Here is a 57,671-nt window from a genome sequence, read left to right on the forward strand (position 1 = left end):
GCAAGAAAGTTCCTTATAAAATTACAGAGCGTCGCCCAGGTGATGTGGCAGTATGTTTTGCTGATGCATCGAAAGCAAAGCGTGAATTAGGCTGGGAGGCAACACGCGGATTAGAAGAAATGTGTGCAGATTCTTGGAGGTGGCAGTCTGAAAATAAGGCTGGATATCAAAAAGTTAGTAACTAGAGAATTGGTTATAGGTTGCTAAAACTTTCATTGAGTTATCAATATAGTTTGGCTTAAAAATCGAATTACATGTATAATGTATTTTATATTTTGAAGTTATAATAATTTGATAGCGGTACCTGAAGAAAGAAGGTTAAAAGCATGAAAAAGAAAATCCTATTTTGGATATTAGGAATCATAGGAGTACTAATTATAGGTGGAGGAGCTTACGCTTATAATATATATTCTTCTGTTTCAAAAACATTGGATAAAGTTCATAAACCATTAAAACGTGATCAAGGTACTAAACCAGAAGAAAAAATCAATAAATCTGAACCTGTTTCAATTTTACTATTAGGTGCAGATGAGCGTGGTGGAGATAAAGGACGTTCAGATTCTTTAATGGTCATTACATTAAATCCTAAAAATAATTCAATGAAAACAGTAAGTATTCCTCGTGATACGTATACTGAAATCGTTGGAAAGGGTAAAAGTGATAAAATCAACCATGCGTACGCATTTGGTGGCGTAGACATGTCTGTAGCGACAGTAGAAAAATTCTTAAATGTTCCTATCAATTACTATATTGAAGTAAACATGGAAGGATTTAAAGATATTGTAGATGCAGTAGGCGGTGTCGATGTTAATAATGATTTAGAATTCTCCCTAGAAGGGAAACACTTCCAGAAAGGGAATATTCACTTAACAGGTGACCAAGCTCTAGCATATACACGTATGCGCAAAGAAGACCCACGAGGCGACTTCGGTCGTCAAATGCGTCAACGTCAAGTGATGCAAGCTGTTATTAAGAAAGGGGCAACCTTCTCTTCTTTAACAAGCTATGGTGATGTATTAACAGCAATTCAAAAGAATGTGAAGACAAATTTAACGCAAGATCAAATGTTTGATATGCAAAAGAATTATAAAGATTGTCTGCAGAATAGTGAAGATATCCAAATCCCAGGCGACGGCCACAAAGCCGCTGATGGTATTTGGTACTACTATGTTCCAGATGCTGCAAAACAAGATTTAACGAATAAATTAAGAGCGCATCTTGAAGTGACTAAATAATATGTAATAACCCAACTCCTTTGGAAGGAGTTGGGTTTATTTTTGCATGGATTTATATTAGTATTATATATTGTGAGATTAATAGATGAGGTGAATCGATGAATAAGAAAGCAGTACTTGTCCTTGTTGTTTTTGTATTGTTTGTTGCTTCGATTGTGAGCGGTAAATTGTACTGGAATAAGAAAGTTGCAAATGCAACGGGACAGACGAGTGAAGTAACGAAAGCAAAGGTTGAAGTGAAAGATAGCGGAGCGAAGAAAGAAGAGAAAAAGGAAGAGAAAAAACAAGATGCGAAGTCATCTTTTAATGAGGCATACGCGAAGAACTTGCCAGATGCAGTGAAAGAGAAGTTAAAGAAAGCTGCCCAGGATAAAAAGGCAGTAAACCTTATTATTGTTGGTGATGAAGGTTCTTCATCTGAAAAAGGTGCTTGGGCAGCTAAGTTAACGTCTAATTTAGAAACTGCTTACGGTAAAGGTTTATGGAATGTGACTGTAAAGGAATATAAGGGTGAAAGCACAGAAGAGTTAATTGCGAATAAGCGTGATAAAGAGATTGCGAAAGAGAATCCAGATGTGATTTTATTTGAGCCACCATTTATTACTGATAACGGTAAAACTGGTAATGGGAACTCTGTCGCAAATACACAGAAGTTCGTTCAAGCACTTTCTACTAGTGCAAAGGGTGCTACGATTATGATTCAACCATCAAATCCAGTGTATGGTGCGAAGAATTATCCGAAAGCAATTGAAGCATTAAAACAATTTGCGGCGCAAAATAATTATACATATATTGATCATTGGGGAGCATGGCCGGATGCATCGACAAAGGCTATCCTACCATATTTAAAAGAAGAATTTGGTTTCCCAACTGCTAAAGGTCATGAAGTTTGGGCACAATATGTAACGGATTATTTTGTAGCTAAATAATAAAAAGGGGAGAGGGTATCGTCGACAAAATATGTTCGACAATACCCTCTCTTTTTTTATAGGATTTTTGCTATACTAAACTGTACTATAATACGTGGTGGAAGGAGGAGAATGATGAAAATACTTGTGGTGGATGATGAATCGAGTATTCGTAATTTGATTCGGATGCAGTTGGAGATGGAAGGTTATGAAGTATTGGCAGCGGCTGATGGGAGAGAAGCTTTAGAGAGATGGAATGAAGGGCCGGATGTATTGATTTTGGATGTTATGCTTCCGGATACGGATGGGTATGAGTTGCTTCGTTTGTTCCGTGAGAGGGATAGGGATATTCCCGTGCTTATGTTAACGGCAAAGAGTCAGATGAATGATAAGTTGCTTGGCTTGCAGCTTGGTGCTGATGATTATGTGACGAAGCCGTTTAATTATGCGGAGCTTATTCTTCGGGTTAAGAATATGGCGCGGCGTGTAAAGAAGACGGAGGCGGCTGTAAGTCATGAAGTAATTGAGGCTGGAGAGATCGTGATTTGTCCTAAGGAAAGAAAGGTACATGTGAGTGGACAAGAGATTCAGTTAACGTACCGAGAGTTTAATTTATGTCAGTTATTTGTTTCAAATCCACAGCGTGTGTTTATGAGGGATGAGTTACTTGAGAAAGTATGGGGATTTGAGTATATCGGAAATACGAGAGCCGTTGATATTATGGTGCAGAGACTTCGCAAGAAGCTTGGGACGAGCGGAGAATATATTAAGACAATTTATGGCGTTGGCTATAAACTGGATTGTTAAGTGGTGATGGTATGTCTTTAAAGCGAAATATGGTGTTCGGAATAGTTGGGCTGTTAATTCCGATTTTTGTTCTTTTATATGCAGTTGTTTATATTACGTTAGAAAAGAATATGTATCATAACGCAGCAGATTCTTTAGAAAAGTTAAGTGTAGAAGCACAAATTTATACGATGAATTATTTAGAGAAGGAAGCAGAAGTGGATACGCTTGGTCCGAATTCACTTTTAATTGCGTCGTATTTAGCGAAGCGTATGGATGTCCGTGTGCAGATGATCGGGAAGAATGGCGATGTTGTTGCAGATACACAAAAAGGAGCATTGCTTCACCGTAACATCGACATTGAGAGTTCCTTGAAGGGGAAGAAGTCTTATGTTTTCGAGGAGGCGGATCCAGCTCCTATTCTTTTGTTTTCAAGCCCGGTTTATTATGGAAACGATGTCATTGGAAGTATTCGTTTTATAAATGAGTTAACAGGTGAGAAGGAAGTTTTAACAAATGTGAGCTGGACTTTCTTAATGACGTCTCTTTGTTTAGTAGCTACCGGTATTTTCTTTGCGATTCGTTTGGCGAAGTCTCTTCATAAACCGATTGATCAGTTGAGACAAATGGCACAGAGGCTCGCGAATGGTGATTATAAGAGTAAGATTGAGTTAAATGAGTACGTGGAAATCGCTCAGCTTTCAGCATCTTTTAATGCGATGGCCGATGGAATTGAGCTGCATATTAAGCAATTGCAGGAGGAGAAAGAGAAGCAGAAAGATTTCCTAGACCGCATTACGCATGAGCTAAAAACACCGCTAACGGCAATTATCGGTTATGTTGATTTAATTCCGAAGTTACAATCGAAAGAAGATGTACAGGAAAGTCTTCGTTATGTGGCTGTGGAAAGTGAGCGTTTATTATCACTTGTAGAGGAATTGCTTAAGTCCTCGAAATATGGAACGAGTACGTTTGAAGTGTCTCCTACAGTTGTGAATATAAAGGAATTGGCAGAAGAAGCAGTTTCAATTGTGAAACCTCGCCTAAATCAATTTGAAATTGAAGTGATAAATGAGTTAACGGATGTACATGTTGTTGCGGATTTTGATAAGACGAAGCAAATTTTCTTAAATGTGCTTGATAATGCAATTAAGTATAGTGATGCTTCGCACATTCGTATGAATGTAATTGTAAATGAGCATGAGGCGAAGGTTTTTGTTCATGATGATGGGATTGGTATAGATGAAGGGGTGCTTGCAGAGTGGAATGAGTCTCCGGAAGGAAAGACACTGCCTTCTAGTTACGGGAATGGTTATGGTTTGTATATTTGTCAGGAGATTATGAATAAGCAGGGCGGAAGCATGCGGATTGAGAGTAGTGAAGAAATAGGTACTACAATATTTATTACATTTTTGCTTCCGAGAAGGATGGAAGACATAAAAAACTTGAAAGCGGTTAAATGATACATTTATGAAACAATTATGCGGTATTTTCGAAACAACGTTTTTTTATCTTGGAGGTAGGCAGAAATGAAAAGGCTATCATTTCAAATTCTTATGTTTGTCATTTGTATGATTGTTTCTCTTGTTTTGTTTTATGTTATGGAGAAGCAAATCTATAATCGAATCAACATTGTAAATGATAAACAAGCCGTTTTACAAAGGGTGAATGAATCTCTTCCAATTGAAGTGAAAGTAAGACATGAAAAGTGGGGAGAAATCGTTGTAACGGATGAAGTTCGTTTGCATACGATTGTTTCATTCTTTGACCGAATTCGAATAGAGCCAGGGGACGTTAAGAGCCAAGAACAAGTATTTACTGGAGAAGTAACGTACTTGAATGGACATAAGCGTACTTTTGCAGTAGGTGACTTGTTCCAGTATGGGGAAAATGTATACGGAAAGAATGGCATGGATCCGATGATTTCAGCACTTCAAACGTATTTATTAAGCCTGTATTACACGCCAGAGCGTATTAGTGATTTCTTTGCTTCAGCAAAGGATGTCGTAGTACGTCAAGGCGATGTGGTACGTACTATCAATCTTACGCACATACTTGATTCTATTCGGTCCGCAAAGCAAATTACAGATTACGGAGAAATTCAGAAGTTATTACAATCGCAGAATGAACCGATTGCTTATATTACAGCTTATAAAACAGGTAAGCGTGTAAAGAATGATCGTGAAGATATTCTTACGATTTCTGTGTATCCATCGTACTTTGTTGTGCAATATCTCGGTGATAATAACGGAAATGTTATGTATATGAAAGGCTCTCTAGCAGAGTTATTCGTAAAGGAGAATGCGTCATGAGAAAGATAGCCTTTTTCTTCTTTTTGCTAGTAATTGGAGGAGCGATGTCTAGTTGCTCTCGAGATACAACCTCTATTAAATATAGTAAAAATGGTCTCCCTATTTTGGATGATCGTCATATTGTTGCGTATGTAGCGGCTCGTGAGGAAGTTGGTGAAGCGTTACTTTCATCATTTTGTAAGCCGCGCGGATGTACGTATGAATTTATTCGTCTTTCAACAGAAGAACTTCTTCGTAGAGTGGAAGAAGAAGCTGGAAATCCGAAGGCGGATATTATTATTGGCGGTACAGTAGATGCGCATCAAATGATGAAGCAGAAAAATCTTTCTATTCCTGTGATAAGCCAACATGCAAATCGTATTTCAAAAACTGTTAAAGATAAAGATGGTTATTGGTATGGTTATGAAGTGGAGAAGCTGGCAATTGCGATTAATAAAGAGCGGTGGAACGAGGAAATAGCGCCGCTCGGTCTCTCGTATCCGTTAAGATGGAAAGATTTATTGAATCCAATATATAAAGGAAAGATTGTCATGCCCGATCCAAATGTTTCAGGTACAGCATATACGTTTTTCCAATCACTGATTGATACGTTAGGTGAAGAGGAAGCGAAGGGATATGTGAAGAATCTGGCAGAACAAGTTGGAGAAGTAACAGTGAATGGTTACATCCCAGCAGAACTTGTTGCGAGCGGTGAATATATGATAGGCATCAACTTTATGGGAGATCAGAGAATGCTTCAAAAACAAGGCTTTCCGATTTTAAGTAACGAACCTGAGCAAACAGGGTTATCTGTTAATGCGATTTCGAAACTAAAACGTGCACCGAGTGGTATTATTGCGGATTTATTTATTGATTATTGTTTATCAGAAGAAGCGGGGCATATTTTAGAAAAAGTGTCGTTTGGCGTACCAACGATGTTTGCGAAGAATGAGAAAGAAATAGAAGGACAGCCGGTTAGAAGGACGAACCAAAATATATCAAATAGCGGAATAATCGAGATATGGAATAGACAGCGTCTCTCTCTGAAGTGAGAAAAGGAGACGAAAATATATGTTTAAATGGCTCAAGCCAGCACCTGCAATTGAAAGATTGCCAGCGGATATGATCGACCGTGTATATCGATTACTACGTATTCGTGTGTTAATCGGGATTTCAGTTGGATATGCTGCTTATTATTTAGTTCGTAGTAACTTTACGTTATCAAGTACGTATTTAGTACAAGAATATGGTTTTAGTACAGCTGAAATTGGTCTACTAGGTTCAGTAATGGCAATTGTTTATGGATTTAGTAAGTTCTTTATGGGGAATTTATCAGATAAAGCTTTCGCCCAGCGCTTTATCGCAGTCGGTTTATTCTTATCAGGGCTTGTAAATATTTGTTTCGGCTTTGCATCATCATTTGGGATGATTGTTACATTACTTGTTGTTAACGGTATTGTACAAGGTATGGGAGCACCACCTTGTAGTATTGTTATGACGAAATGGTTCTCGAAGAAAGAACGCGGTACGAAAACAGGTCTTTGGAATATTTCACATAACGTTGGTGGAATGCTTGTGCCACCACTTGTCGGAATTGGTGTAGGTATTTTCGGTGAAAATCATTGGCAAGGCGGCGTGTTTATTTTCCCAGCGATTATCGCAATGGTAATTGCAGTACTTGTTTGGATCAATGCGAAGGATACACCAGAATCTGAAGGTCTTCCTCCAATTGATGAGTATCGTAATGACTATGAAAATCTTGAAAAAGCAGATAATGCTAACAAGATGTCACCAAAAGAAATTTTAATGAAGTATGTAGTGAAAAATAAATTTGTATGGTTCTTATGTATTGCGAATGCTTTTGTTTATTTAATTCGTTTCGGTGTTATTAACTGGGTTCCACTTTATTTAACGACAGTTAAAGGATTTTCAAAAGCAGAAGCGCATGCGGCATATGCAATCTTTGAAGGTATGGCAATTCCAAGTTCATTAATCGTTGGCTTTTTAAGTGATAAATTATTTAAAGGAAAACGTATGCCATTATGTATTATTAGTATGGTTGGAGTTGTTATTGGTACGTTTATATATTGGCAAGCAACTAGCGTACTTGTTGTAAGTATTGCAGTTTCTATTATCGGTTGTTTAATTTATGTACCACAGTTCTTAATCGGTTTAAGTGCGATGGAATTGGTACCGAAATTTGCAGTAGGTACGACAGTTGGTATGTGTGGTCTTTTCGGTTACGTAGGCGGAAGTCTTGTAGCTAACGCAGCAATTGGTGTTATTGTTGATAGTTCTGGCTGGGATGGTTGTTTCATCTTACTATTAACAGGAGCGGTTTTATCAACAATCTTCTTATTTATTGTTCAACGTGGACATGAGAGAAAAGATCCTAAAGTAGCGTAATATTTTGTTTGAAAAGCTATCCAATTGTGTGTGATTGGATAGCTTTTATATTAGAAAAAACAAACAGTATGTAAAATTGCAGTTTAATATATAAATGATTTTTGTTAATTAATATAATTTTTTTAGATTTAATAGACCAATTACGTACATAGTTAGACCGAAAAATCCGCCGCCACAGATGAAAATTACAACCTTAAATAAAGAAATAGAGATTTCTTCTGAACCTACATAGGGAAGGATATAATTCATAAAAACAAACATTTGAAAGCCCCAAAGCACACCTGCTTTTAAGCCAGCTTTTCTTAATTTTTTCTTGTGTTGTAAATATTCTTCTTTTGTTGCACATTCAGTATCACTTAAACCTTTTTTCTTGAATTTAAAGGCTAAGTAATTAGCGTAAATCATATTAGATAGAAAAATGAATATTGTCCCTATAGATATTGTGTGATTCATAGTATCAACAAGTAACATAATAAGCATTACCAACATATTTAACCACCACAAACCAATTCCAGCTACAGATAACTCTTTATTGATTTCTTGTTTTTGGTATTCATCTCTCTCACTTATTGTTCCAACAAAACTATTATAAACTCTTTCTTTCCATTCAATTTTCATCATTTAATCTCCCTCCCAAAATAGACTATTTAAATCTGTTTTTAGTGCTTTTGCTAATTCGATACATAAGGCTAAAGAGGGATTATATTTATTGTTTTCAATTAAATTTATTGTCTGTCTCGCCACGTTAACTTTTTTAGCTAACTCTAGTTGCGATAGCCCTTCAGATTTTCGATATTGTTTAACGTTATTCAAATATAACCCTCCCATTGTTGGTTGTAGACCTCGTGTACCAAAATGTCATTTATATGTGACATTTTATAATTGAATAGATGAAATGTCAAATATATATGACACAATAGCGATGGTGCAATTAGGAAAATGATTTTAATGATTCATTTTGGCAAGAAGTTTGTTAATAAAGAATGGCTTCTATTCAATTAAAATTGCTCTTTTTCCTTTCCTTAAATCTATCTTAAAAGATATAATGTCATATTTCTAATCATTGGAATTTTTGTTACAATATAAATGGATGTGTAAAACTTTGTAAAAAGATTGTAATAATATACAATTTATTTTCAGAAAGTTTTATACAATTATGGTATTTATTAAACTATTAATTTATAAAGGGAGAGAGAATATGTTACCAAATACGGTTCGTACTCCAAACAAGAAGAAGAAATGGATTATTATTGGGGTTATTGCACTAATTGTTATTGTAGCGGCGATTAATATTTTTGTTATGCAAGGTAAGAAGAAGGGGGCATCAACAAATGCTGATGCTGTAAGTTTTGAGAAAGTGACAGAGCGTAAGCTGAATAATACGAAGTTAATTTCTGGTCAGGTGAAGCCTGGTAATATTGAAAGCTTCTATGCAGATCCGGCCAAAGGGAAAGTGAAAGATATTGAGGTAAAAGAAGGGCAAGAGGTAGAGAAAGGTACGAAGTTATTCTCTTATGATAATGAAGAGATTAATCTTCAAATGAAGCAAGCTGAGCTTGATCAGAAGATGGCGGATATGCGTTATGATCAAGGGAAAAAGAAGATTGATTCGTTGAAGAAAGAAATTAAGAAGGCGAAAGATAGCGGAGCTGGGAAAGAAGTAACAGATCCGATGGACGAGCAAGTAAACGAGTTAGAGATAGGACAAAAAACAATTGATCTTGAGAAAGAAAAAGGAAAGTTGCAGAAAGAAGAGTTAAGTAAAAAGCAGAAAGAGCTTACGATTTATAGTAATTTCGCTGGTGTTGTTCAAAAGTTAGATAAAGATGCGGCACAAAGCTCATCTCAAGCGTTAGGTGGTCAAGGAAAAGCGTTTTTACAAGTAGCTTCTAAAGACCCATTCCAAGTTCAAGGTACGTTAACTGAGCTTCAGAAGTCACAAATTCAAAAAGATCAAACATTCACTGTAACGGCAAAAGCAAATAATAAGAAGAAGTGGACAGGTAAGATTACAGAGGTAAGTGAGTTCCCAACGAGCGCAGAGATGGCGCAAGCTGGCGGCATGGGTGAAGCAACTCAAAATATGTCTCAATATACATATAAAGCAAGTCTTGATAGCCAAGATGGTTTATCTCCAGGTTACCACGTTTCTCTGCAAGTAAACTTAGAGAATAAGAAGATGCTTGCTGTCCCAAGTAAGAGCATTGTAGAAAAAGGCGATGATGCATTTGTTTATGTTGAGGAGAAAGGAAAGCTTCGTAAAAAAAATGTGAAAAAAGGTTCTACTGATGGGGACTGGACAGAGGTTGTAGAAGGCGTAACAGTGGGGCAAAAGGTGGTTAAAAATCCTTCCGACGATGTGTATGACGGAATGGAAGTGAAAGAGAAATGATTACGTTAAATAATATTGCTAAAACGTATTATCAAGGAAAATTGGCAGTGCCGATTTTGCACGGTATTAGTTTAACGATTCAGAGCGGTGAGTTCGTTTCGATTATGGGACCGTCTGGCTCTGGTAAGTCGACGCTTATGAATATTATCGGTTGTTTAGATCGTCCAACAGAAGGTGAATATATGCTGAATGACGTGAATATCTTAACAGCAGACGAGTCAAAGCTTGCTTTAATTCGTAATGAATATATTGGCTTTGTATTTCAGCATTTTAATTTACTGCCTCGTCTTTCCGCAGTGGAAAATGTTGAGCTTCCGCTCGTATATGGTGGCGTGAAGAAAGCAGAGCGTCGCAAGCGTGCTTTGGAGGCGCTAGGTAAAGTTGGATTGGCAGATCGCGTGCACCATTTACCAAATGAGTTATCAGGTGGACAGAAGCAGCGTGTAGCGATTGCAAGAGCGATTGCAAATAATCCAACGTTCATTATGGCCGATGAACCGACTGGTGCACTTGATACGAAGTCTGGTGAGCAAGTTATGAATATTTTCACGAAGCTTAATGCAGAAGGTACGACGATTGTTATGGTTACGCATGAAGAGGAAGTAGCAGCGTATTCTTCTCGCCGCATTGTACTGCGAGACGGGAAAGTTACAGAAGATAGAAGGTGTGCGGTATGAGTTTACTAGATAGTATAAAAATTGCCCTGTCTTCTATTTTAGCTCATAAACTGCGTTCAGCTCTTACGATGCTCGGTATTATTATCGGGGTAGGTTCGATTATTACTGTCGTTGCAATTGGGCAAGGCGGGGAAGCGATGCTGAAGTCGAAAATCGCTGGTTCTGGTAATAATCTTATGCCAATTCAATTTAAACCGGATATTAATGATGAGTTCAGTATGGGGGGGCATCAAGTACCGAAATTAACAGAAGAAGATATTATGGAAGTAAAGCAAGTTAAAGATGTTTCTCATGTTATTACGACGAATAATACGATGGAAACAATGGATATTAATGATAAAAAATCAATGATTAATGTTATTGGACTTGATAGTGAATATTTTGAAGTAAATAAAGTGAAAGTGGTTAAAGGTCGTTCATTAAATGAATCTGATATTTCACAAGGAAATAACGTTGTTATGATTAGTACGAAATCAGAAGAGACGTTATTTAAAGATGAAAATCCAGTAGGGAAAATTATTGAAATGAAAGGACAACCGATGCAAATTATTGGTGTCTATAAATCAGATAATGAATTTATGGGGTTCGAGGCTGAGGAAATGTTAATTCCTCTTACTTTATGGCCTGTTTTATACGGAACGGATGAAATTCAAAGTATCGCCATTCAATCTAAAAACGTAGATAATTTAGAAACGGCAGGGAAAAAAGCTGTTGATGTATTAAATAGTCGTAAACCAAGCGATATTCCAGGTAAATATGAATTGGTGAATTTAAAAGAATTCCAAGAAGGTGTTTCTAAAGTTACTAACATTATGACGATGATTATTGGTGGTATCGCGGGTATTTCATTAGTTGTTGGTGGTATTGGTGTTATGAATATTATGCTTGTATCTGTAACGGAGCGTACACGCGAAATTGGGATACGTAAAGCACTAGGAGCAACGCGTAGTAAAATTTTATTACAGTTTTTAATTGAAGCTGTTATGTTAACACTTCTAGGTGGTTTAATCGGAATTGGTCTTGGGTATGGCGGAGCATATATCGTTTCTACATTCGCAAAATGGCCACCACTCGTTTCGTGGGAAGTTGTCGTTGGAGGCGTACTGTTCTCGATGACACTCGGTATTATTTTCGGATTAATTCCAGCAAATAAAGCTGCGAAATTAGATCCAATTGAAGCATTGCGTTATGAGTAATTAATAGTGTAGTAGAACTACACATTACCGTTCTAGTGGGCGGTTCGTAGCCTCTATATGAGGAAGTGAACCGCCCGTTAGAACGGGTTATATAAATAGAAGGAGGCGTTATAATGGAAGCTAATATTAATACGCAAGATGTAGGTGCGAAGAAGCCATCATTATTAGGAATGATTACTTCTCCAAGTGAGCAGTTTGAGAGAATGAAGACGAGTAATGCAGTTTGGGGTGCATTTTGGCTACTTGTTTTAATAGCTGGGCTTGTTGGGGGATTTGCTGCTTATGTATATTCTCTAACACCTGAAGCAATTAAGCTTAATAAGGAATTAGGTGTTACTGTTTCAGCTGCAATGACATATGGTATGGGATTTGGGGTAATTGCTATTAGTATGGCATTTGTCTTTCTACTTAGTGCCGTGGTGTATAAAGTGTTAATGGTATTTATAAGCAATGATACTTCTTATAAAAAATTATTAGCGATTACTGTATATTCAAGTGTTATTTCATTACTAGGTTTATTAATAAATACGATTTTAGCATATATTTTAGGTGGATCAGGTCAAGAAATGTACACTGGCCTAGAGCCAATTTTTGCTTCAAGTAGTGGTGTTGTAAAAGGCATTGTAAGTAAATTTGAAGTGTTTACAATTTGGGGATATGCAGTTACATGGCTAGGTCTTCAAATTACAGCAGGTTTAACTAAAAAGCAGGCAACAATTATTACTATTGTTTTCTTTGTTTTAACTCTTGGAATAGGCGCTTTACAAGGTATGTTCCAATAAGGAAATAAAATAGAAAGGTGGCTCTTTCAAGAGTCACCTTTTTTATTTTTACCCCTACTTCAAATACCACCAACAAAATTTCAAATACTACCTATTGTAATTTCAAATTCCGTCGGTAGTATTTGAAATTACTCACGGTGAAATCTTTTCTTTATTTTTATATTGTGAAGGTACCGCGGAATACTAGAAAGGTATACCTTTTAGAAACGGGTACTGTGTGAAGCCAGCCACTTTTAAAGAAGCAGTTGTTTTGTACGAAGGGATGATTGTAAATCAGATAAAGAAATTAGGTATTCGTAAAGATTATGAAGAGTATTATCAATGTGGTTTAATCGGTCTTTGGCATGCGTATGAAAGGTTTGATGCAAAGAAGGGGTATTTCCCTGCATATGCAGTTGTAACGGTGCGAGGTTATATATTAGAGAGATTGAAGAAAGAGTTCGCAGTGCAGGAGAAGTGTGTATGTGTAGGAGAGTATGAGGATATCTTTCATTTTGAAGATGTTGAAATAAGAGTGAAGGATTTTATGAGTGTGTTAGACGAGAAGGAGAAGTATATTATTTTTGAACGTTTTTTTGTAGGGAAGACGATGGGAGAAATCGCTTTAGAGACGGAAATGACATATTATCAAGTAAGATGGATGTATCGGCAAGCACTCGAGAAAATGCGCGATAGTGTAAAAGGATAAAAATAGCAAATAGAATGGAAGGTGATGAAATACTACCTTCCATTCTATTTGTTATTAAGGTGATGAATCTTGCATGTTCATTTGGGATAATACATATCCCGCTTTCCATAATTGCTGACTTAGCTTATGGGAACTAATTTGTATCGTTACGGTAGCTCCGTTTGAAAAATGAATTTTAGCTCGTTTAGCTTTTTTGAAAAACTCTATTGTATGAACATGTTTGAAGAAAAGCCAAATACAATTTGGAGAAGCAGGAGATTCTGTTGGGAAAGCACAAATATATTCTCTATGATTGATCGGAATTGGAACGTTTTGTTTGAATTTAAATTTTGTTTTTACGGCATTACGTCTCCCTTGATAAGTAGAATGAATATTTGTTAGACAAGATTTCTGTATAAGTTGGAGAGCAGTTTGACAGGAGTAAAGATGGTTTCCGCTACTGTCGATAATTTTTGTACGGTAATAAGGGTGTTTACATGGTTCAAGCATCATTGTAGAACTAGAAATAAAAATGTTGTTTTCATTATCCATAATTCTATAGCCTCCCTTATAATTTTCATTCCGAATATAATTATATGTAAATTAAGTAAATTTACTGTTAATATTCTATTTCATATTGTAAATTTTGGCTATTCGTTTACAATCAATAGGTGATAGTCTTTCTAATTTGCATCGCTTGTACATATATATGAAAATAGAAAAGAGTAGGCGGTGATATAGTATGAAGAAAAAGTATATTATTATGGCTTTAGTTGTCGTTCTCCTAGTATATTTAGCAAACAGTAATCCGAGTAAAGGAGAATATACAGAATGGGCAGCGAAGCAGTTTATGAAGCGTAATGATGTGAGTAAGAAGCTAGATGAAGTTCAAAAAGAGAATGAAGAGGGTCTTCTTGGCGACTTGGCATCGGCCGGTAAAAAGTTAGCCAAAAAGTATGTTGAGCCACAAGTTGGGTTATTAATTGATCATTATACGAAGCGAAATGATTATATATTCTTCTCAACATATACGACTGAGTTTGATATAGGGGAAGAACATTATAAGTATGTATGCGTCGGTTTTTCAAAGATTTTTATCCCGATTGAAATGCCGAAGAAAAAAGACGAATCTGCAAAATGATGCAGATTCGTCTTTTTCATTTTATAGAGTAATGGGAACTTCAGATACATTTTTTTCTACAAGGCGAGCTCCCTTTTTTCTTGTATTTTCATCAATGGATGAAAATACAGATGAGGCAAGGATTGTATCCATTACTTGATTTACGACTTGTGCATCGATTGGTGTGATGGGCGTATCGATAGAAAAAACGACTGTTTTTCCATCTTCCTTCGCGAAAATCAACTCTAGTACTTGCATGTGTTATTCCCTCCTTTGTATTTATCCCGCTATTTACGGGATTTGGGTCTGCCGGTTAAATTGCGGGCTAATAATCAGCGAGGATGAATAAAATCCCCACTGATCCGAGTTTTACTTTATAGTTTAGAAAGATCTGATGTGCTTACAAGTTGTACAGCGTGAAGCGGTGATGCTTGTAAGGAAGCTAGAGCATGAGCTACATTGTGTACTTGATCTAAGCTCGCATTTGTTTTAACACGTTTAAATTGTTTGCTCTTGAAAACTGTTTTGCCGTTCTTATCTAATCCGTTATTTAAGACAAGACGTAAAGTTAAATCCATTACGATTGTTTCAATTGCCATGTGTATCACCTCCTTTCAATTTATAAATAGGATGCAAATGTCATGTTTTGGCGTGAAATTTTTTCTTTTTTTTGGTACCCTTAAAAGATTAAGAGAGGAGAATTCTGGATAATGAATCGTAAATGGTTATTTTGGATTCCTGTATTACTATGGATGGGGCTGATTTTCTATTCTTCGGCACAACCATATAAAAAGCAGGATATGCGTTCAGATATTGAACAATATGTAAATGTTGAATTTGTGAAAGAGCATTTTTCATGGGTATCTATCGATTATGGTGGAGGAACCCCTGTTAGTATTGCGAATAAAGGTGTAGGCGGATTTATTGAGTTTTTCCTTCGTAAAGGTGCTCATTTTATGGTGTTCTTTATGCTAGGTTCATTGATTTATTACGCTTTTCATCGATCAGGTCATTCGAGGAAAAGATGTTTTATATATGCCCTTCTTTTCGTTGCGGGTTATGCAACATTTGATGAAATTCACCAATGGTATACGGGAGACCGTACACCAATGTGGCAAGATTCATTGCTTGATACGTGCGGCGGGTTAACGGGGATTATAATAAGTAATTGGTTTTGGAATAGAAAAAAGCGCTAATCTCATTTCGAGATTAGCGCTTTTTTTGCGGGTAGTAAAACTCCCCGTAAAAGCCCGATTGGTGAGGGCTGATAATCAGTGGGAGATGAACAAAACCCCCACTGATTCAAGTTTCACTTTATACACCGAGTAATTCTTTTAGTTCGTCTGTTGATAGTTCAGTCATCCAACTATCGCTTGTGATGACCGCATTGTTTAGAGATTGTTTTCTTTCTAGCATTTCATCAATCTTTTCTTCTAATGTTCCTGTTGTAATGAGTTTGTGAACATGAACAAATCGTTTTTGACCAATGCGATATGCGCGGTCTGTTGCTTGATTTTCCACAGCTGGATTCCACCAACGATCGTAGTGAATGACATGGTTGGCAGCGGTTAAGTTTAATCCTGTTCCGCCAGCTTTTAAGGATAAGATGAAAATGTCATACGTTCCGTTTTGGAACTCCTCAATCATCTTGTCGCGATCTTTTTTCGGTACACTACCGTTTAAGAAGAGGACACGCTGGCCGAATTTTTCTTCTAGCACACGTTTTAGCATGTTCCCCATGCCGATATATTGAGTGAAGATGAGGCAACTTTCATTTTGATCTTTTATATTTTCTATGAGCTCCATCAACGTTTTTGTTTTCATAGAGCGTTCAACGACATTTTGTGGCTCTTCTTCTTTTAAATAAAGAGCTGGATGATTACAAATTTGTTTTAGCTTGTTCAGCATAAGTAATATAAAGCCGCGTCTTTCAATTCCACTTAATCCTTCGACATTTTGCAGTGTATCTTGAACAAGTTGTTCATATAAGGAAGCTTGTTCACCAGTAAGAGGACAGTAAGCTTTTTGTTCTTGTTTATCTGGTAAATTTAATGCGACTGTTTGATCTTTCTTCGTTCGGCGCAGTAAAAATGGTGAGATAAACCGTTGAACTTGCTGGATTTTTCCTTCATCACGATCCTTTTCAATTGGTGTGACGAAGCGGCGTTGGAATTGCCCTAAGCTTCCGAGATATCCATGATTAATAAAGTCGAAAATGGACCAAAGTTCAGCGAGGCGATTTTCCATCGGTGTACCAGTTAAAGCGATTTTGTGATTTGCTTGCAAGTTTCGTACTGCTTTCGACTGTTTCGTATGTGGGTTCTTAATATTTTGTGCTTCATCCAAAATAACAGCATCCCAGCATAATGAAGTTAGTTCTTCCTCATCGAGTTGAGCCAATGCATAAGATGTTAATACAACATCTGCTGATTGAAGGAAATCTTCAAATGAATTCCCCTTATCTCTATTACTTCCGTAATGTAATTGAACACGTAAATTCGGTGCGAAACGCTCAAATTCTTTTTGCCAATTTCCAAGAACAGATGTCGGCGCTACGATTAATGCAGGGCCTGTTTTGAGATTGTTTTCTTTTATATATAGTAAGTAAGAGATTGTTTGAATACTTTTCCCGAGTCCCATATCGTCGGCTAGCAATGCTCCAAATCCAAGCTTTCGTAAATATAACAACCATTCAATGCCGTGTTGTTGATACGGACGAAGTGTTGCGTTTAGTGAAGTAGGGACATCTACTTTTGGAATATCTCCAATATGAAGCAGCTTTTGGAATAGTTCCTCATAATATCCATCTAGTTCGATTTCAATATCAGTAAACGGACTATCATCTTCTACAATTTCTGTTTCAGCCGTATTTGATAAATGTTGCTGTAGGACATCTTTCATCTCTAGTCCGTATTTATCGGCACGGTTCATGAGTTTCCTTACTTCTTCGATAAAGGCTGGATCTAGTCGCATCCATTGACCATTTATATTAAATAGACGTTTATTTTGTTCAACGAGTTCGAAAAATTCGCTTTCTGATAAATCAATGCCGTTCGTCGAAATGCGCCAATCAAAATTAACGAGCGTATTCATACCGAAGAACGATTGTGTTTGTGCTGTATTTTGCTTCAGCTGGACACGTAATTTCGGTTTTGTTGCTTTTAAATTTTGCCACCATGATGGTAGTAAAATTGTAATGCCGGCTGCAAGTAATTCATTGCTTGCTTCTGTTAAGAAGTTCCAAGCTTCTGTTTCAAAGAGCTCATTTCGGAACGTATCTCCTTCTTTTAACCACGGTATGAGTTTACTAAAACCTTCTTGTGTTTCTGTAATCCGTTCTTCGTAATCGTGCCACCTTTTCGGTAAGGAATCGATGTTTTCATATACATATATGCGATGCGCCCCGCGCTTTGGTGTCACAATTGTTTCAAGCTTCCACATTTCAAATTCTTCTTGTGGTTCTTGTAGTCTTAGTCCGATTGTAAACGGAAGATCATCTTCAATATAACCAATTTTCCGAAGCCAATCTTCTTCATGTAGTGCTGTTTCCAGTTGTCTTTTCGTAAAGTCATAATGTTCATATAGTCTTTTAGCATCTTCCCAGCCGTCATTTGAGCGGTTGTCTTGTAATATGCTTTCATTTACTGCTGCTGAGAAAAGCGATGCTAATGTGTCATCTTCAATTGGTGTATTTTGAACTTTCCAAGATGGTTGTTTAGGCCAATGATTCATATTTGGTACGAAACTACCACTCGTAAAGGCATCCCATAGTTCATTAGCATCTTTCGTAAGTGCTGTAATCGTGCCGTTTATTTGAATATGTGCAAAGGAATTCATCGGTTTGTTTGCAATGTATTCAAAGGCTTGTGCATTTGTTAGCAGCACACCTTGTTTTCCTTCGAAGGTTGCTTCTTTTAGAAACGTACCGTAGAAAGAAGTGGAGTGCCATGTGAATGCATTTCGTTTCCAACTTGTTACGGATAATGGAGTACCGCTGTCATTTTCTCCCCAAAGGAACCAACCTTGACTAACATGCTGGAGCCTAATTGTTACTTCAGTTTGATTGATCATCGATTAATTTTCCTTTCCGTAATTCCTCTTGTAGTGCACGCAGACGTGAATGGAGATTGGCGATGTGAATAATGAAAGCATCCCATTCATCGGTGCGTTTTAATCGTTTATATAATGTACGTAATTTCTTTAAGTAACGAACTGCACGTTTATATGATTTACGATTTCGTTCTTCAATCGCCTCTACAGCAGCAAGATGGTAAAGAGGAAGTGCCACTTCTGGCGCTTCTTTTTCAATATCTTTCAGTGGCTCTTTCAACAGTTCAATTGCCTCAAATCCATATAAGAGATGAAGCTCTGCCCATGTGCGATACTGTTTTTTCGCGAGTACGTACTGTTCGTAGTTTGTGAAACTATACGGCAATAGTTCTTGTAAAATCATTTCAAAACCAGCTTGTTCATTTGTATGTGTTGCATATGTTTCATACATGATTACAAATAGCCGAACGATATCTTTTATGAAAATCGTATTTTCGTGATCTTGGATCGTTTTCTTTACTTGTTTATACGTAAAGGAAAGCCAGTTTTTTGCACGATCCCATTGCATGGCACTTAATAGTTCTTCTAACCAATAGAAGTATAGACTCACAACAGAAGCAGGTTGTTTCTTTAGTAAGTCCATCGCTAGTAAATCTTCATCATTTAAAAAGAGAAGATGAGAAGACGCTAATGCTTTGGATAGTAGATTGATTTTCGTATCGATTCGTTTTTCTTCCTCTTCTATGTTCTCTTTATTGTTTAAAAGTTCACTCCATATGTGACGATAAATGAAAAATCGCTCTTGCGTATAAGCGTCGGTAGAGAAGAATACTTCATGAACGAGACGAGCTGTTTCTTGCAAAATTATTTCAGACTCTGAAGGAATCGCTTCTGATTGTAAGTCCCGAACGATGGATTCCACTTTATCTACAAATAGGCGAATGACATTAACAGGTTGGTGATAAGAATACGTTTTGTTTGCTTCGAATGCCTGAATTTCTTCTAATAATTTTTGAAAGCAGTAAATTGCTGCATGTAACCTGAATAATTCATGTATGGCGATGACGCGCGGAGCTTTCCGCTCAAGCTTCGTATAGAAATCTGTAAAGATACTCATAAGAAAATACATTTGTTTATAAGTAAGGCGAGCTTGTTCTTTTTTAAATGAATCATATTCTTTTTCAAAATATGATTCCCAACTTTTATAATCCGTTTCTTCAAAAGCTGATGATTGCAATACTTGTCTTGCAGTTCTAATAGGAGGAAGGGAAGGTTTCGTATTATTTTTAAATAAAGTTAATACATCTCCTACTTGCCCGAAACTAGACGCTGCAGATAGCAATACAGCGAGCATATGCTCACATTGTGTTGGTGCGAAGCAATCACAATAACTTTCAGCGACATTACGAATCGGAATATGAACGCTATATACGTTGCCTTCCGCATCTACAGTTCCTGACAGTGTATAACCATCAAAGTCAACGTTGTAGACAACACCACTACGATATAGGTGCCGAGCTGTAGCGACATGTTCCTGATCAGCTGTTTGCTGCGGATCTAGTCCTTGAACGAACTCATTCGCAATCATCATAATTTCATCTTTCGTAATTGAGTGTTGCAGCATAATATTCCTCCGTACACATATTTCTTTCCTTTACCATTATAAACAAAAAATGCTCAAAACAGAAAAAATGAAATTTGGATTACATAACTTGAAAATCATGGTAATATATAAAATGTTAATTTCATATATGAATATATACGTATAGGAGGAGAAATAATTTGTCAGATTTACAGACGAAGTTAGGTAGTGGAATGAATAAGTTACAAGAAGGAATAGAACAAGGGAAAATGAAGTTGCAAGTTGCACAAGAAATTGCTCAATTGAAAAAGGGAATGCAAGTGCAAATGCAGAAAAAAGCAGAGGTTCTATTAGAGGTTGGGCAGCAAGTGTATGTTCAATTAAGAGGAAGTGGAGTAAATGAAGCGAGCTTAAAAGAAATGATTGCTCCAGTTCAAGAATTTGATGTAGCTATTTATCAAGCAAGAAAGCGCATTGTTGAATTGCAAAAACAACAAGGTGAAAAATCTACATGTGAATGTGGTGGACCTTTATCAATAAATGATAAGTTTTGTGGTTCGTGTGGAAAACCTAACCCGATGTTAGCAGTAGAAAATGAAGGTGAAACGGTAAATTGTATTTCATGTAATGAGCATATCGATAAAAACTCTACTTACTGTCCAGTTTGTGGAATTAAGCAAAGTGGGGAGTGAATTAAATGTATTGTCGCACATGTGGAAAACAACATGGTGAAGAAGTAAATTATTGCCCAAATGAAGGTAGTATGGAGATTGCAGGAGCTATAGATGCAGTAACATTAGAAAAAGATACTGCAAAATACTGCAAAGGTTGTGGCAGTGAAAATGCTCAAAAAAATTTATATTGTCAAAAGTGTGGGTATTCTTTATCTATTGTGAAGAAAAAAGAACAATCTGTAAAATTGCCTACAATGGATGGTGCTCCTAAAGTTGAATTTAAAGCAGATAAAGCCGTTTTACAAAAAGGTTTTATTGGTGGGGCTGTTGCAAGTATTCTCATGTTAATTGCTGGCTGGATTGGTAGTTTATTATTTGCTTCTATGTTAAGTGAGATGTTTAGCAAATTTGCGAAGGAATTAGAAATGTTGCCAAGTTTTTATTCGAGTGCAACTTCTACGATGTTAAGTTACCATTTACTTGGTTTTACAGCTAACGATGATAGTGGATTGATATTTTCTTTATCTTGGCATACTCCATTTACATTATTATTAATTATTCCATTTATTATTTTCGCTGGTACAGGAATTTGGTTAGGAAAACAGCATGTTGCGAAAACGATTAAAGATCAAATCTTTATGGCAGCAACAGTTGGTATTATTTATGGCATCTTTTTATTTATTATAAGTTTTATAGCATCACAATCTTTTGCAATTCCATTCTCAGAAGCAGGTAAGATTACGGTTGGCTATTCAGCGATTAAGAGTTTATTGAGTGGTTTTGTATGTGGAACATTATTTACCTTATTAGGATTTATTGCTCATACAAGCAAAAACAATATGGCAGCAGCATTTCAAGAGTTAATGCCATATGGAGCGTCTGTTTATTACGGTGTTTCAGCTATGATAAAAGGACTTTTAGTAACAGCAGTAGCGGTTTGTATTATGGCGTTAGTAAGTAAGGAAGACGGTATTGAACCATTAAAAGAAATAACAACTTTAAAATCTGAAAGTACATTATTAGCATTAGAGTTAACACCTCAATTATGGAGTATGGCTCATTTTGCGCCGTTAGAAGTATCAAGTCCAGCACTTAGTAAGGAATTTACTAGAATTGGTAAGAAATCAAATACATATGAGAGCACACTATCGTTTTCATTTATATCAGGCGTCTCTGTAAATGGCGTAGAGCTTAGAGAGATATTGATTTCAAAAGGAGCAAATGAGGAAAGCCTTGCAGAATTTGATAAAGTGAATAACGTATTCCATTATGGTTTATTACTGCTTATTATTCCATTGTTCTTTATGTTTAGAGCGGGAAGAAAGTTAGCTAAATTACCGACCGCCAATATATATATTACATTAGCGGTATGCAGTGGTTCTTACACAATTATGATGATTGTAATGAATATGATTTCTAAGTTCCAAATTAATGTTTCAGGAACGGTAACAGGTTTATTTGGAACAAGTGGAACGGTATTATCTATGCAAAATTCATTTATATATTTAACTTTGTTTAGCTTGATTGTGACATATGTAGCAGCATTTGCTGGAATGAAATTAGCTAAAAAATAGGAGGAGAGCACGTTGAAGTTTTGTGGAACATGTAAAAAGAACGTTGCAGACCATTTGAACTTTTGTCCGGAGTGTGGGAGTAAAGTAGAAGTAATTGTTGATAACACTGCTGCTTCATATACAGAATTACAAAGCGAGACAAAACCAGTGAAAAGTAAGAAAAATTTATTTTTGATCATTGGTTTTGTTGTTATTGCTGCATTATTATTTGGGGCATATAAATTTGGAGCATATAAGTTTTCAAAAGAAAAGCAAGTAAATGTAATGATTGAAGCATTCCAAAAGAAAGATATTAATGCAATTGATGAGTTTGTAAAAGCGAATGATTCAAGCTTAAAGATTAAGACAGAGGATATTAAAGCGTACATGCGTTATTTAAAAGAGAATCCTTCTTACAACAAACAATTACTGTCTTATTTACAGAAAGAGACAGTAGATCAAAAGTTAACAAAAGATAAACCTGCATTTAAAGACGGGGAAATAGTAGAAGAGGGAAAAGAGTGGTTCTTATATCCAAAGTATAAGTTAAGCATGAAATCTTATTATATGAGCATTAGTACAACTGCAAAAAATGCAGAAATACATGTGAATGACAAAAAAGAAACAGAGCTTTCTAGTGATAAAACTTCGAAAGAGTTGGGGCCATACTTCCCAGGTACATATGTTGTAAAGGCAACGGCGAAGACAGAACTTACTGAATTAGAAACAGAGAAAGAAGTAGATTTAGCGGATGAACAGAGCGAGAAGGTGAAAGTGGATTTATCGCTTGAAGGCAAGTATGTAAGCATTTCTTCTGATGAAAGTGATGCAACTGTATTTGTGAACGGGAAAAAACGTGGAAAATTAAATTATGGAAGTTATAAGCTTGGTCCTGTATCCACAGATGAAACAGTAGAAGTACATTTAGAGAAAACTACTGATTTTGGTGTGATGAAATCTGAAAGTGTTAAAATTGGAGACCAAAGCACGTATTACTTAAAATTCCCGAAAGAAACATCAAGTTCAGCGGTGGGCGAATTTGTAAGAAATCATATTTATGATAACGTACGTGCAATTTCATTAAATGATTTTAGTTTAATTGAAAAGAATTATGATAAGAGCGGGAAATCGTATAAGGAAGACCGTGATTATATACAGTATTTACACAAAAAAGGAATTACAGAAGACTTATTAGCGATGGAAGTTCGTAATGTAGAGCGTCAAAGTGATACGAAATATAAAGTAACGACATATGAAGAGTATCATATTCGTTACGGTGATGGATCTGTGAAGTTCAAAAGTTTTAATAACGAACATATTGTAACCGTGAATGGAAATGGAAAGATGTTGTATTATTCTCTTGGTGCAAATAATACTTTGAAATCAGAAGATGTATCTGGTCCAACTCGTTAATATGAGAGAAGCTGTTCAATATTTGAACAGCTTCTTTTTTGTAGCTAAATCGATATTTCGTGTCGAACCGTTGATATATCGTAAGTTATGATAGATATAATTGAAAAATCGTTGATATATTTTTTTACAATTATGAGTGTGTTTCTTTTAATATTTCTTGTACATATGGATCATGTAATATCTGCTCTATAATTGGTAACATGTTTTGTTCAAATGGAATGTCGATAGGAAATGGCTTTTGAGAGCCTGGTTTTACTCCATATTGCACAATTTTGTAATGTGTATTGTTTTCAGACTTGAGCACAATTAACTTATAGCGGTTATCATCGCCAGCGAGTGAGAAATCAATAGACGTAGCGTTATATGTTACTTCATCTTTATATATGTACGGTTTTGGCGTACCAATCCAGTCTACTTTTGCTTGTACATTCATGGGCATAGCCTCCTTATATGTATTATAAATAAATAAAAGCCAGCTCTCAATAAAGAGAACCGGCTTGTAATTTAGCAGTCATTGGTTATTTTAAAATTTTCACTTTAACAGTTTTGCGTCCCCATTTTTGAGCAGCGCTATCTGATCCAAGTAAGATATCAATACGGTTACCTTTAATTGCACCACCAGTATCTCCAGCGATAGCTTCTCCGTAACCTTCTACCCATACTTTAGATCCTAATGGGATTACTTTCGGGTCAACAGCGATCATTTTCATGTTTGGATTCGCAGTTAAATCATGACCCATTGCAGTTAATACACGGCCGCCATATGTGCCACCGTTTTCGCTCGGGTGAGCTGTATATGCTGTAGCTACAACTGTTAACTCACGACCACCAGATGGTTCGCTAGTTTCAGCAGCTTTTACAGCAGGCTTAGTAGCTGGTTTTGCTTGTGCTGCAGGTGCTTGAGCCTTAGCTGGTGCTTCAGCTTTAGCAGGAGCAGTTGTTTCTTGTTTCTCAATTACAGGTGCTGTACCTGTTAAGAAAGGAACATGAACATAAGCTGTTTTCCCGTTATATTCAAATTGTAACCACTCATTTTGTACTTGGTTCGTTGTTTCGATTACATCGTCTTTCTTCAACTTTCCAAGAACCTCTGAGTTTGTGTTCGCTTCAGCACGTACGTTTAATACGTTAGCTGTTACGTAGTAGATGCTTTTTGTGAACTCTGCACTTACGAATGCGTCTTTACCGTTTAAAGTAACTTTTGACCATCCGTTCTCTGTATTTTGTACATCTATTTTATTACCGTTTAGTAATTTACCGACAACTTTTGATTCCGTAGTAGGGTTTTCGCGTACGTTTAGTACGTCTGTTGTTACAACAGTTTCTGCATTAGCAGATGATGTGAAAATCCCAAGACCAAAAACTGCTGCTGTTGCTATACCAATTAATTTTTTCATGATAGCCTCCATTGCGTTTGTTTTCGTGTCCTCATTATAGCAACAGATTTTTTCGGATTTGGGGAAAACACACAATTACAAACCATTCGTAATAAGTCGTTAATATCCTGTAATATAACAAAAAATATAGGAAAGCGTTTTTCATTCTATATGACTCATAGGTTTCTAGTTATATTCAAAATATTTAATACAACATGTTTTTTTCGACGTAAATAAAAATATTACAGGAATGTTACATGATGTTTACTAAACGATTACATTCCTTGAGTATTTTACCGTTTTATGGGTAATATAGTTATATAAACATAAACATTTTGTTTGTGAAGCTATAAACACGTGCTATATACTAGCAAAAAAACCGCATAATTGTTACAAAACGAAAGGGTTGCAAGGAAGAAATTTGCCCTTTTTTACATATGTAACACATCCTTTTTTAGGAAAATACATTCCTATCCGCGTTTTTCTCACACAATTTGACACCAGTATTTCTAACTTGTAGCTCTTGCAGAGTGAAAAGGTTATACGAAAGGTAAGGCTGTCCATAAGAATTCGAATTGGTGAAGGTGAAAGTAAGAAAATCACCGCAAAATTATAGTTTTCTATCCGATTTTACATATCGGAATTTATGTTATTTACAAAAGCGAAACCTACGAAGGGGGATTTGATGAGGAAACTGACAAAAACATTCATCGTTTCATTAACATTATGTATTGCATTTACAATTTGGGGGATTATTCCCGAATCTATTATTGGAAAAGGTAGTTTAGGAAATGTAACAACCGCAATTCAAACTGCATTAGTTAGTAAGTTTGGCTGGTTTTATATTATTTCCGTTTCTATTATTTTAGGTGTGTCTATCTTTTTAATTGTTTCGAAATACGGTTCTATTCGTTTAGGTAAAGATGATGACGAACCTGATTATAGTTATATGACATGGTTTGCTATGTTATTTAGTGCTGGTATGGGTATCGGCTTAGTTTTCTGGGGCGTTGCCGAACCATTAAATCATTTATACGCACCTCCGTTTGGAGATAGTGCAACTGAGGAAAGTGCGCGCCTTGCACTGCGTTTTTCATTTTTCCATTGGGGATTACATCCTTGGGGACTATATGCGTTTGTAGCGTTATGTATTGCTTATTTTACCTTTAGAAAAGGAAAAGCAAGTACGATTAGTGCGACAGTAGGTCCGTTATTTAAGGGCGGGGAACACGGGCGTATTGCTCATTCATTTGATGTGTTAGCTGTTTTCGCAACTGTGTTTGGTGTTGCAACGTCATTAGGTCTCGGTGCAAAACAAATTGCAGGTGGTGTTAGCTATTTAACATCTATCCCGAATTCATTAACGACACAGTTAGTTATTATTGCAATCGTAACAGTTCTTTTCATGTTATCTGCACAAACAGGTCTTGATAAAGGAATTAAATATTTAAGTAATACGAACATTATTTTTGCGTTTGCACTTATGATTATTGTATTATTTGCAGGTCCAACAAACTTTATTATGAATTACTTCACTTCAACAATAGGTTCGTATATTCAGGAATTGCCAAGTATGAGTTTCCGTTTAAGTCCATTGGATGAAGGCGGAAATCAATGGATTCAGTCATGGACAATTTTCTATTGGGCATGGTGGATTGCATGGTCACCGTTCGTAGGTACGTTTATTGCTCGTGTTTCACGAGGTCGTACAATTCGTGAGTTTGTTATCGGTGTGTTACTTGTACCGACCGTAATCGGTGCGCTTTGGTTCTCCGTTTTCGGCGGGACTGGTATTCACATGGAGCTGTTTGGTGATGCACATATCTTTGAAAAAATTAAAGAGATGGGAACAGAAGTAGGATTGTTTGCTATGTTCGATCAGATGGGAAGCTTTGGATCAGCTTTATCTGTTTTAGCGATTCTTCTTATTTCTACATTCTTTATTACATCTGCAGACTCTGCAACATTTGTTTTAGGCATGTTAACGACACATGGTAGTTTAAACCCACCAAATCGTATTAAAATGATTTGGGGTATCGTTCTAGCCGCGATAGCTTCTACCTTATTATATATTGGCGGATTAGAAGCCTTACAAACGGCAGCTATCATTGCAGCATTCCCATTCGTCTTTGTTATTTTCTTTATGATGGCAGCATTATTTAAAGAGTTACAAAAAGAAGGACGTATGAAGCGTCATTAATAATAGAAGGAAAAGAGCTGATTTTATATCAGCTCTTTTTTTAATCCCTCTATTTGTCGGGCAGTAAGCCCCCCAACTCAAAAGTCAGCAAAAGCAAAGAAATCGGGCTGCCTGTAAAAGTCTGATTGGTGATGACTGATTAAAATCTCACTTTATATAGAAGGAATTTGAAATGCGGGTAGGGGAAATAAAATACTTTACCATATAAGTAGTATGCCTTTTATACGAAGAAAAAACGATAGGTTTCGACAATATTCGATCTCTTACGAATTCTATTCATATTTTTGACAAAAAATTGTCGGAAATGTGTTGTCACGTTTATATATATGTGCTATATTATTTCCTGTAAGCGATTTCAAATAGTTTTAAAGCGCATTCAAGGGGGACATCTAGAATAATGAAACGTTACGAAAGAAAGTGGAAGCATATTTGTTTGAAACGTGTGGCACATCGTAGTGTCCAAGAAAGCACGGAACCTAAGACTGAAACGCGCAAAGAACAGCAAGAGAAGCAATTGGTTCTACAAAAATAGCAATCACTTTTTCGTATATAAATGAAGGTCGATCGTTCGTTGGGGGATGGACGTGAAATTACTTTCAGCTAAGGGGTATTGTCTGATATATAATTTATACGGCAATAAATAAGCACAGAGCATACGGCGCTCTGTGCTTATTTTTATTATTTATCTTTTTTGAATCGAACTGTTTTATCCCAGCCAATGACTTGTTTCTTGCTCTTTGCACGTAAGTATAAGATTAAGCTACGAATAAATAAGTACGTAAAGAGCTGTGCGTACGTAAAGTACATAATAACGCTAATAAAAATATTAGTCGGTGTAAAGGTTCGTTCGACACTCTGGGCACTAAATAATTGAGAAACATATGTAATATATGCGACATACCACATAAATAGTAGCGGAATGCTATATTGAATTTGGAATATCCCGAGCAGCCCAATTACAAACCAAACGTTCGAAATGATTAGGAATAGCCAAAATACAACATACACTAGAACTTGTTGTAAGGAATGAACAAGCAGCTTTCCTTTAAAGAAACTTAATGATGAGAACATTTTTTCTAAAATATATAAATTTCCTTGGAGCCAACGTGTACGTTGTTTAATAAGAATTTTTAAATGCTCTGGTTCTTGTTCCCAAGTAACTGATTCTGGGACGATTGGTAAGAGATAACCTTTTTGTGTAATTCGTAATGTTAATTCAGCATCTTCTGCAATTGCGTAAGGGTCATAGCCACCAAGCTCTTCTAGTGCGGAGCGACGAAGAAGCATGTTTGTTCCTGTCAGCGAGCCCGTTTGGAATAGTAACCAGCGTCCAGATTGCATAAGGAGCTGGAAGATTTGGAATTCTAGCGAAATCATTCGCGTCAACCAGTTTCTTTTTTCGTTTACTGTACGAACGTGTCCAACAGCTCCAACAGCATCTTCAGTTGTTTCAGCGTGCTCTACAAGCATTCGCAGTGCGTGTGGTTCAGGTTGGTTATCTGCATCGTAAACACAGAAGTACTCACCATCTGAAATACTAAGCCCATAGTTTAGTACACGTGATTTACCCTTCGGTTCACCGGGAGGAACACGAATATGGCGAATATGAGCATAAGCTTTGTCGAAATCATCGCCGATTTCAGGTGTTTCATCTTGAGAGTTATCATTTAATAAATAAATAGTTAGCTTTCCTGGATATTCAATCTTTGCCATCGCCTCTAAAGTATCTTTAATAACGACGCCTTCATTATGGGCAGGTATGAAAATATCGACGCTCGGATAATGTTCTAGCGTACGATCTTTTCGTTTACTATTTCGGTGAATTAAGCCCGCGATTGTTAAGAAAGAGTAGTAAACGAGTAAGCCAGAGAATAGAAAGGCCGTAAAAATAAGTACATATTTAATTGAAAATGTGATACTAATCCAAAAAACGAGTACGCAAAACAGAAGGAATAAAAGAAGTATAACGAGAGTCATCATAACAGTGTCTGTCCTTTGTTTCCAATTTGCTCGCGTGAAATTTTTATATCTTTGATTGCTTTAGCAGCAAGCCATTGCTCCATTTTTGGTTTTAGGCGGTTCATTACAATGTCAGCACCAGCTTCATTTGTGTTTTGTAATAAAATAACTAGCGTATTATTATCATATTCAGCAGCAAGGTCAAAATCATTCCTTACCGTTTCAACTAATAAAGAAGCTACACGGTCCATAACACTTTCCTTTGTATATTTACTAAAGGAAGTGAAATCAAAGTAAACAATAATGCCTGTTTCATTACGACGATTCATTGCAGTCGTTAATAACGCTTGGCGTCTCTCGAATTCTTGTCTTGTTAGTAATTTGGATTCTCCAATATATTGTTCCAATGTTCTCACACGCTCAGTTAAAGCTTTATTTTCATGAATCACTTTTTTCAATAGGTGAGTTGTTATATATACAATGAAGAAGTTAGCTGCCATCAGGAAGTGGGTAATCATATATTGCCATTGATCTGATGTACTCCATAAGTGAAGCCATGCTTGATAGAACAAATAAAATACGGAAATAATGGTTCCTAGTATGAAGAAAACAAATGCTGTTTTGTCAGCTAAAAATAAGAATAGTACATTTACGATTATGTATATTATTGTAAAAATGAGAGCATGCTCATATTTCGTCACATATACAGTAGTAAAATAAAATACAATTTGTAAAATCCACATAGAGAGGATTTTATAGAACTTATCTTTCACAAAACTTTCCTCCTTAAAGCTATTTCATCAATAGATACTTGTAGTATGCGCAATTATTAAGAAATTGACCATGTCGTTAAACTCTTTTGAAGGGCAACAACAAGTAGTATCTCTATTTTCATAAGAAAAATAAAAAGACTTAAACATTATTGTATCATAATGTGCTTATATTTAGGATAAATTGATTAATAGATACATAAAAGACGTTTGGATTGCATGAAAAAAGTCTCCTCTTGTAGAAAGAGAAGACTCTATATAAGTTTATAGGAACATCATACCTGCAACTGCTGCGTTTAAGAAGTTCGCTAATGTACCAGCGATAACTGCTTTAATCCCTAATTGTGCAATTTGTTTACGGCGAGTAGGAGCTAACGTTCCTGTTACACCTAATTGAATTGCGATAGAAGAGAAGTTTGCAAATCCACAGATTGCAAATGTTAAAATTAGATTTGTTTTGTCAGAGAACTCTGCCATGTGTGGTCCTAAGTTTGCGTATGCAACGAATTCGTTGATTGCAAGTTTTTGACCGATAAAGCTTGCTGCTTGTATCGCTTCACCAGGAGAAACCCCGATTAAGATTGCGAATGGTGATAATAAGTAACCAAAGATTAAATCAAGGCTAAGTTTAATATCGAACAGAGAACCAACCCATCCTAATAATCCATTTAATAAAGCGATTAATGCGATGAAAGCCATTAACATTGCTGCTACGTTAATAACAAGTTGCATACCTTCAGATGCGCCGCGTGCAGCTGCATCAATAACATTTGCGTCTTCACGTTCTGTAGAAAGTTCAACGTTATTATCTACTTTTTCTGTCTCTGGCATGATTAGTTTCGCAATTAATAAGCTCGATGGAGCCGCCATAATTGCAGCTGCTAATAAGTGCTCTAACGGAATACCCATTGCTGCATAACCGACAAGAACGGATCCAGCAACAGCTGTCATACCGCTTACCATAATAGTGAAGAATTCACTATTTGTTAAGCGTGCTAAGTAAGGTTTAATTAAAATTGGAGCTTCAGTTTGTCCTAAAAATACAGTCGTTACTGAGTTTAGGCTTTCTGCTTTAGAAGTTCCAAGAAGTTTACTTAATGCACCACCAACGATGCTAACAAATTTCTGCATAATACCGAAATAATATAAGATTGCTACTAATGAACTAATAAATACGATTGGAAGTAGTGCTTGAATAAAGAATACAAATCCCCAAGGTCCCTTTGCGTTGACTAAATCCCCAGTAACGAACTTAATTCCCTCGTAAGAAAAATTAATTAATCCTTGAACACCGTCAGCAGCGTGTTTTAAACCTGCTTTACCAGCGTCCCATCGTAATACGATAAATGAAAATGACATTTGTAATGCTAGCGCAATTAAAATTGTGCGCCAATTAATAGCTTTGCGGTTGGAAGATAGTAAGAAAGCAATTGCTAATACTCCAATCACGCCGCCAATTCCCCATAAAAGATTCATGCAGTGTATGCTCCTTCCTCATAGTAAAAACAGTGTATAAACCAGTTGTCTATACGTTTGCGAATATAACATCTTTAGTAACTTATCATAATGGACATCGGAGGTCAAACGTCTAATGAAAAGTTTAAATAAAAAGAAAATTCTTCAAAAAAACACATATAAAATAAATAGACATGAAATAGGTTATGTTTTTTATGAAAATATATACATTATGATAACGTTATGCATTGTTTTTGCAGAATAAAGTGTATGAAATGGAAGAATGGATACATTATTTTTGTAGAGAGAAGGTAGGAGAAAGGGAGTAATATGTTGAACTCATAGCAAAAAAGCCTTCTAGTAAACTAGAAGGCTTTGAAACTATTAATTAAGGTGCTTTCGTGTATCCTAAGAAGTGGCTCTTCCAATAAGAGTTACTTAATGAAGCGATTGCGACACCTTTATCTCCAGCTTGGATAAACGATCCGCCTCCAAGGTAAATACCCATGTGTGAAGGACCAGATTTATAAGTGTTTTGGAAATAAATTAAGTCACCCGGTTGTGGACTTGAAGTTTTTGGTAGGCTACTCCAATATCCCGCAACACTTTGACGGCTAATGTTATGACCAAATTTCTTAAATACGTGGTAGATGTAGCCACTGCAGTCTACGCCGTTAGCAGAAGTTCCGCCCCAAACGTACGGTACACCTTGCATTGATTTTGCATATGCAAGTACGGAAGAACTGTCGCCGCTATTATTGCCTGTATTATTATTGTTGTTATTGTTTTGATTGTTATTTTGGTTATTGTTAGGCTTATTATCTACTGCGCCTCCAACTGGTGTTTTAGACAGGTAACGTGTTCCGATATAACCAGTTTGACCGTTGTAGTTAATTTTGCTCCATCCAGAGTTTTCAGAGATTACTTGAACCTTCTGTCCTTGTGGAAGTGCGCCTATGATTCTATAATTTGTACCTTCGCCGCTACGTACATTTAGTGCAGAAGCATTAATGTAGTAGTCGCCAATTGCACCTTGGTTAGGTTTTTCAGGTTGTTTTGGTTGCTCAGGAGTAGTAGTGCCACCTTTAACGAATTTCACAAATTCGCTACTAACAAAGCCTGTTTTTCCTTGGTAATTTACTTTAAACCAACCGTTTTCAGATCCAACTACGTTTAATGTTGTACCATTTAAAACGCCACCAATTACACTATGGTAAGCGGCAGGGCCTGTACGAACACGTAGAGATGTAGCGTTAACCACGTAAGAACCACCAGTTTGAATAGTTCCATTATTATTGTTTTGCTCTTGTTTGTTGCCTTCTGTAACGTTTTCGTTAGAACCGCCTTTTGTTACGTAGTCTTTGCTTACATAAGCAGTTTGTCCTGCGTAATTGATTTTGAACCAATCTTGAACTTCGCCAACAACTTGTACTACTTGTCCTTTTTTGACAGAACCTACAGTTGTATGAGAAGTGCTAGGACCTGTACGAACGCGAAGGGAAGATACATTTACTGTATAGTTTCCGCTTGCTGGTTTTACTTCTTGGTTGTTATTATTCGTATTGTTGTTTGAAGAACCTGCATTAGAAGAAACGCCAGATACGAATTCGCCACTTACATAACCTACTTGTCCATTATGGTTAATTTTCACCCAACCATTTTCTTGTCCAATTACGTTTAATGTTTGTCCTTCATATACACGCCCAGAAACAGAACTAGATGTGTTAGGAGCTGTACGTACACGTAATACATCAGCGGTAACTTTATTGTTTCCACCTGTACTTACATTGTTGTTTGCTGCGCCACTTTTTGATACAAATTCGCCACTAACAAAGCCTGTTTGTCCATTAATGTTAATTTTGAACCAACCGTTTTCTTCGCCAATCACGTTTAGTGATTGACCGTTATAAACGCGTGAGATGATGTCGTGAGAAGTGCTTGATCCCGCACGAACATGTAATACGCTCGCGTTTACCTTATAAGATGAGCTGTTTGATGCAGAAGCTTGGACAGTTGTAGCAGCTTTTTGTGTATTTTGTTCAGGTGCAGCTTGAACACTATCAAGTGTAGGTGCTGCTCCTCCTGCTACAGACACTGCCGCAAGACCGGCAAGATACTTTTTCATAATTTGTCGATTCCTTTCTGTCTGTAATGTAGTGAAGAAATATTTACCAACTGTTAAAAATTCTAAAGAGCATGTCGATTACTGTCAAGACTTATATAGGAATCTGAATATGACAAAAAGATTACAAGAAAAAAATCAAGGCATAAAATTACACCTTGATTTCCATTTAAATGCATATATTGAATATGAAAGGACAGAAATTATTCGTGTTTAAGAAGATGCCATATTGGATTGTAATAAGATTTGATTAAAAGATTTTTGCAGTTTTTTGGTGATAGGCCCAACTTGCCCATCTTGAATCGCGGTCCCATCAAGGTGGGTCATTGGTAAAATTTCAATCGTTGTGCCTGTAAAAAAGCATTCATCTGCTTGATAAACGTCACGAACGCTGAAAAGTTCTTCCTGCACAGGAATGTGAAGAGTATTCGCTAAAGAAAGGACATATTGACGAATAATGCCATTTAAAATAAGGTGATTGGCTGGATGTGTGTAAAGCGTTCTGTTTTTAATTAAAAAGAAGTTGGAATGGCTCCCTTCCGTTACAATACCGTTCCTTACGAGAAGTGCCTCTTTACAGCCTTTCCGTTCAGCTTTCGTAGCAGCTAGTACGTTTGGTAATAAATTTAATGATTTAATGTCACAGCGTAGCCATCGAGTATCGGGTTCTGATATAGCGCGTATACCATATTCAATCCATAAAGCTGGTCGTTCTTTTTTTGTAATATAGGCATAAATTGTCGGAGGGTTGTCATATGAAAATACATGTGTGCGAGCTTGTACACCACGAGATACTTGCAAATAAATGATGCCATCTTCGTGGAAATGGTTTCGTTCAATTAATTTGTAAAGTAAAGTGATGAGCTCAGCTTTTGAGAAAGGGAGCGATAATTCTACTTCTTCCATGGATCGATATAATCTCGTTATGTGCGGATCTAATAAATGAAAGTTCCCTTTATATAGGCGAATAACCTCATAGACACCATCTCCGAACTGCGAACCTCTCTCTTCAAGTTCTATGTACATTTGTTGTTTTGTTGTATCAATAACTTCATCATTCCAAAGTACAAATTTTTCGTATGCCAATTTCCGTCCCATCCTTTCGTAAGTACGTAAGTAACGTGAAACTTTCATTCATGCGAGATAAAAATCACTATAGTAATTTTTATGTGAGCAATTCTCTACATATGACCGTATATGTATTTGTAAATCATAGAGAAATAAGGATGATTTACCCCGCATTAACGGCAGTAAAGCCCCTACTTACAAATTCGGGTAGAGCAAAGAAGTGAAGTGGGCGAATTACTGCCCGTAAATGCCCGATTGGTGAGGGCTGATTAAAGTTTCACTTTACAGCATTTTGTATATACAAATTCGAAAATAAGAAATGAGAATCCTGCTTTTAAATAAAAAAAAGCAACATTCTTATGGAATGCTGCACAAGGAGGGTAGCTATCTTTCATAGGGACATTGTCTCGTTGAATGCTTTGTGTATGGAAACAAAACAAGTTGAAAGACAATTATAAGAAAGTAGAAACAAAAGATTTACACATTTCTTTAAGGGATCTTACGAAAGATGAGAGATAAGAAATATGTAGAACCTCGTTTACATATTTTATTATAGAGATTCTTCATTAACACTATGTGAATATTTGGTAAAGGTTATGTAATTTTAAAGTTAATGAATATAAGTAGTTGTATGGAAGAAAATAAAAAAGAGGCTGAGATTACTCAGCGCTCTTCTTTTCTTCTTTAATAACTGTTTTTACTTCACCAGTTTTGATCTTATTACTTTCAGAGAAGCGAAGTAAGTCACCTTCAATGATTTTATCAGACATGTTCAATTCATTTTGGGCACGATCAATTAGTGGTTGGGATTCTTCTTTCGGTAATTGTACAACTTCGCCAGTAGCACGGTCATAGAATGTACTGTTTGTGTACATGTATTTATCTGTAACGAAGCTACCGTCACGAAGAACAACAAATCCTTTATTATCAGGTGAGAATACATCATGACCGAATCGAACGTCATTTGTAGAATCTACACCAAGTAAGTTTAGAATAGTTGGTTTAATGTCAATTTCACCAGTTGGTTTCGAAATTGTTTTACCTTCTTTTTGACCTGGAACGTGAATAAACATCGGTGTTTTTTGTAAGTTCATATGGTCAAATGCAGTGATTTCTTCTTTTCCTAAGAACTGTGCCATTGCACGGTTATGGTTTTCAGAAATACCGTAGTGGTCACCGTAGAATACGATTACTGAGTTGTCGTAAATACCTTCTGCTTTTAGACGCTCAATAAAGTGTTTCATTGCTTCGTCTAAGTAACGAGCAGTTACCATGTAACGGTCAAATACTCCATCACCAGAATTATATTCGTCGATTAATTTTGTACTGTCATCGTAAGTGAATGGGTAATGATTCGTTAAAGTAAGGAAGCGAGTATAGAATGGTTGCTTCACTTGTTTTAACATATCAATAGATTGATCGAAGTATTCGATATCTTTTAATCCCCAATTTAATTTTGTTTCTGGCGTAATCTTGTAATCAAGCTCGTTGTAGTAACGATCATAACCAAGTGCTGGATACATAATGTTACGGTTCCAGAATGTTGCGTTGTTTGCGTGGAATACCGACGTGTGATACCCTTGCTGACGTAAAATTTCTGGAGTTGCTGTATATTCATTGTTACCGTGTGTAAAGAATACAGCACCGCGGTCTAGTGGATATAACGAAGTATCTACTAGGAATTCAGCATCAGATGTTTTACCTTGACCAGTTTGATGGAAGAAGTTATCAAAGTAATAACTTTCTTTCGTAAATTGGTTTAAGAATGGTGTAACTTCTTGTCCGTTAACTGTTGCACCAATTAAGAATGTTTGTAATGACTCAAGAGAGACAACAATTACGTTTTTCCCTTTTGCAGTACCGAACATATTTGGATCTGGTTTACTTTGTGTTGTTTTTACGTAGTTTTCTGTTTCTTGTAATTTACTACCGTCAGCGAACGCTTTTTGTGAACTTGATTTTGCTTGTAAGCCAAGATCGTATACTTGGTGTACATATAATCCTAAGTTTTTAACAAGCATAACGCGGTCGAATGAACGTGTTAATAGTTCTGGGCGTTCAGCTTCTGCAAGTCCTAAGTTTGCGAAGAAGATAGCAACTGTTGATACGAAGTATAGGGAACGCATCGGGCGTGCTACACGCTCTGTAGGTGCAAAGTTTTTCATTTTCTTCAACAGAACGAAGAATATGATAATGTCTGCAAATGCAAGGATAATTTTGTAGTTAAATAATTCTTTCACACTAGAACCTAAACTTCCGAAGTTAGATGTTTGTCCTAGCACCGGTAATGTAACGAAGTCATTGTAGAATCCGTAGAACATTACGTTACCAACAAGAACGATTGTTAAGACAAAATTAATTCCAAGTGCTATATAGTTACGTTTTTTCCCTTTTGCAAATAATGCAAGACCAACAAGCAGTAATGATGCTGCTAATGGGCTAAGGAATAAAATGAATTCTTGCATGAAAGATTCAAGTTTTAAATCAAAGCTTGTGCGTGTAATAAGGTAAGTTTTCAGCCATAAGGCTAAAGCTACGAATACAGTGAAACGCACATTTTGAAATTGTGATTTCAAGGTTTCTTTCATTCATTTCCACCCTTTCTCTATCAGGCTTGGTCGATTTTGGAGCGAAAAATGTTAAAATAAAAAATACATAGTTTTCTTGGCCATAATTAAAGGTTCTATATTCACCCATATACGACTATAACTATGCATACCCTTTTGGTTTCTTTTGTTGCTCATAAGCATAACGTCATTTCTGTATTATACAACAAAATTCATTTCTGAGAAACACTATAACATTTTACATTTTTTGTATAAGATTTGTCACTACCAGAGAAAACTTTAACATTCGTTTATATGTCCGTCAACTAGAAAATATAACAAAGGTAGAGCAGAATGTTAAGTGGAAGTGAAAATTTTCTTTGTTGAGAAATAAGAAATGAATATGGGTAAGGGTTATCTAGAAATCTATTATATGAAGGAAATAGTGTGAAAATTAACGAACACTTGTTCTTTTTTAGTTTGTTTGTTACAATAAAAGTTCATTGATAGGTTTTGTGTAATTTCCATGAACTTTTACTGATAACATATTGTAGCTTATTTCTTTTTAAAAATAGGGAGGCTTTTTACATGAAACAAAAATTTTCAGTTGAAGCGTTTTGGAAGAAAGTAAAACATGTTGCAAAGCAAGCAGGGCAATCGGTCATTTATGCAAGTTTATTACTGTTTTACGTTTTGCAAAGACCCGATGTTCCAAAACGAGTGAAAATTATTGTAATTGGAGCACTTGCTTATTTTATTGCACCGATTGATGCGATTCCAGATTTCATTGCTGGAATTGGCTATACGGATGATTTGGGGGCGTTAACGGCCGCACTAATACAGGTGTCGTTATACGTCAATGAAGATGTGAAAGATAAGGCACGAGTGAAGTTGGCAGAATGGTTTGGTTCGGATATAGACACAACATTTATCGATCAGAAATTAGGTCAATAGGTGAAACCTGTCATAAGGTGACAGGACGAACGTAAGCGAGGAAGTGCATTATGCCATCAGGAAGAACGCATACGAAAATAAACTTAATATCCCTTCCGGTTGTTTTGTTTTTGCTCTTTTCGTATGGATTAACAAATTTTGATTTTTTATTAACTTTTGCGATTGGTTTTTTAGTAGGTACTTCATTTTTAACACCAGATTTAGATACGTACAGTAATGCTTATAACAAATGGGGTTTCTTACGTATATTTTGGTATCCTTATAAGAAAGTAATGCCGCATCGATCTTTCTTTACACATACGATTATACTTGGTGATGTAATTCGTATTGCGTACATGTTAATCGTCTTTTCTCCATTTTTATTACTATTAAATGTAATCGCACTGGATGGTAATTTAATAGAAATTGCGAAGAAGCATGAGGTTGAAATTGTAACGTTCTTAATGGGAATTGTTGTGGCGAGTACGCTCCACATTATAGCGGATAAAGTGAATACGCGCCGAAAGAAAATGATGAGAAAAAAGAAGAAACGCAGAAGATAAAGTGAACGAATTAGGAAAAGGGCCCCTTGCAAATTGCAAGGGGCCCTTTTTAAACAAACATTTGTTTAAAATTAAGCTTTCAGCACTTTAATTCCTTTTACAATGTTCCAGATGAAGTAGTATAAGCTGATGATTCCGCAAATAGCTAAGACAATCATTGATCCAATTCCAAGTGTTACATCTGGTTGATCAGATCCAAGACCCATAATTCCTAGAATAGTTACGCCAATGAATGTAGCGATACTTGGAATGATGTGTGTCCATAGAGCACGTTTTGCATGTGGTTTTGTTTCAGCGTCTCCCACAATCCAAACGATAATAGGGAATAAGATAGGGGCAAATAGTACACTAAAGTATGATAACGCAGCTAATATTTTATTTCCGTTCATATATATCACCTCATGAATAATTTCTGTTGTTATACTATTATTATGCAATAATTTTGGCAAACTTCCTATCGATGAACATTACAAGAACGTGACGATTTTGTAAGATTTTCTGTTAAATAATAAAATTTTCAAAAAAATCTTTTTTAATAGAAATTGTTATGGTACAGTATAAATGAAAGTTGTTGAAAACGTTTTCTTAAACGTTTTTTTATTTTAGGCTTAAAGGTATGATGACCTGATAGTCTATTGATGAGGTTATTCTATTTAAAAGGGGATTCTTTAGGGGGAGAGAACAATGAACACATGGACACAAGTTTATGATCCATTCGGAAACATTTGGATTTCGGCAGCGGTCGCACTTATTCCGATTATCTTTTTTTTCTTAGCTTTAGCAGTTTTCCGCATGAAGGGGTATGTGGCAGGATTTATTACAGTTGTACTTACAGTTTTAGTAGCGTTATTCGCTTATAAAATGCCGTTCACGATGGCAATGGCAGCAACCGGATACGGTTTTTTGTACGGGTTATGGCCAATTGCTTGGATTATCATTATGTCCGTATTTTTATATAAAATTTCTGTAAAAACAGGTCAATTTGATGTGATTCGTGCATCGGTATTATCGATTACGAACGATCATCGTCTACTCGTTATTTTAATTGGATTTTCATTTGGAGCATTTTTAGAAGGAGCGGCAGGATTTGGGGCACCAGTAGCGATTACAGCAGCGCTTCTTGCGGGTCTTGGGTTAAATCCTTTATACGCAGCAGGTCTTTGTTTGATTGCAAATACTGCACCAGTGGCGTTCGGAGCGATGGGAATTCCGATTACAGTTGCTGGACAAGTAACAGGTATTGATCCACATAAAATTGGACAAATGGCTGGGCATCAATTACCGTTCCTATCATTATTTGTTCCATTCTTTATCGTATTTTTAATGGATGGATTTAAAGGGATAAGACAAACGTGGCCTGCGTTACTTGTAGCGGGTAGTTCATTTGCGATTACGCAGTTCATTACAGCGACATTTTTAGGACCGGAACTTCCGGATATTACATCGGCACTTGTAAGTTTAATTAGTTTAGCGCTGTTCTTAAAAGTTTGGCAGCCGAAAGAAACTTATCAATCTGGGCAAGCAAATAGTGAAGTAGCAGCAACAACGACAGTAGCATCGATGCCAAAATTAACGTTTGGAAAAGTAGTGAAGGCATGGTCCCCATTTATCGTATTAACGGTTATGGTAGTCATTTGGAGCCAAAGTTTCTTTAAGGCATTATTCGCTCCAGGAGGGGCTTTAGAAAGTCTTGTATTTAAGTTTGAAATTCCAGGTCTGCATAATCTAGTAATGAAAGCAGAGCCAATTGTAAATAAACCAACGCCTTACGAGGCAATTCTGAAGTTTGATGTATTATCGGCAACTGGAACAGCGATTTTAATTGCTTGTATCATTTCCATGTTTATTTTGAAAATGAATGTAAAAGATGCAGCAGTGACATTTAAAGAAACGTTAAGCGAATTAAAAATGCCAATTCTATCTATCGGATTTGTACTAGGGTTTGCATTTATCGCAAACTATTCTGGTCTATCTTCTACGTTAGCGTTAGCATTAGCCGGAACTGGCGGACTATTCCCGTTCTTCTCACCATTTTTAGGCTGGATTGGCGTATTCCTAACAGGGTCTGATACGTCTGCGAATGCACTGTTCTCAAATTTACAAGCCATTACAGCGCAGCAAGTCGGCGTATCTGAAGTGCTTCTCGTTGCAGCAAATACAACAGGCGGTGTAACAGGGAAAATGATTTCTCCGCAGTCGATTGCAATCGCTTGTGCAGCAGTTGGTCTTGCTGGAAAAGAATCGGATTTGTTCCGTTTTACAGTGAAACATAGCTTGTTCTTCGTCATAATTGTGGGGATTATGACTTATGTTCAGGCATATTATTTAACTTGGATGATTCCGTAAAGTGCAAAAGAAATAAACTTTTCATTTTTCAGATTATCGTGTATGATGGGAAAGTATTGAAAATTAAATCAGTGATAAACTAGGGGTGCCTAACGTATGCGTAGGCTGAGAGAGAAGCGCGTGAACTTCTTAACCCTTTGGACCTGATCTGGCTCGTACCAGCGTAGGGAAGTTAACGGCTTTACATAATGATGTCTTTATGAGCCAGGTCCTTATTTTTTTATGGACCTGGCTCTTTTTATTTTGGCATGCGCTGGCCATATCTCGTCCTTGTCACGAACAGGGGGGCAACAAAAATTATGAAACAATCTGTTTCAGCTGAGCAAATTGAATTGAAATCTAGTTTACCAGGGAGTAAGAAAGTATATGTGGATGGACCACGAGAAGGTATGAAAGTGCCGATGCGTGAGATTGAACAAAGTGAAACGAATGGCGTCCCAAATCCACCAATCCGTGTGTATGATACGAGCGGTCCTTATACAGATCCTGCGTATAAGGTCGAGTTGGAAAAAGGAATTCCAACGCCGCGCCACTCTTGGATTATGGGGCGTGGTGATGTAGAAGCATACGAAGGGCGTGAAGTGAAACCAGAGGATGACGGTGTGAAAGTAGCTTCGAAGCATACACCTGTTTTCCCGCAAATGGATCGCCAGCCGCTTAGAGCAAAGCAAGGTGCAAACGTTACGCAAATGCACTATGCACGTAATGGCATTATTACGTCTGAGATGGAATACGTTGCGATTCGTGAAGGGGTAGAGCCGGAGTTTGTTCGTAAGGAAATCGCAGAAGGCCGCGCTATTTTACCAGCGAATATTAATCATCCAGAAGCTGAACCGATGATCATCGGGCGTAATTTCCATGTGAAGGTAAATGCCAATATCGGAAACTCAGCTGTATCTTCTTCGATTGCAGAAGAAGTAGAGAAGATGACATGGGCAACGCGCTGGGGTGCAGATACGATTATGGATTTATCTACAGGTAAAAATATTCATACGACGCGGGAGTGGATTATTCGTAACGCGCCTGTACCAGTTGGAACTGTACCGATCTATCAAGCGCTGGAAAAAGTAAACGGAATTGCAGAAGATTTAACGTGGGAAGTATATCGTGATACGTTAATTGAGCAGGCGGAGCAAGGCGTTGATTACTTTACGATTCACGCTGGTGTATTGCTTCGTTACATTCCAATCACGGCAAAGCGTACGACAGGTATCGTTTCGCGCGGTGGTTCGATTATGGCGCAGTGGTGTCTATTCCATCATAAAGAAAACTTCCTATATACTCACTTTGAAGAGATTTGTGAAATTATGAAGCAGTACGATGTTTCGTTCTCTCTTGGAGATGGATTACGTCCAGGGTCTATTGCAGATGCCAATGACAAAGCACAGTTTTCTGAGCTTGAAACACTTGGTGAATTAACCAAAATTGCTTGGAAACATGATGTGCAAGTTATGATTGAAGGACCTGGACACGTACCGATGCACTTAATTAAAGAGAATATGGAGAAAGAGCTTGATATTTGTCAGGGCGCGCCGTTTTACACACTTGGGCCACTAACGACAGATATTGCACCAGGTTATGACCATATTACATCTGCAATTGGAGCTGCGATGATTGGCTGGTTTGGAACAGCGATGCTTTGTTATGTAACGCCGAAAGAACATTTAGGTTTGCCAAACAAAGATGATGTACGCACGGGTGTTATTACGTACAAAATTGCAGCGCATGCGGCTGATCTTGCGAAAGGACATAAAACGGCTCATCAGCGTGATGATGCACTTTCAAAAGCACGCTTCGAATTCCGTTGGCGCGATCAATTTAATTTATCTTTAGATCCTGAACGTGCGATGGAATATCATGATGAAACGTTGCCTGCAGAAGGGGCAAAGACAGCTCACTTCTGTTCAATGTGTGGACCGAAGTTTTGTAGTATGAGAATTTCACATGATATTCGTGAATATGCAAAAGAAAATGATTTAGAAACGACAGAAGCAATTGAAAAAGGAATGAAAGAGAAAGCAGAAGAATTTAAAGAAGCTGGTAGTCATTTATATCAATAACATGTTACACCTCTTTACTTGATTGATCACACTGTAGTACCTAACTTTATTATAGAAGAAGCCCCATTTGCTAAGACGGTAGCAAATGGGGCTTTTGTTGTTTATAAGGCGAAGAAGAGATGTACCCAGTAGAATAAGAGGAATAGTGTGACGACTGTTGTGAGCGGGATAACGATAAGGGATACACTTAAATAGTCTTTCCATTTTACTTTAATTTTGTTTTGTTTCAGAATATACATCCAAATGAGTGAAGCTAGCGTACCAATTGGTAGTAATAGTGAACCGATGTCACTACCAATGATGTTTGCAAGATAGATAGTTTTTAATGTGACTGGATCTAGTCCCATTTCTGTTAATGTGATTGTACCAATCATAAGGGCAGGATGGTTATTGAAGACGTTAGAGAGGATGGATACAAGTCCGCCCATTGCAAAGCTAGCATAGAGTAGATGCTGATTCACAAATGGCTCGAGCCATTGTACAAGTGCAGCTGTTAATCCTGCGTTGTGTAGTCCGTAAATAATGACGTACATAGAGAAGGCGAAAATTAAAATGTGCCACGGTGTCTTTTTCAAAATGTCGACAGGATTTGTTCGTAAGTAGTACCATCTCCAAATGAGCAGAACGAGTGAACCAAGTACCGCAACGATTTCAATTGGGATGGATAAGAAGGATGCAACGAATAGAAGACAGCGCATAAGGAAGACGAAACCTAATACTTTTAACATGAATCTTGTCCGTTTTTGTTTCGTATCAACAGAATTATTTCCTTTTAGTGGATGGAAGTTTTTCGTGAAGAAAATTTCTTCAATATCATATGAAGAAACAGGTAATTTTTTTGGAAGTTTTTTCTTCAAAACTGTATACATGAGCCATGACATAAATAATAAGCCTAATGTTGCAGGTACAAACATCATAGCAGTATGCATATAAAGAGTCATATGGACGATGTTTAATGCGATTAAATTTACGATATTACTTACACCAATTGGTGCACTAGATGCCGTAGCGATTAAAGCACCACTTAATAAATAAGGAATTTGTTGATGTGGTTTTAATTGAAGGTTTTTTAGAAGAAGAATTAAAATGGGAGTTGTAATTAAAATACTACCGTCGTTATTAAATAAAAGAGTCATAAGAAAACATAATAATTGAATATACCAGTATAAGCGGCGCCCAGAACCCTTTGCTAAATTTGCTAGTTTCGCTGCGGACCAATGGAAGAAACCGAAGCTTTCTAATATAACTGCCATAACAATAGTTGCTAATATTGTTATGGAAGCACCGCCAATTTTACTTATAATATCCATGATGTCTGGTTTTGATACAAGTCCAGTAATTATGATGATACCAGCTCCGATTGCTGCTGGCCACGCCTCATTTAAACCTCTAGGCCGCCAAAAGATAACAATCATTGTTAAGAAGAATACAATAATAGTAATCCATATTTCAATGCTCATATTTTGCCTACCTTTCTATTTTCCCTTAAACAGATGTAGCTTGTCTCAAGTTTATATTGGTAGTATATTCAGCAAAAAATAAGAAGAACTAGACGTATAACGAGATGAACCGAATATGTGTTTTTCATGCTAAAGGACAAGTGTCACGAATAGTGAAATAACTATTATGAGAGGAGTCTATAAATTATTGGGCAGTAAGATAGTAAATGAAATTTATATGGGCGATTATTGAGATATATCGGCGCAACTGAAAATATATCAGCGATTTTTAAAATGTATAGACTTATCGACAAAACATGAAAAAAGGAGCCTATCCCAAAATGCCTTTTGGAACAGACTCCAATGCTATATTATTTTTCCTTCAAAAAAGTACGATCCTTCAAGAATAAGTTCCAGAAGAAAATAAATCCTGGTAATAAAATTGCAATCCCAATTGCGTATAGAATGAGCAGTGCATAGAACGTTTCTTTCGTTGTAAAGCTTGTAAATACAGTTACGTCAGGATAAATAATATACGGTAAATGCGCGACCCCGTAAGCATAGCTTGCAAATGCATATTGAGCGACGACAGCTAAAACGGCAATGCGAGGGTATCCTAGTGTATTGTACTTTTTGTTTGTCCACCAAAGGGACGAGTATCCGATAACGAATAAAACAATAGAAACTGTAAACCACGGGAATTGCTTTATTAATCCTTGCATAAGCCAATGTGTTTCTGGATCCATTACAACGAGGGCAATAATTGCCGTAACGAGCGTTGCAGGACCAAGGATGATAGCATTTCTTCTATAAATTCTATACGTATCTTCTGAACTTTGTTCTCTCGAAAAATCAGCAAGAAAGAGAGAGGAGAGAAATAGTTCAGAAGTTAGTCCGAAGAGCATATAACAGTAGATAACTGGGCTAGAAAGAAGTTTTCCATATAGGAGTACTTCCTTTCCTTCAGACATTGTAATATAGGCTCCCTCTGTAACGGGTAAAACGGTAATTAATAGTGCTGGAATTAATAGACCAGTAATACCTGAAATAACCCGAAGAAGGTATTGATATTTTGGCAAGGAGTAAGCAAATACCATAAATGTACTACGTACTGCAATGAGCACTAAAATTAACATAACTGGTACGAACATTACTGTCGCAAGAGTAAAGGCCGCTTTCGGAAAGAAGCCGAGAAATGCGACAACGACGAAAACGAGAAATGTATTTGTTACTTCCCAAGTTGGTGATAAGTACCGATTCGCAAGTTTAGCAGCGAGCGTCGGATGTTTTGCGTATACCATGCCCCAAAAACCAGCGCCAAAATCAATGGACCCTAGTATACTGTATACGAAAATAAGGGCCCATAAGATGATGATTGCAATACTTTCCTCATGCATGAGAATCGCCTCCTTGGTGTTGTAAATCATTCTTTAATGGATGTCTTCTAAAGAATGTCCGTAGAACAATGACTGTTAAAATGGCGAGTCCAATATATAAAATGATGAACAAAACAAATAAAGGACCGACGAAATCGGCGCGTGTAGATGCATCGACGGTACGTTGCATACCATAAATTGTCCATGGTTGACGACCGCTACAACTGAAAATCCATCCGAATTCAATACCGAGCATCATAATTGGTCCGCATGCGGCAGCCCCCAAAAGTAGCCACTTCGGTAGTTCTGTTCCTTTTTTTCGGTAAACGAAGTACCAATATAAGAGCGCAATTGCTGCAACAGCGAAGGTAAACGCAGCAGTGCCGACCATTAAGTTGAATAGTGTATGTGTATAAAATGGTGGCCATGTTTCTTGTGGGAATTCGTTTAGTCCTTTTACGACAGTGCTAGGGTCTAGTCCCACTAATAAGCTAAGCATGTTTGGAATTTCAAGTGCATAGTTTAGTTCAAGTGTATTAGGATCCACAACTCCACCAATGGATAGCGGTGCGTGTGATGTCGTTTCAAATAAAGCTTCAGCAGATGCAAGTTTTTCAGGTGAGTGTTTATGTAAGGCAATCGCTGATTCATGTCCTGAAAGCCACATCGTAGCGCCTGTAATAAATGTAACCACAAGCCCTAATAGCAGCCCTTTTTTATGATAAGCAATTTCACGTGTACTTAAATTTTTCTTCAATAATTTAAATCCAGCAATAGAAGCAATGACAGCCGCACCAGTTGCATAAGCCGTAATAACGACATGAAATGCACTTGTGCCAAAACTTGGATTAAAGAAAGCTTTCCACGGATCAACGTTAAAAACAGATCCATCTGGATTCATTGAAAAACCTGCTGGTGTATTCATCCATGTATTTGCTGATGTAATAAGCACGGCGGATGCCGTGGCACCAAGCATGACGAAAAATAGCGAGATTAATCTCATAAATGGAGGAAGTTTATCGGCTGCATATACGTAAATCGACATGAATAAAGCCTCCAAAAAGAAGGCGAAAATCTCAATTTGGAAGGGAACAGAAATAACTTGCCCAACAATTTTGGCGAAACCAGGCCAAAGAAGTGAGATTTGCACACCAACAATTGTTCCAGTTGGAATTGCTACACCGAGAAGAATAGCAAACGCCTTTGTCCATCTTTTCGCCATAATGGCATAGTCGGAGTCTTTCTTCCAGTGATAGAGTATTTCGCTTATAAAAATCATCAATGAAAGTCCGACGCCAAGTGTTGCAAAAATAATGTGGAATGCTAATGAAGAACCAAAAAATGCTCTTGCTAATGTTACCGTATCCATATGTAAACTCCTCTTCTTTTTTGCCATTATTTTCTGATTGAATTGGAAGATTTATTCAAAAAAACTACCAAAAATATATATGTATTTAAAAAGTGAATATGATAATATAATGTTGTAATATTTCGAATAGAAAGAAATAAATAGTTTCTCATGTTTTGTTTGTTTTTTTTACAGGAATCTTTTATAATCTTTTATGCGAACATAAGTTCTGTTTTTCGGAAAGAAGAAGTTTATGTGAAATGGAGAGGGTGTTTTATGTATCCTGAAGTCATTAAAAAGATGGCATTTTCAAAAGAGCATAGAGATTTATTATTGAAGCTATATAATAAAGAGATTACACGTCGTGAATATGATAGACTTGTACAATTGCTATATAAACCTTCTAAAGAGGTTTGCGAGGGATAGAAATGGGGGAGACAATCTAGTGGATTGTCTTTTTTAAATTTATGTATGTTCTGATAAAATTAAGGTTAGCCTTACTAGGGAGGTGAAAAGATTGCGGAAACGTTTATATATAGGGATTGGAGTTATCTTCTTAATCGTTTTAGGTGGAATTGTATTTTGGTCAGCTTTACAAGGAAACCGTACAGAAAATTTTATTTTAAGGCATATGGTGAATGACAATGGAACGCTTGCCACGTATCGTTTAGTAGATACTAAGGCAGGTACGGGTGAAGCAAAGGGACGTGAAGCTTTATCAGAATCAGCGGGATTATGGTTACAATATACACTTGATAAAGATGATCAGGCGTTATTTGATGAGCAAGTAAAGGTTATTCAAGATAATTTCGTATATAAGAATCATATCGTTTTATGGAAACTCTCTGAAAAGGGAGAGAGGCAGTCAGCTACAAATGCACTTATAGATGATCTTCGTATTATAGAACAATTATATCGTGCTTATGAAATGTATAAGGAAGAGCGTTATAAAAACCTTGCCGATCAATTAAGTGATGCTGTACTTCGTTATAATAAAAAAGATAATTATTATGTTGATTATTATGATGCAGATGCAGGGAAACAAAATAATTTTGTAACAACATCATACATAAATCCACGTGCATTCTCCTATATGAAGAAGTACGACAAAGTTTCTGCTCAGCAATATCAGGAAGTCGTTCAATTTTTAGCGGATTATCCAAGGCATGGCTGGGCATTCCCGAAAGAGTATAAAGAAGATGGTACATTTACGTACGATAAAGAAGTGAATCTTATTGACCAATCATACGTTGCATATCATCGAAGTTTAGGTGGTCTTTCATCAGCTGCTTATTTGGAATTTATAAAGAAGAAATTCCAGGAGGATGGAAAGCTATACGGTCGTTACAATTTAGAAACAGGAAAACAAACTGTGAATTATGAATCGCCAGCCGCATACGGATTAACGATTTTGTACGTACTACAAACAGGTGATAAAAAGTTTGCGAAAGAATTGTATGATCATATGGCCACATTCCGAAATGATAACGTATTTAGTAGATATTACGGTGGATATGTAACAGGTGAAAATAATAATACGCATATTTTTGATAATGTACTACCACTTTTAGCTGAAATGGAATTAAAAAAGAGTGAACAATAAAAGTTGCCACCATATGAGGGTGGCAACTTTTATTTGTTGATATAATTTTACGTCCTAATGTTGGAGAAGTAATCAATCACAAATTCACGGAATTGCTGAGCTGTTTTTGATAAGTAGCGTTTTTTTGACCAACTTAATCCGATGGTTCGCTGACAATTGGGTTCAATAATATGCAACTTGCTTGATGCTAAAGTAGAGTTTTTTAATAAAGTTAAACTTGGAACAAAAGCGATGCCGAGACCTTGCTTAATGAGGTCGCTAATCACGGTCGGTTCATCTACTTCAAAAGCAATATGCGGAGTGAAACCAGCTTCTTTGCAAAATCCATCCGTTAAGTGTCGAAATCCATAGCCAGTGTTCATACTAATAAACGGTTCGTTTTTTACTTCATGCAGGTGGATATTTTCTCGGCCTGATAAACGATGGCCTGAAGGGACGACTAAGAAAATTTCTTCTGTAATAAGTGGTTCCCAAACAATCTCCTGACCTTCAATTGGCACAGAGGAGATACAAAAGTCAATTTCTATATTATCTAGTTGTCGTTTCATAGAAGGAGTGGATGCAAGAAATTGTTGGAATCGAACGTTACGATGTTCTAGTAAAAAAGAGCCAAGTAGTTCTGGTAATATTCTCGGAATAGAAACGGCCAGCGTAATAGAGCTTTGTTGTAATTCGGCTAAATCTTTAATTTCTCGCTGCCCTTCGCTTAATTCATGAAAAATACGTTCTACTCGTTTTAAAAATACTTTTCCGAAAGAATTTAAAGTAATCTGTCGGCCTTGGCGATCAAATAAAGGGACTCCTAAATCCTTTTCGAGTCTAGCGATTGTTTTGCTGAGTGAAGGTTGCGCGATATGCAATTCTTCAGCTGCCTTTGTCATGTGTTCTAGTCGTGCAACTGTCTGAAAGTATTTTAACTGGAGCAGTTCCATTTCGAGTCTCCTTTCTATAGACCAAAAGGAATGAATTAATAATTAAAGATGTATTATACAGTATGTAAAGTGACGTGTATAGTAAATCTGTTAAACCATTCGAAGGGTGTTAAATTAGAAGAGGAGTATGTTTCATGAAGGGAATTAAACTTATATTTAAAGATTGGAAAGCGATGTGGCACCATAAACATGGACGTATCGCTTTAATTTTTTTATTAATCGTTCCGTTAATTTATTCAGGATTCTTTTTAGCTGGATATTGGGATCCGTACGGAAAATTAGATAAATTACCTGTTGCGGTTGTGAATTTAGATAAGGGCGCTGCGATGGATGAAAAAACAATTCATGCAGGAGACGATTTTGTTAAAAATTTAAAAGAAAATAAGGAATTGGCTTTTCATTTCGTATCAGAAAAAAATGCTGATGAAGGGTTAAAAGAAGATAAATATTATATGGTTGTTACGATTCCGGAAGATTTCTCTAAAAAGGTAAGTACACTTATGAATGAGAAACCAGAGCCAGCAAAGTTGCAGTACAAAGTAAATCCAGGTAAAAACTTTGTAGCGGCTCAAATTGGAACGACAGCTGTTGAAAATATGAAAACAAAAATCTCAAACAGTATTACGAAATCTTATACAGAAGGTGTCTTTTCAAAGTTTCAAGATTTGGCACAAGGGTTGAGTGATGCAAGTAACGGTGCGGGGAAATTACATGAAGGAACGACCGATGCAAAAAATGGAGCAAGTCAGCTTGCGAATGGTATTGATCGTTTAAGTGACGGGACATCGAAATTGAAAGAAGGAAGTGACAAGCTTGCGTCTAGCCAATCTGCCTTAACGGGGGGAGCAAATGAGCTGAGTCAAGGAGCGACATCACTTCATAGTGGTATGGAGTTATTAGCACAAGGTGAAAAAACGTTACAATCAGGAATTAGTGAATTAAGTGCTGGTACAAATGAATGGGTGAATGGAAATGAAAAACTTGCTGAAGGGCAAGCGAAAGCGGACAATGCGGCAAATAGTGTAAAACAACAATTAGAAGAGTACGTGAAAAATCATCCAGAAGTGCAGCAAGATCCCGCTTTTCAAAAAATTGTTGCTACGTCTAATGGACTAGCTAAAGCAACAAGTACTTTAAATAATAGCCAACAACAATTGACACAAGGTGCGAAGAAGCTAACTGATGGTCAACATAAGATTGAAGAAGGCATGAATACATTCGGATTTAAGTTAAATGAAGCTACTGCTGGAACGAAAAAGATAGCAGATGGTGCATCGAATTTGGCTGATGGATTTATGAAGTGGGGAAATGGATTTACATCCCTGCAAGAAGGTGTAAATCAGCTTGCGAGTGGTGGAACGGAGCTGAATAACGGTGCTAGTAAATTAACAAATGGACTTGTTAAACTTGATGATGGTGCGAAAGAACTTTCTACGAAATTAGGAGAGGGCGCAGAGAAGATAGCGGATGTTCGTAATGATGATGCACGCAATACGATGTTCTCAGAGCCAGTTCAGTTAGTGAAGTCAACAGTTTCTGACGTTCCTAACTACGGTTCAGGCATTGCACCATATTTCTTATCACTTGCATTTTATGTTGGCGGAATTATGGCATCGAATATTTTACCTCTTGGCCGCAGACAAAACATGAAGGTAAGCGGAACGGTACATTTTATTAATAAACTAGGATTGGTATATTTAATTGGGCTTATTCAAGCTCTACTCGTAGATGTAGTTGTGCTAGGTGTTATGAAATTAGAAGTCGCAAGTGTGCCACTCTTTGTTTTATCAAGTATTGTTATTTCCTTTACGTTTATGACATTTATTCTTATGCTAGTAACAGTATTTGGTCTTGTTGGAAAGTTCTTAGCGGTAACGCTTCTTGTCCTGCAATTAGCGACGAGCGGAGGTACTTTCCCAGGAGAATTAAACATAGCTGTTCTTAGTAAAATTGGACAGTTTCTCCCAATGTCTCATTCTCTTAGAGGATTACAAGATGTTATCTCTTTAGGAGATTGGTCGCAATTACAAATGCAAATTTTAATATTGTTATGTTATCTCGTTGTTGCCGGTGGAATTGCTTGGGTCACGAGCCATATACAGCATAGAGAAACGAATGCAGAACAAGTTTCTTAAAATGAAATAAGCTATCCGATTTTTTCGGATAGCTTATTTTTTATTTGCGTTCCATTACTGCAAAGTAATTATTTTCATTATCAGCAAAGTTGAATGCTCTACCAGTAGGTAAATCTACAACCTGTCCAACTGTGACATTTTTCTCAGAAAGATCTTTATATAGACGGTCTAAGTCATTTGAGAAGAACATAAGTGAAGGTGTATTTAGGTTTAGTTCAGGTTGCATCTTCGCGATTAACGCTTTATCGTGAAGGACGATGCTTGTTCCTGCTTCTTTCGCCGGTGCAATTTCAATCCAGCGGAATCCGTTTCCGTTATTTTCTTCCGCAATGATTTGGAACCCTACTTTTTCTGTCCAAAATTGTACTGTTTCGTCTTGGTTATTTACATATAGCATAATTTGTCCAACTTGATTAATCATAGGTGTCTCTCGCTTTCTTTTTATATGCGTATTATTATATCAAATATATGGCTTGAATAGTTTTTTATGATTTTTTCGTAATACAACCTTCGTCCATTTCATCTTTGTTGTAGGAGAAGGACCTGTAATCCAAGTATGAAATGGTATTGTGCTACAAATGACCATTGTTGAAATAGAGATAATAGCCGTTAACACAAATAGTAATAGGCTATATAATATAGTATTTTCTTGCAGCGTGAATAAGGAAAGAAGTTTTGTGCATAGTTGCAAGAAGAATAAATGAGCTAAATAAGCACCATACGTGTAATTTCCAATGAAACGTAACGTTTTATATAAGAAACCACGACGCTGTACTATCATAATAGATAACACATACAGTATGATAATTTCGCATACGATATATAAAAACATAGATGGTTTTAAATAGGTAGAAACAGTTAAATGAATAGAGTTTGCTCCGTAAAAACTAAACAACTCATAATTGATGAATAAAAATAAGATGAAAAATAATATTGTTATAAGCGGGATATGTTTCATGACGAATAGACGCCAAGTTTTTAGTGCTACAGCGGCAATGCCGCCCATAACGAAATAGAATGAGTAGAATAGAAATGATCGATCTGTATAATGTAAAATTGTTGAACTTGTTAATTTTTCTCCATTAAAAATATAGTGAGAAGAGAACCACATTAATAGAAAATATAGGCAAGCGAAAAAGGTCATATATTTATATATGTCTTTTTTATTTTCTGTTCGTTTTTGAAACCAATAAAAAAGTGTGCATAGTAAAGGGAACAATAAGTGAATTTGGAACATCATAATAACGTACCAAAGATGGGGCGCGGCTGTTCCGAGTAATAAACTTTTTATTCCACTTTGTAATGTAATAAGATCGTTTGTTGTTAATAAGTAAAGAATAGACCAAAAGAAATACGGAATGAGTAAGTGTATCGCTTTTTCAGAAATATATTCTTTATATACTAATTGCTTCGTATAGTGACGAATTAAGTGAAATCCAACGATAAATATGAATGCTGGTGCTGAGAATTTTGCAAGATTAAATAGCATGCCCATAATGAGGGATTCCTCAAGTAAGACATTTCCTTGATTCATTGTATATAATAAAGAACTTTGCAAAACGACAGCGAGAAATGCAATGCTTTGCAAAACTTTAAATTCTGGTGCGCTTTGAGTCATTAGATCCATCTCCTTTTCCATACATGATTATAGTACGGAGAATGGATAAGAGGTGTGGAATATTTGTGAAGGTTTTAACAAATTTGTGGCGGAATGGATTAACAACAAAGAAAGAGGATGCTCGTTTGGAGCATCCTCTTTCTATTTATTAAGCAAATTTGTTTTTGATCCAGTTCTTACCTTCTACAAGGCGAGCTGTCATTACGGCACAAGCGTTATCTGCTGTTACGTTTAACATCGTTGCAGGAGGATCAATGATTGTACTGATTGCTGCGATAATTGGCAATGCTTCTGGCGGGAAGCCATATAAAGAAACGATTAACATTTCACCAATCATACCGCCGCCTGGAATAGCGCCCATTACTGTTCCTACTAATAGAGAAACAACAAGTGCGATTGCTAATGTTTTCGGTCCTTCGAATTCCATGTTGAAAATACCGAATAAGAAAGCAATTTTTAATACGCCGCCTAAAACAGAGCCATCTTTATGAAGAGTAGAACCAAGAAGGACAACTGTTTCACGAACGTCTGAAGAAATACCCATTTTCTTTGTTGCTTCTAAGTTTGCTGGAATACTTGCGGCACTACTACAAGTTGCAAGTGATGTAACTGTAGGAGAGACCATGTTCTTCCAAAATACTTGTACACCTTGTTTGCGACCTGCAAGGTATGCATAGAATGTGAAGAATACAAAGAAATAAATTAGAGAAGCAGGATAGTATACCATTGCTGCTCGGAAGTAAGTTCCAAGAAGTTGTGGTCCGAATTCGCCAACTAATGCTGCGAAGTAAGCAGCAAGTCCGATTGGAGCGTAGTACATAATGAAAGATACAACCTTCATTGAAATCTCTGCACCAGCTTGTAGGAATGTAGCAAATGGCTTTCCTTTTTCGCCAACTGCTGAAGTTGCAATCCCCATTAAGATAGAGAAGAAAATAAGAGCTAACATATTTTCACGAGATAGTAACTTCGAGAAGTCAGATACTGTTAAAATACCGACGATTTGATCTGCAACACTAACAGCTTTACCGGCTTTGTCAGGTTGTGTTAGTTCTAGTACAACACCTTGTGCTGGCGGGAATACTTTCACGACAATAATCATAAAAATAGCAGCTAAAATACTTGTAAATAAGAAAGTCCCAGCCATACTAGACATAATTTTACCGAAACGTTTTAATCCATCCATATTAGCAATAGACGATGCGATGCTAAAGAACACTAGAGGTACAACAATCGTAAACATTAAGTTTAAGAAAATGTCACCAAGCGGCTTTAAAGCAACTGCATCGGCACCCATGAAATAACCAATGAAACCACCAATTAGGATAGAAGATAATAAAATAAGTGGAAAGCGATATGCCTTCATAAATATATCCTCCTATCAATTAAAAAAATCATACTGAATCATTATAGCGAGTTAGGGGCCTCTTTACTAGGAGAATACGGATAAATGGAATAGCGTGAAAATCAAGAAATTTTTGTTTTTAAGCTCGGCATACAGCAGGAAATCTAGACATATATATTTGTAACCTAGTGGTGGCAAGGAGTGCACCATAACTTAGGTAGAGAAAAAGGGGGAGGGAAGCGGGATGAATATTTTACTTTGCTGTGCAGCGGGAATGTCTTCCAGTTTGATTGTTACAAAGATGGAGAAAGCAGCAGAGGCAAGAGGGATAGAAGTAACAATCTGGGCAGTATCAGGTTCTGAAGTGAATAGTCATATTGATAAAGCTGATGTCCTTTTACTTGGACCGCAAGTACGTTATTTATTACCGAAAATGAAAGAATTATGTAAGGATAAAGGGATACCTGTTGATGTCATTCAATCTGTTCATTACGGACTTTGTAATGGAGAAGCTATCTTGCAAGCAGCTTTGTTAATGAAACCATGAGGAGAGTGGGATAGATGATACGGTTTTTAGAGAAGTATGTGATGCCGGTAGCAGGGAAGGTTGCAGAGCAGAGGCATTTACAAGCAATTCGAGATGGAATTATTTTAACGATGCCTTTCTTAATTATTGGATCGTTTTTCCTCATTATTAGTGCACTGCCGATACCGGGATATAACGATTTTATGGCAGGTTTGTTTGGGGAGAATTGGCAGCGAGCTTTAGGGTATCCAGTTAGTGCAACTTTTAATATAATGGCTTTAATAGCTGTTTTTGGAATCGCTTACAGACTTGGAGAGTATTATAAAGTAGATGCTTTAGCATCCGGGGCATTGTCGCTTGTGACGTTTTTACTTGCGACTCCATTTCAAGTTGCATATATTATACCAAGTACAAAAGAAAGTGTACTTGTAGAAGGAGCTATCCCAGCTGCATTAATGGGAAGCCAAGGGTTATTTGTAGCAATGATTATTGCACTTATATCTACTGAACTTTATCGGTTTATTGTACAAAAAAAGATAATTATAAAGATGCCAGAGACAGTTCCACCAGCTGTCACGCGTTCATTTGCAGCACTTGTTCCAGGATTTATTGTTGTAACAGTTATTTGGATTTTACGCTTAATTATAGAAAATACTTCTTTTGGCAGTATCCATAATATTGTAGGACAAATTTTACAGGAACCGCTTAGTGTACTTGGTGCTAGTCTTTGGGGCGCAATAATAGCAGTTATTCTCGTTCATGTTCTTTGGTCTTGTGGAATTCATGGTGCTACTATTGTTGGTGGTGTAATGAGCCCCGTTTGGTTGTCGTTAATGGATCAAAACCGAGTTGCTTTTCAAGCTGGGCAAGATGTACCAAATACGATTACGGCACAGTTTTTTGACTTATGGATTTATATGGGCGGTTCTGGTGCAACGCTTGCTCTAGTTGTCGGAATGTTACTATTTGCGCGAAGTCAACAATTAAAAAGTTTAGGGAGATTGTCAATTGCACCTGGTATATTTAATATTAATGAGATGGTAACTTTTGGTATGCCAATTGTGATGAACCCACTTTTACTAATTCCATTTATATTAGTTCCAGTCGTGCTAACAATTGTTTCTTACTTTGCAATGGAATGGGGATGGGTTGCACGTCCGAGTGGGGCCGCTGTACCTTGGACGACACCTATTCTTTTTAGTGGATATTTAGGATCGGGCGGGAAAATTTCAGGTGTTATTTTGCAACTTGTTAACTTTGCGCTAGCATTCTTCATTTATTTACCGTTCTTAAAAATATGGGATAAACAAAAACTGGCGGAAGAAAAGGGGGAGTAAAGAACTACAATGGATACGATAGAGACGAAAGCTTTTCATTTAATCTTGCATGGGGGAAACGCGAGAAGTTGTTCAATGGAAGCAATTGATTGTGCGAAGCGTGGGGAGTTTACAGAAGCTGAAGCTAAATTACAAGAAGCACTAGAGGAATTAAAGGAGGCGCACCGCGTACAAACGGAGCTTATCCAGAAAGAGGCTGGTGGCGAAAAGACCGAAGTTACTCTTTTAATGGTACACGCGCAAGACCATTTAATGAATGCAATTACGGTGAAAGAATTAGCGAGTGAGTTTGTAGAGTTATATAGGAAGATGTCGGTGGATGAATGAACCTTGCTTATGCAAGGTTTTTTTATTTCACTAAATAGTGGGTTAAAATAATGAATTATTTTTCATTGAAAAAGTTTTTTTAGTGTTTTTTCATATTAAACACAACTAGACGACTAAACACTAATCTATTTTCATACAGTTATGTGTTAAAAGCGTGTTGTTTTATAACACACTGTGTGTTTTTTGGACGACACACTAATTGAAAGCGTTAACACACAAAGAAAATGCTCGAAAAAGCACTGATTTTAGTGATTTTAAAAAGTTGGCACGCTAATTGCATTAATAAATAGCGTAAAGAAAAATAAATAAACATAAATTTTTTATACTACACAAGGGGGATTTTCAAATGAATATTTTATTATGTTGTTCAGCAGGGATGTCTACAAGTTTACTAGTTACAAAAATGGAAGCGGCTGCAAAAGCTCGCGGTCTAGAAGGAAAGATTTGGGCTGTATCTGGGGATGCAGTAAAAAACAATATCGACCAAGCAGATGTATTATTACTAGGACCACAAGTTCGTTATATGCTCTCTTCAATGAAAACGCTTGCTGACGA

The 57,671-nt window shown here is 36.7% G+C and carries 53 protein-coding genes and 1 riboswitch (1 of these 54 running past the window's edge); of the genes, 30 read left to right on the forward strand and 23 right to left on the reverse strand.

All coding sequences use genetic code 11. The annotated features are described in order from the left end of the window. The 8 genes from EBQ15_RS12800 to pgtP form a co-directional block, all read left to right on the forward strand. A partial coding sequence (locus EBQ15_RS12800; protein WP_206430795.1) for a GDP-mannose 4,6-dehydratase occupies window positions 1-185 on the forward strand: 185 nt, incomplete at its 5' end. A gap of 141 nt (window positions 186-326) precedes the next feature. Next, the gene (tagU, locus tag EBQ15_RS12805) at window positions 327-1,235 is read left to right on the forward strand and encodes a polyisoprenyl-teichoic acid--peptidoglycan teichoic acid transferase TagU (RefSeq protein WP_000727055.1); all 909 of its coding nucleotides are present in this window, start codon (window positions 327-329) and stop codon (window positions 1,233-1,235) included. Window positions 1,236-1,333: 98 nt separating this feature from the next. Continuing rightward, on the forward strand, window positions 1,334-2,164 hold the full coding sequence (locus EBQ15_RS12810; RefSeq protein WP_001034212.1) for an SGNH/GDSL hydrolase family protein: 831 nt from the start codon (window positions 1,334-1,336) through the stop codon (window positions 2,162-2,164). Between the two features lie 114 nt (window positions 2,165-2,278). Further along, a complete protein-coding gene (locus EBQ15_RS12815) occupies window positions 2,279-2,950 on the forward strand; it encodes a response regulator transcription factor (protein ID WP_000699553.1) in 672 nt (223 codons plus the stop codon). Window positions 2,951-2,961: 11 nt separating this feature from the next. Then, window positions 2,962-4,392 (forward strand): HAMP domain-containing sensor histidine kinase, encoded by a 1,431-nt coding sequence (locus EBQ15_RS12820; protein WP_000054022.1) that lies wholly within the window; start codon window positions 2,962-2,964, stop codon window positions 4,390-4,392. Between the two features lie 66 nt (window positions 4,393-4,458). Continuing rightward, on the forward strand, window positions 4,459-5,241 hold the full coding sequence (locus EBQ15_RS12825; RefSeq protein ID WP_000826622.1) for a DUF3919 family protein: 783 nt from the start codon (window positions 4,459-4,461) through the stop codon (window positions 5,239-5,241). Beyond that, window positions 5,238-6,272, forward strand: a complete 1,035-nt coding sequence (locus tag EBQ15_RS12830; RefSeq protein WP_001225639.1) for an ABC transporter substrate-binding protein — start codon at window positions 5,238-5,240, stop codon at window positions 6,270-6,272. The genes EBQ15_RS12825 and EBQ15_RS12830 overlap by 4 nt, the downstream gene beginning before the upstream one ends. Before the next feature lie 19 nt (window positions 6,273-6,291). Next, window positions 6,292-7,626 carry an MFS transporter gene (pgtP, locus tag EBQ15_RS12835; RefSeq protein ID WP_000477602.1) on the forward strand — a complete coding sequence of 445 codons (1,335 nt, stop codon included), beginning with the start codon at window positions 6,292-6,294 and terminating at the stop codon, window positions 7,624-7,626. Between the two features lie 108 nt (window positions 7,627-7,734). Here the strand turns inward: pgtP and EBQ15_RS12840 are convergent, their stop codons facing one another. Next, window positions 7,735-8,247, reverse strand: coding sequence for a DUF3278 domain-containing protein (locus EBQ15_RS12840; RefSeq protein WP_000975585.1), 513 nt, complete (start codon window positions 8,245-8,247; stop codon window positions 7,735-7,737). Beyond that, window positions 8,248-8,439: a helix-turn-helix transcriptional regulator gene (locus EBQ15_RS12845; protein WP_001067016.1), complete on the reverse strand. Its 192-nt coding sequence runs from the start codon at window positions 8,437-8,439 to the stop codon at window positions 8,248-8,250. A gap of 385 nt (window positions 8,440-8,824) precedes the next feature. On the opposite strand from EBQ15_RS12845, the gene EBQ15_RS12850 reads away from it, so the two are divergent. The 5 genes from EBQ15_RS12850 (at window position 8,825) to EBQ15_RS12870 (ending at window position 13,361) form a co-directional block, all read left to right on the forward strand. Then, the gene (locus EBQ15_RS12850) at window positions 8,825-10,018 is read left to right on the forward strand and encodes an efflux RND transporter periplasmic adaptor subunit (RefSeq protein ID WP_000937318.1); all 1,194 of its coding nucleotides are present in this window, start codon (window positions 8,825-8,827) and stop codon (window positions 10,016-10,018) included. Further along, the gene (locus EBQ15_RS12855; protein ID WP_000631626.1) at window positions 10,015-10,695 is read left to right on the forward strand and encodes an ABC transporter ATP-binding protein; all 681 of its coding nucleotides are present in this window, start codon (window positions 10,015-10,017) and stop codon (window positions 10,693-10,695) included. The genes EBQ15_RS12850 and EBQ15_RS12855 overlap by 4 nt, the downstream gene beginning before the upstream one ends. Then, on the forward strand, window positions 10,692-11,891 hold the full coding sequence (locus tag EBQ15_RS12860) for an ABC transporter permease (RefSeq protein ID WP_000054380.1): 1,200 nt from the start codon (window positions 10,692-10,694) through the stop codon (window positions 11,889-11,891). Before EBQ15_RS12855 ends, EBQ15_RS12860 begins: the two co-directional genes overlap by 4 nt. Window positions 11,892-12,004: 113 nt before the next feature. Next, window positions 12,005-12,673 carry a YknW family membrane protein gene (yknW, locus tag EBQ15_RS12865; RefSeq protein ID WP_000387930.1) on the forward strand — a complete coding sequence of 223 codons (669 nt, stop codon included), beginning with the start codon at window positions 12,005-12,007 and terminating at the stop codon, window positions 12,671-12,673. 217 nt (window positions 12,674-12,890) lie between these two features. Continuing rightward, window positions 12,891-13,361: a sigma-70 family RNA polymerase sigma factor gene (locus EBQ15_RS12870; protein ID WP_000801285.1), complete on the forward strand. Its 471-nt coding sequence runs from the start codon at window positions 12,891-12,893 to the stop codon at window positions 13,359-13,361. 54 nt (window positions 13,362-13,415) lie between these two features. On the opposite strand, the gene EBQ15_RS12875 is transcribed toward EBQ15_RS12870, so the two are convergent. Further along, window positions 13,416-13,892: a competence protein ComK gene (locus EBQ15_RS12875; RefSeq protein ID WP_000368313.1), complete on the reverse strand. Its 477-nt coding sequence runs from the start codon at window positions 13,890-13,892 to the stop codon at window positions 13,416-13,418. 190 nt (window positions 13,893-14,082) lie between these two features. Here EBQ15_RS12875 and EBQ15_RS12880 point away from each other — a divergent pair, with 190 nt between their 5' ends. Beyond that, window positions 14,083-14,481: a DUF4359 domain-containing protein gene (locus tag EBQ15_RS12880; protein WP_000731405.1), complete on the forward strand. Its 399-nt coding sequence runs from the start codon at window positions 14,083-14,085 to the stop codon at window positions 14,479-14,481. Between the two features lie 21 nt (window positions 14,482-14,502). Here the strand turns inward: EBQ15_RS12880 and EBQ15_RS12885 are convergent, their stop codons facing one another. Beyond that, window positions 14,503-14,718, reverse strand: coding sequence for a DUF2922 domain-containing protein (locus tag EBQ15_RS12885; RefSeq protein WP_001197593.1), 216 nt, complete (start codon window positions 14,716-14,718; stop codon window positions 14,503-14,505). A 116-nt stretch (window positions 14,719-14,834) separates the two neighbouring features. Continuing rightward, window positions 14,835-15,059, reverse strand: coding sequence for a DUF1659 domain-containing protein (locus EBQ15_RS12890; protein ID WP_000963861.1), 225 nt, complete (start codon window positions 15,057-15,059; stop codon window positions 14,835-14,837). Between the two features lie 111 nt (window positions 15,060-15,170). Here EBQ15_RS12890 and EBQ15_RS12895 point away from each other — a divergent pair, with 111 nt between their 5' ends. Further along, window positions 15,171-15,656 (forward strand): VanZ family protein, encoded by a 486-nt coding sequence (locus tag EBQ15_RS12895; protein ID WP_001080707.1) that lies wholly within the window; start codon window positions 15,171-15,173, stop codon window positions 15,654-15,656. Between the two features lie 118 nt (window positions 15,657-15,774). Here EBQ15_RS12895 and EBQ15_RS12900 read toward each other — a convergent pair whose 3' ends face one another. Both EBQ15_RS12900 and EBQ15_RS12905 read right to left on the reverse strand, forming a co-directional pair. After that, the gene (locus EBQ15_RS12900) at window positions 15,775-18,531 is read right to left on the reverse strand and encodes a DEAD/DEAH box helicase (RefSeq protein ID WP_000610131.1); all 2,757 of its coding nucleotides are present in this window, start codon (window positions 18,529-18,531) and stop codon (window positions 15,775-15,777) included. Then, window positions 18,515-20,134: an SWIM zinc finger family protein gene (locus EBQ15_RS12905; protein ID WP_000939130.1), complete on the reverse strand. Its 1,620-nt coding sequence runs from the start codon at window positions 20,132-20,134 to the stop codon at window positions 18,515-18,517. Before EBQ15_RS12905 ends, EBQ15_RS12900 begins: the two co-directional genes overlap by 17 nt. 158 nt (window positions 20,135-20,292) lie before the next feature. Between EBQ15_RS12905 and EBQ15_RS12910 the strand changes: the two genes are divergently transcribed. From EBQ15_RS12910 to EBQ15_RS12920, 3 genes are read left to right on the forward strand one after another with little or no spacing between them, the layout of a single operon-like run. Beyond that, a complete protein-coding gene (locus tag EBQ15_RS12910; RefSeq protein WP_001281756.1) occupies window positions 20,293-20,784 on the forward strand; it encodes a zinc ribbon domain-containing protein in 492 nt (163 codons plus the stop codon). A 5-nt stretch (window positions 20,785-20,789) separates the two neighbouring features. Continuing rightward, window positions 20,790-22,340, forward strand: coding sequence for a zinc ribbon domain-containing protein (locus EBQ15_RS12915; RefSeq protein ID WP_000271639.1), 1,551 nt, complete (start codon window positions 20,790-20,792; stop codon window positions 22,338-22,340). Window positions 22,341-22,352: 12 nt separating this feature from the next. Continuing rightward, entirely contained in the window at window positions 22,353-23,732 is a 1,380-nt protein-coding gene (locus EBQ15_RS12920; protein ID WP_000666891.1) for a zinc ribbon domain-containing protein, read from the forward strand. 130 nt (window positions 23,733-23,862) lie between these two features. Here the strand turns inward: EBQ15_RS12920 and EBQ15_RS12925 are convergent, their stop codons facing one another. After that, entirely contained in the window at window positions 23,863-24,165 is a 303-nt protein-coding gene (locus EBQ15_RS12925; RefSeq protein WP_001102542.1) for a DUF3910 family protein, read from the reverse strand. A gap of 85 nt (window positions 24,166-24,250) precedes the next feature. Beyond that, entirely contained in the window at window positions 24,251-25,129 is an 879-nt protein-coding gene (locus EBQ15_RS12930) for a cell wall-binding protein EntA (protein WP_000733351.1), read from the reverse strand. A 664-nt stretch (window positions 25,130-25,793) separates the two neighbouring features. Between EBQ15_RS12930 and opuD the strand changes: the two genes are divergently transcribed. Further along, window positions 25,794-27,308 (forward strand): glycine betaine transporter OpuD, encoded by a 1,515-nt coding sequence (gene opuD / locus EBQ15_RS12940; RefSeq protein WP_001229104.1) that lies wholly within the window; start codon window positions 25,794-25,796, stop codon window positions 27,306-27,308. 678 nt (window positions 27,309-27,986) lie between these two features. On the opposite strand, the gene EBQ15_RS12945 is transcribed toward opuD, so the two are convergent. The 6 genes from EBQ15_RS12945 to EBQ15_RS12975 all read right to left on the reverse strand — a co-directional run bounded on the left by EBQ15_RS12945 (window position 27,987) and on the right by EBQ15_RS12975 (window position 37,270). Then, complete coding sequence (locus EBQ15_RS12945; protein ID WP_000988751.1) at window positions 27,987-29,288, reverse strand: glycosyltransferase family 2 protein; 1,302 nt, start codon at window positions 29,286-29,288, stop codon at window positions 27,987-27,989. Next, entirely contained in the window at window positions 29,285-30,040 is a 756-nt protein-coding gene (locus EBQ15_RS12950; protein WP_000653232.1) for a diguanylate cyclase domain-containing protein, read from the reverse strand. Before EBQ15_RS12950 ends, EBQ15_RS12945 begins: the two co-directional genes overlap by 4 nt. 261 nt (window positions 30,041-30,301) lie before the next feature. After that, window positions 30,302-31,513, reverse strand: a complete 1,212-nt coding sequence (locus EBQ15_RS12955) for a NupC/NupG family nucleoside CNT transporter (RefSeq protein ID WP_001051029.1) — start codon at window positions 31,511-31,513, stop codon at window positions 30,302-30,304. Between the two features lie 367 nt (window positions 31,514-31,880). After that, complete coding sequence (locus EBQ15_RS12960; protein ID WP_000760292.1) at window positions 31,881-33,617, reverse strand: C40 family peptidase; 1,737 nt, start codon at window positions 33,615-33,617, stop codon at window positions 31,881-31,883. Window positions 33,618-33,827: 210 nt separating this feature from the next. Continuing rightward, window positions 33,828-34,712: a D-amino-acid transaminase gene (locus EBQ15_RS12970; protein ID WP_082186615.1), complete on the reverse strand. Its 885-nt coding sequence runs from the start codon at window positions 34,710-34,712 to the stop codon at window positions 33,828-33,830. A gap of 629 nt (window positions 34,713-35,341) precedes the next feature. Next, complete coding sequence (locus tag EBQ15_RS12975; protein WP_000665350.1) at window positions 35,342-37,270, reverse strand: LTA synthase family protein; 1,929 nt, start codon at window positions 37,268-37,270, stop codon at window positions 35,342-35,344. 546 nt (window positions 37,271-37,816) lie between these two features. Here EBQ15_RS12975 and EBQ15_RS12985 point away from each other — a divergent pair. Then, complete coding sequence (locus EBQ15_RS12985) at window positions 37,817-38,182, forward strand: YkvA family protein (protein ID WP_000810369.1); 366 nt, start codon at window positions 37,817-37,819, stop codon at window positions 38,180-38,182. Between the two features lie 50 nt (window positions 38,183-38,232). Further along, the gene (locus EBQ15_RS12990; RefSeq protein ID WP_001139060.1) at window positions 38,233-38,724 is read left to right on the forward strand and encodes a metal-binding protein; all 492 of its coding nucleotides are present in this window, start codon (window positions 38,233-38,235) and stop codon (window positions 38,722-38,724) included. A gap of 71 nt (window positions 38,725-38,795) precedes the next feature. On the opposite strand, the gene EBQ15_RS12995 is transcribed toward EBQ15_RS12990, so the two are convergent. Next, entirely contained in the window at window positions 38,796-39,113 is a 318-nt protein-coding gene (locus EBQ15_RS12995) for a magnetosome magnetite crystal formation protein family (protein ID WP_001014099.1), read from the reverse strand. A 295-nt stretch (window positions 39,114-39,408) separates the two neighbouring features. On the opposite strand from EBQ15_RS12995, the gene lldP reads away from it, so the two are divergent. Further along, complete coding sequence (lldP, locus tag EBQ15_RS13000; protein WP_001099341.1) at window positions 39,409-41,070, forward strand: L-lactate permease; 1,662 nt, start codon at window positions 39,409-39,411, stop codon at window positions 41,068-41,070. Window positions 41,071-41,141: 71 nt separating this feature from the next. Further along, window positions 41,142-41,257, forward strand: a riboswitch (TPP riboswitch). Window positions 41,258-41,369: 112 nt separating this feature from the next. Continuing rightward, window positions 41,370-43,130, forward strand: coding sequence for a phosphomethylpyrimidine synthase ThiC (thiC, locus tag EBQ15_RS13005; RefSeq protein WP_000814480.1), 1,761 nt, complete (start codon window positions 41,370-41,372; stop codon window positions 43,128-43,130). Window positions 43,131-43,231: 101 nt separating this feature from the next. Here thiC and EBQ15_RS13010 read toward each other — a convergent pair whose 3' ends face one another. The 3 genes from EBQ15_RS13010 to cydA form a co-directional block, all read right to left on the reverse strand. Next, a complete protein-coding gene (locus tag EBQ15_RS13010) occupies window positions 43,232-44,590 on the reverse strand; it encodes an arsenic transporter (protein ID WP_000021119.1) in 1,359 nt (452 codons plus the stop codon). 350 nt (window positions 44,591-44,940) lie between these two features. After that, entirely contained in the window at window positions 44,941-45,966 is a 1,026-nt protein-coding gene (locus EBQ15_RS13015) for a cytochrome d ubiquinol oxidase subunit II (protein ID WP_000544169.1), read from the reverse strand. Continuing rightward, a complete protein-coding gene (cydA, locus tag EBQ15_RS13020) occupies window positions 45,959-47,314 on the reverse strand; it encodes a cytochrome ubiquinol oxidase subunit I (RefSeq protein ID WP_000381982.1) in 1,356 nt (451 codons plus the stop codon). The genes EBQ15_RS13015 and cydA overlap by 8 nt, the downstream gene beginning before the upstream one ends. A gap of 255 nt (window positions 47,315-47,569) precedes the next feature. On the opposite strand from cydA, the gene EBQ15_RS31140 reads away from it, so the two are divergent. Both EBQ15_RS31140 and EBQ15_RS13025 read left to right on the forward strand, forming a co-directional pair. After that, on the forward strand, window positions 47,570-47,719 hold the full coding sequence (locus EBQ15_RS31140; RefSeq protein ID WP_000283178.1) for a hypothetical protein: 150 nt from the start codon (window positions 47,570-47,572) through the stop codon (window positions 47,717-47,719). 91 nt (window positions 47,720-47,810) lie between these two features. After that, window positions 47,811-48,896, forward strand: a complete 1,086-nt coding sequence (locus EBQ15_RS13025) for a hypothetical protein (RefSeq protein ID WP_001231677.1) — start codon at window positions 47,811-47,813, stop codon at window positions 48,894-48,896. A gap of 47 nt (window positions 48,897-48,943) precedes the next feature. Here EBQ15_RS13025 and EBQ15_RS13030 read toward each other — a convergent pair whose 3' ends face one another. Next, on the reverse strand, window positions 48,944-49,828 hold the full coding sequence (locus EBQ15_RS13030; RefSeq protein ID WP_000421943.1) for a LysR family transcriptional regulator: 885 nt from the start codon (window positions 49,826-49,828) through the stop codon (window positions 48,944-48,946). Window positions 49,829-49,962: 134 nt separating this feature from the next. Here EBQ15_RS13030 and EBQ15_RS13035 point away from each other — a divergent pair, with 134 nt between their 5' ends. Beyond that, window positions 49,963-51,963 (forward strand): YhgE/Pip domain-containing protein, encoded by a 2,001-nt coding sequence (locus tag EBQ15_RS13035; protein WP_000676209.1) that lies wholly within the window; start codon window positions 49,963-49,965, stop codon window positions 51,961-51,963. A gap of 40 nt (window positions 51,964-52,003) precedes the next feature. On the opposite strand, the gene EBQ15_RS13040 is transcribed toward EBQ15_RS13035, so the two are convergent. The 3 genes from EBQ15_RS13040 to EBQ15_RS13050 form a co-directional block, all read right to left on the reverse strand. Further along, window positions 52,004-52,384 carry a VOC family protein gene (locus EBQ15_RS13040; protein WP_000610162.1) on the reverse strand — a complete coding sequence of 127 codons (381 nt, stop codon included), beginning with the start codon at window positions 52,382-52,384 and terminating at the stop codon, window positions 52,004-52,006. A gap of 39 nt (window positions 52,385-52,423) precedes the next feature. Next, window positions 52,424-53,581 carry an acyltransferase gene (locus EBQ15_RS13045; RefSeq protein WP_000194295.1) on the reverse strand — a complete coding sequence of 386 codons (1,158 nt, stop codon included), beginning with the start codon at window positions 53,579-53,581 and terminating at the stop codon, window positions 52,424-52,426. Window positions 53,582-53,729: 148 nt separating this feature from the next. Next, window positions 53,730-54,947 (reverse strand): dicarboxylate/amino acid:cation symporter, encoded by a 1,218-nt coding sequence (locus EBQ15_RS13050; protein WP_000649376.1) that lies wholly within the window; start codon window positions 54,945-54,947, stop codon window positions 53,730-53,732. A gap of 223 nt (window positions 54,948-55,170) precedes the next feature. Here EBQ15_RS13050 and EBQ15_RS13055 point away from each other — a divergent pair, with 223 nt between their 5' ends. The 4 genes from EBQ15_RS13055 to EBQ15_RS13070 form a co-directional block, all read left to right on the forward strand. Continuing rightward, window positions 55,171-55,473 (forward strand): PTS sugar transporter subunit IIB, encoded by a 303-nt coding sequence (locus tag EBQ15_RS13055; protein WP_001023554.1) that lies wholly within the window; start codon window positions 55,171-55,173, stop codon window positions 55,471-55,473. 14 nt (window positions 55,474-55,487) lie between these two features. After that, complete coding sequence (celB, locus tag EBQ15_RS13060) at window positions 55,488-56,789, forward strand: PTS cellobiose transporter subunit IIC (protein ID WP_000617782.1); 1,302 nt, start codon at window positions 55,488-55,490, stop codon at window positions 56,787-56,789. A gap of 9 nt (window positions 56,790-56,798) precedes the next feature. Further along, window positions 56,799-57,116: a PTS sugar transporter subunit IIA gene (locus EBQ15_RS13065; RefSeq protein ID WP_000379645.1), complete on the forward strand. Its 318-nt coding sequence runs from the start codon at window positions 56,799-56,801 to the stop codon at window positions 57,114-57,116. Window positions 57,117-57,462: 346 nt separating this feature from the next. Beyond that, a protein-coding gene (locus EBQ15_RS13070) for a PTS sugar transporter subunit IIB (RefSeq protein WP_001023563.1) crosses the window boundary here: on the forward strand, window positions 57,463-57,671 show its 5' portion. The gene runs 94 nt beyond the window's last position; 209 of the gene's 303 nt are visible here — the first part of the coding sequence; it begins with the start codon at window positions 57,463-57,465; the stop codon falls past the right edge of the window.

It is taken from the genome of Bacillus sp. 2D03 (genome assembly GCF_003946765.1).
In the GTDB taxonomy this organism is placed as follows: Bacteria; Bacillota; Bacilli; order Bacillales; family Bacillaceae_G; genus Bacillus_A; species Bacillus_A cereus.

Excerpts from the sequence above, each read along its gene's own strand:
- EBQ15_RS12895 (WP_001080707.1), top strand. The coding sequence starts at position 15,171 with ATGAATCGTAAATGGTTATTTTGGATTCCTGTATTACTATGGATGGGG.
- EBQ15_RS12850 (WP_000937318.1), top strand. The coding sequence starts at position 8,825 with ATGTTACCAAATACGGTTCGTACTCCAAACAAGAAGAAGAAATGGATT.
- EBQ15_RS12960 (WP_000760292.1), bottom strand. The coding sequence starts at position 33,617 with ATGAAAAAGTATCTTGCCGGTCTTGCGGCAGTGTCTGTAGCAGGAGGA.
- opuD (WP_001229104.1), top strand. The coding sequence starts at position 25,794 with ATGAGGAAACTGACAAAAACATTCATCGTTTCATTAACATTATGTATT.
- EBQ15_RS12925 (WP_001102542.1), bottom strand. The coding sequence starts at position 24,165 with ATGAATGTACAAGCAAAAGTAGACTGGATTGGTACGCCAAAACCGTAC.
- EBQ15_RS12860 (WP_000054380.1), top strand. The coding sequence starts at position 10,692 with ATGAGTTTACTAGATAGTATAAAAATTGCCCTGTCTTCTATTTTAGCT.
- EBQ15_RS12815 (WP_000699553.1), top strand. The coding sequence starts at position 2,279 with ATGAAAATACTTGTGGTGGATGATGAATCGAGTATTCGTAATTTGATT.
- EBQ15_RS12985 (WP_000810369.1), top strand. The coding sequence starts at position 37,817 with ATGAAACAAAAATTTTCAGTTGAAGCGTTTTGGAAGAAAGTAAAACAT.
- EBQ15_RS12955 (WP_001051029.1), bottom strand. The coding sequence starts at position 31,513 with ATGAATCTTTTATGGGGAATTGGCGGCGTGATTGGAGTATTAGCAATT.
- EBQ15_RS13050 (WP_000649376.1), bottom strand. The coding sequence starts at position 54,947 with ATGAAGGCATATCGCTTTCCACTTATTTTATTATCTTCTATCCTAATT.
- EBQ15_RS31140 (WP_000283178.1), top strand. The coding sequence starts at position 47,570 with ATGTATCCTGAAGTCATTAAAAAGATGGCATTTTCAAAAGAGCATAGA.
- EBQ15_RS12820 (WP_000054022.1), top strand. The coding sequence starts at position 2,962 with ATGTCTTTAAAGCGAAATATGGTGTTCGGAATAGTTGGGCTGTTAATT.
- EBQ15_RS12830 (WP_001225639.1), top strand. The coding sequence starts at position 5,238 with ATGAGAAAGATAGCCTTTTTCTTCTTTTTGCTAGTAATTGGAGGAGCG.
- pgtP (WP_000477602.1), top strand. The coding sequence starts at position 6,292 with ATGTTTAAATGGCTCAAGCCAGCACCTGCAATTGAAAGATTGCCAGCG.
- EBQ15_RS13040 (WP_000610162.1), bottom strand. The coding sequence starts at position 52,384 with ATGATTAATCAAGTTGGACAAATTATGCTATATGTAAATAACCAAGAC.
- EBQ15_RS12975 (WP_000665350.1), bottom strand. The coding sequence starts at position 37,270 with ATGAAAGAAACCTTGAAATCACAATTTCAAAATGTGCGTTTCACTGTA.
- cydA (WP_000381982.1), bottom strand. The coding sequence starts at position 47,314 with ATGGATACGGTAACATTAGCAAGAGCATTTTTTGGTTCTTCATTAGCA.
- EBQ15_RS12885 (WP_001197593.1), bottom strand. The coding sequence starts at position 14,718 with ATGCAAGTACTAGAGTTGATTTTCGCGAAGGAAGATGGAAAAACAGTC.
- EBQ15_RS12890 (WP_000963861.1), bottom strand. The coding sequence starts at position 15,059 with ATGGCAATTGAAACAATCGTAATGGATTTAACTTTACGTCTTGTCTTA.
- EBQ15_RS13065 (WP_000379645.1), top strand. The coding sequence starts at position 56,799 with ATGGATACGATAGAGACGAAAGCTTTTCATTTAATCTTGCATGGGGGA.
- EBQ15_RS12905 (WP_000939130.1), bottom strand. The coding sequence starts at position 20,134 with ATGCTGCAACACTCAATTACGAAAGATGAAATTATGATGATTGCGAAT.
- lldP (WP_001099341.1), top strand. The coding sequence starts at position 39,409 with ATGAACACATGGACACAAGTTTATGATCCATTCGGAAACATTTGGATT.
- EBQ15_RS12945 (WP_000988751.1), bottom strand. The coding sequence starts at position 29,288 with ATGATGACTCTCGTTATACTTCTTTTATTCCTTCTGTTTTGCGTACTC.
- EBQ15_RS12930 (WP_000733351.1), bottom strand. The coding sequence starts at position 25,129 with ATGAAAAAATTAATTGGTATAGCAACAGCAGCAGTTTTTGGTCTTGGG.
- EBQ15_RS12990 (WP_001139060.1), top strand. The coding sequence starts at position 38,233 with ATGCCATCAGGAAGAACGCATACGAAAATAAACTTAATATCCCTTCCG.
- thiC (WP_000814480.1), top strand. The coding sequence starts at position 41,370 with ATGAAACAATCTGTTTCAGCTGAGCAAATTGAATTGAAATCTAGTTTA.
- EBQ15_RS12995 (WP_001014099.1), bottom strand. The coding sequence starts at position 39,113 with ATGAACGGAAATAAAATATTAGCTGCGTTATCATACTTTAGTGTACTA.
- celB (WP_000617782.1), top strand. The coding sequence starts at position 55,488 with ATGATACGGTTTTTAGAGAAGTATGTGATGCCGGTAGCAGGGAAGGTT.
- EBQ15_RS12875 (WP_000368313.1), bottom strand. The coding sequence starts at position 13,892 with ATGGATAATGAAAACAACATTTTTATTTCTAGTTCTACAATGATGCTT.
- EBQ15_RS13030 (WP_000421943.1), bottom strand. The coding sequence starts at position 49,828 with ATGGAACTGCTCCAGTTAAAATACTTTCAGACAGTTGCACGACTAGAA.
- yknW (WP_000387930.1), top strand. The coding sequence starts at position 12,005 with ATGGAAGCTAATATTAATACGCAAGATGTAGGTGCGAAGAAGCCATCA.
- EBQ15_RS12825 (WP_000826622.1), top strand. The coding sequence starts at position 4,459 with ATGAAAAGGCTATCATTTCAAATTCTTATGTTTGTCATTTGTATGATT.
- EBQ15_RS13035 (WP_000676209.1), top strand. The coding sequence starts at position 49,963 with ATGAAGGGAATTAAACTTATATTTAAAGATTGGAAAGCGATGTGGCAC.
- EBQ15_RS12880 (WP_000731405.1), top strand. The coding sequence starts at position 14,083 with ATGAAGAAAAAGTATATTATTATGGCTTTAGTTGTCGTTCTCCTAGTA.
- EBQ15_RS13015 (WP_000544169.1), bottom strand. The coding sequence starts at position 45,966 with ATGCATGAGGAAAGTATTGCAATCATCATCTTATGGGCCCTTATTTTC.
- EBQ15_RS12810 (WP_001034212.1), top strand. The coding sequence starts at position 1,334 with ATGAATAAGAAAGCAGTACTTGTCCTTGTTGTTTTTGTATTGTTTGTT.
- EBQ15_RS13055 (WP_001023554.1), top strand. The coding sequence starts at position 55,171 with ATGAATATTTTACTTTGCTGTGCAGCGGGAATGTCTTCCAGTTTGATT.
- EBQ15_RS12970 (WP_082186615.1), bottom strand. The coding sequence starts at position 34,712 with ATGGGACGGAAATTGGCATACGAAAAATTTGTACTTTGGAATGATGAA.
- EBQ15_RS12900 (WP_000610131.1), bottom strand. The coding sequence starts at position 18,531 with ATGATCAATCAAACTGAAGTAACAATTAGGCTCCAGCATGTTAGTCAA.
- EBQ15_RS13010 (WP_000021119.1), bottom strand. The coding sequence starts at position 44,590 with ATGAGCATTGAAATATGGATTACTATTATTGTATTCTTCTTAACAATG.
- EBQ15_RS12915 (WP_000271639.1), top strand. The coding sequence starts at position 20,790 with ATGTATTGTCGCACATGTGGAAAACAACATGGTGAAGAAGTAAATTAT.
- EBQ15_RS12855 (WP_000631626.1), top strand. The coding sequence starts at position 10,015 with ATGATTACGTTAAATAATATTGCTAAAACGTATTATCAAGGAAAATTG.
- EBQ15_RS12840 (WP_000975585.1), bottom strand. The coding sequence starts at position 8,247 with ATGATGAAAATTGAATGGAAAGAAAGAGTTTATAATAGTTTTGTTGGA.
- EBQ15_RS13045 (WP_000194295.1), bottom strand. The coding sequence starts at position 53,581 with ATGACTCAAAGCGCACCAGAATTTAAAGTTTTGCAAAGCATTGCATTT.
- tagU (WP_000727055.1), top strand. The coding sequence starts at position 327 with ATGAAAAAGAAAATCCTATTTTGGATATTAGGAATCATAGGAGTACTA.